The 57,671-nt window shown below is 70.0% G+C and carries 46 protein-coding genes (1 of these 46 only partly in view); 30 read left to right on the forward strand and 16 right to left on the reverse strand.

From position 1 onward, the window contains the following. Positions 1–662 carry the 5' portion of an endo-1,4-beta-xylanase gene (locus ACIBEF_RS10640; protein WP_396792969.1) on the reverse strand. It extends 532 nt beyond the left edge of the window, so the window shows 662 of its 1,194 coding nt (coding positions 1–662); the start codon lies at positions 660–662; its stop codon lies off the left edge, out of view. Between the two features lie 327 nt (positions 663–989). After that, on the reverse strand, positions 990–1,820 hold the full coding sequence (locus ACIBEF_RS10645; RefSeq protein ID WP_396792971.1) for a PIG-L family deacetylase: 831 nt from the start codon (positions 1,818–1,820) through the stop codon (positions 990–992). 191 nt (positions 1,821–2,011) lie between these two features. On the opposite strand from ACIBEF_RS10645, the gene ACIBEF_RS10650 reads away from it, so the two are divergent. Then, on the forward strand, positions 2,012–2,917 hold the full coding sequence (locus ACIBEF_RS10650; RefSeq protein WP_396792973.1) for an alpha/beta fold hydrolase: 906 nt from the start codon (positions 2,012–2,014) through the stop codon (positions 2,915–2,917). Positions 2,918–2,921: 4 nt separating this feature from the next. Here ACIBEF_RS10650 and prfH read toward each other — a convergent pair whose 3' ends face one another. Beyond that, positions 2,922–3,536 (reverse strand): peptide chain release factor H, encoded by a 615-nt coding sequence (gene prfH, locus ACIBEF_RS10655; protein WP_396792974.1) that lies wholly within the window; start codon positions 3,534–3,536, stop codon positions 2,922–2,924. Next, complete coding sequence (locus tag ACIBEF_RS10660; protein WP_396792976.1) at positions 3,533–4,720, reverse strand: RNA ligase RtcB family protein; 1,188 nt, start codon at positions 4,718–4,720, stop codon at positions 3,533–3,535. The genes prfH and ACIBEF_RS10660 overlap by 4 nt, the downstream gene beginning before the upstream one ends. Positions 4,721–4,892: 172 nt before the next feature. Here ACIBEF_RS10660 and ACIBEF_RS10665 point away from each other — a divergent pair, with 172 nt between their 5' ends. Next, on the forward strand, positions 4,893–5,423 hold the full coding sequence (locus ACIBEF_RS10665; RefSeq protein WP_396792979.1) for an AAA family ATPase: 531 nt from the start codon (positions 4,893–4,895) through the stop codon (positions 5,421–5,423). Positions 5,424–5,652: 229 nt separating this feature from the next. Here ACIBEF_RS10665 and ACIBEF_RS10670 read toward each other — a convergent pair whose 3' ends face one another. Together ACIBEF_RS10670 and ACIBEF_RS10675 are read right to left on the reverse strand one after the other, a co-directional pair. Next, entirely contained in the window at positions 5,653–6,822 is a 1,170-nt protein-coding gene (locus ACIBEF_RS10670; protein ID WP_396792981.1) for an ice-binding family protein, read from the reverse strand. A gap of 183 nt (positions 6,823–7,005) precedes the next feature. After that, entirely contained in the window at positions 7,006–7,659 is a 654-nt protein-coding gene (locus ACIBEF_RS10675) for a class I SAM-dependent methyltransferase (RefSeq protein ID WP_396792983.1), read from the reverse strand. A 95-nt stretch (positions 7,660–7,754) separates the two neighbouring features. Between ACIBEF_RS10675 and ACIBEF_RS10680 the strand changes: the two genes are divergently transcribed. Then, on the forward strand, positions 7,755–8,534 hold the full coding sequence (locus ACIBEF_RS10680) for an SDR family oxidoreductase (RefSeq protein WP_396792984.1): 780 nt from the start codon (positions 7,755–7,757) through the stop codon (positions 8,532–8,534). An 18-nt stretch (positions 8,535–8,552) separates the two neighbouring features. Here the strand turns inward: ACIBEF_RS10680 and ACIBEF_RS10685 are convergent, their stop codons facing one another. Beyond that, positions 8,553–10,784 carry a hypothetical protein gene (locus ACIBEF_RS10685; protein ID WP_396792986.1) on the reverse strand — a complete coding sequence of 744 codons (2,232 nt, stop codon included), beginning with the start codon at positions 10,782–10,784 and terminating at the stop codon, positions 8,553–8,555. A 142-nt stretch (positions 10,785–10,926) separates the two neighbouring features. Next, a complete protein-coding gene (locus ACIBEF_RS10690) occupies positions 10,927–11,898 on the reverse strand; it encodes an AraC family transcriptional regulator (protein WP_396792988.1) in 972 nt (323 codons plus the stop codon). 84 nt (positions 11,899–11,982) lie between these two features. Between ACIBEF_RS10690 and ACIBEF_RS10695 the strand changes: the two genes are divergently transcribed. From ACIBEF_RS10695 to mmsB, 20 genes are all read left to right on the forward strand, one after another. After that, entirely contained in the window at positions 11,983–12,951 is a 969-nt protein-coding gene (locus ACIBEF_RS10695) for an SDR family NAD(P)-dependent oxidoreductase (RefSeq protein WP_396792990.1), read from the forward strand. 58 nt (positions 12,952–13,009) lie between these two features. After that, positions 13,010–14,158, forward strand: coding sequence for an FUSC family protein (locus ACIBEF_RS10700; protein WP_396792992.1), 1,149 nt, complete (start codon positions 13,010–13,012; stop codon positions 14,156–14,158). A gap of 91 nt (positions 14,159–14,249) precedes the next feature. Beyond that, complete coding sequence (locus tag ACIBEF_RS10705) at positions 14,250–14,774, forward strand: hypothetical protein (RefSeq protein WP_355498813.1); 525 nt, start codon at positions 14,250–14,252, stop codon at positions 14,772–14,774. A 73-nt stretch (positions 14,775–14,847) separates the two neighbouring features. Beyond that, positions 14,848–15,690, forward strand: coding sequence for a DUF4097 family beta strand repeat-containing protein (locus tag ACIBEF_RS10710; protein ID WP_396792994.1), 843 nt, complete (start codon positions 14,848–14,850; stop codon positions 15,688–15,690). A 33-nt stretch (positions 15,691–15,723) separates the two neighbouring features. Then, entirely contained in the window at positions 15,724–16,701 is a 978-nt protein-coding gene (locus ACIBEF_RS10715; protein ID WP_396792996.1) for an ATP-binding cassette domain-containing protein, read from the forward strand. Further along, a complete protein-coding gene (locus ACIBEF_RS10720; RefSeq protein ID WP_396792998.1) occupies positions 16,698–17,486 on the forward strand; it encodes an ABC transporter permease in 789 nt (262 codons plus the stop codon). The genes ACIBEF_RS10715 and ACIBEF_RS10720 overlap by 4 nt, the downstream gene beginning before the upstream one ends. Before the next feature lie 499 nt (positions 17,487–17,985). Further along, the gene (locus ACIBEF_RS10725; RefSeq protein WP_396793000.1) at positions 17,986–18,273 is read left to right on the forward strand and encodes a hypothetical protein; all 288 of its coding nucleotides are present in this window, start codon (positions 17,986–17,988) and stop codon (positions 18,271–18,273) included. Positions 18,274–18,809: 536 nt separating this feature from the next. Then, on the forward strand, positions 18,810–20,492 hold the full coding sequence (araB, locus tag ACIBEF_RS10730) for a ribulokinase (RefSeq protein ID WP_396793001.1): 1,683 nt from the start codon (positions 18,810–18,812) through the stop codon (positions 20,490–20,492). Beyond that, positions 20,489–21,181, forward strand: coding sequence for an L-ribulose-5-phosphate 4-epimerase (locus tag ACIBEF_RS10735; RefSeq protein ID WP_238686382.1), 693 nt, complete (start codon positions 20,489–20,491; stop codon positions 21,179–21,181). Before araB ends, ACIBEF_RS10735 begins: the two co-directional genes overlap by 4 nt. A 128-nt stretch (positions 21,182–21,309) precedes the next feature. Then, entirely contained in the window at positions 21,310–22,317 is a 1,008-nt protein-coding gene (locus tag ACIBEF_RS10740; RefSeq protein WP_387352983.1) for an ABC transporter substrate-binding protein, read from the forward strand. A 187-nt stretch (positions 22,318–22,504) separates the two neighbouring features. Beyond that, positions 22,505–24,046: a sugar ABC transporter ATP-binding protein gene (locus ACIBEF_RS10745; RefSeq protein ID WP_396793004.1), complete on the forward strand. Its 1,542-nt coding sequence runs from the start codon at positions 22,505–22,507 to the stop codon at positions 24,044–24,046. Further along, positions 24,043–25,113, forward strand: coding sequence for an ABC transporter permease (locus tag ACIBEF_RS10750; protein WP_396793006.1), 1,071 nt, complete (start codon positions 24,043–24,045; stop codon positions 25,111–25,113). Before ACIBEF_RS10745 ends, ACIBEF_RS10750 begins: the two co-directional genes overlap by 4 nt. Continuing rightward, the gene (gene yjfF, locus ACIBEF_RS10755; protein ID WP_355006877.1) at positions 25,110–26,099 is read left to right on the forward strand and encodes a galactofuranose ABC transporter, permease protein YjfF; all 990 of its coding nucleotides are present in this window, start codon (positions 25,110–25,112) and stop codon (positions 26,097–26,099) included. The genes ACIBEF_RS10750 and yjfF overlap by 4 nt, the downstream gene beginning before the upstream one ends. A 26-nt stretch (positions 26,100–26,125) precedes the next feature. After that, positions 26,126–27,628: an L-arabinose isomerase gene (araA, locus tag ACIBEF_RS10760; protein ID WP_396793009.1), complete on the forward strand. Its 1,503-nt coding sequence runs from the start codon at positions 26,126–26,128 to the stop codon at positions 27,626–27,628. Positions 27,629–27,970: 342 nt separating this feature from the next. Further along, entirely contained in the window at positions 27,971–30,076 is a 2,106-nt protein-coding gene (locus ACIBEF_RS10765; RefSeq protein ID WP_396793011.1) for a family 43 glycosylhydrolase, read from the forward strand. 405 nt (positions 30,077–30,481) lie between these two features. Beyond that, positions 30,482–31,468: a LacI family DNA-binding transcriptional regulator gene (locus tag ACIBEF_RS10770; protein WP_396793012.1), complete on the forward strand. Its 987-nt coding sequence runs from the start codon at positions 30,482–30,484 to the stop codon at positions 31,466–31,468. Between the two features lie 301 nt (positions 31,469–31,769). Further along, on the forward strand, positions 31,770–33,425 hold the full coding sequence (locus ACIBEF_RS10775) for a glycoside hydrolase family 27 protein (protein WP_396793014.1): 1,656 nt from the start codon (positions 31,770–31,772) through the stop codon (positions 33,423–33,425). A 312-nt stretch (positions 33,426–33,737) separates the two neighbouring features. Next, on the forward strand, positions 33,738–34,880 hold the full coding sequence (gene chvE, locus ACIBEF_RS10780; protein ID WP_393221198.1) for a multiple monosaccharide ABC transporter substrate-binding protein: 1,143 nt from the start codon (positions 33,738–33,740) through the stop codon (positions 34,878–34,880). An 85-nt stretch (positions 34,881–34,965) separates the two neighbouring features. Next, positions 34,966–36,504, forward strand: a complete 1,539-nt coding sequence (gene mmsA, locus ACIBEF_RS10785; protein WP_396793017.1) for a multiple monosaccharide ABC transporter ATP-binding protein — start codon at positions 34,966–34,968, stop codon at positions 36,502–36,504. Continuing rightward, a complete protein-coding gene (gene mmsB / locus ACIBEF_RS10790) occupies positions 36,501–37,751 on the forward strand; it encodes a multiple monosaccharide ABC transporter permease (protein WP_091401175.1) in 1,251 nt (416 codons plus the stop codon). Before mmsA ends, mmsB begins: the two co-directional genes overlap by 4 nt. A 226-nt stretch (positions 37,752–37,977) precedes the next feature. Here mmsB and ACIBEF_RS10795 read toward each other — a convergent pair whose 3' ends face one another. Beyond that, entirely contained in the window at positions 37,978–39,357 is a 1,380-nt protein-coding gene (locus tag ACIBEF_RS10795; RefSeq protein WP_396793019.1) for a DNRLRE domain-containing protein, read from the reverse strand. A 213-nt stretch (positions 39,358–39,570) separates the two neighbouring features. Here ACIBEF_RS10795 and ACIBEF_RS10800 point away from each other — a divergent pair, with 213 nt between their 5' ends. The 4 genes from ACIBEF_RS10800 (at position 39,571) to ACIBEF_RS10815 (ending at position 44,825) form a co-directional block, all read left to right on the forward strand. After that, positions 39,571–40,866 carry an MFS transporter gene (locus tag ACIBEF_RS10800; protein WP_396793020.1) on the forward strand — a complete coding sequence of 432 codons (1,296 nt, stop codon included), beginning with the start codon at positions 39,571–39,573 and terminating at the stop codon, positions 40,864–40,866. Next, positions 40,863–41,846: a hypothetical protein gene (locus ACIBEF_RS10805; protein WP_396793022.1), complete on the forward strand. Its 984-nt coding sequence runs from the start codon at positions 40,863–40,865 to the stop codon at positions 41,844–41,846. The genes ACIBEF_RS10800 and ACIBEF_RS10805 overlap by 4 nt, the downstream gene beginning before the upstream one ends. A gap of 181 nt (positions 41,847–42,027) precedes the next feature. Beyond that, positions 42,028–43,494 carry an alkaline phosphatase D family protein gene (locus ACIBEF_RS10810; protein ID WP_396793024.1) on the forward strand — a complete coding sequence of 489 codons (1,467 nt, stop codon included), beginning with the start codon at positions 42,028–42,030 and terminating at the stop codon, positions 43,492–43,494. Between the two features lie 14 nt (positions 43,495–43,508). Then, positions 43,509–44,825: a hypothetical protein gene (locus ACIBEF_RS10815; protein WP_396793026.1), complete on the forward strand. Its 1,317-nt coding sequence runs from the start codon at positions 43,509–43,511 to the stop codon at positions 44,823–44,825. An 84-nt stretch (positions 44,826–44,909) separates the two neighbouring features. On the opposite strand, the gene ACIBEF_RS10820 is transcribed toward ACIBEF_RS10815, so the two are convergent. Genes ACIBEF_RS10820 through ACIBEF_RS10830 form a run of 3 tightly spaced genes read right to left on the reverse strand, consistent with a single transcriptional unit; the run spans position 44,910 to position 48,631 of the window. Further along, positions 44,910–45,476, reverse strand: a complete 567-nt coding sequence (locus ACIBEF_RS10820; RefSeq protein ID WP_396793028.1) for a TetR/AcrR family transcriptional regulator — start codon at positions 45,474–45,476, stop codon at positions 44,910–44,912. 51 nt (positions 45,477–45,527) lie between these two features. Beyond that, a complete protein-coding gene (locus ACIBEF_RS10825; RefSeq protein ID WP_396793030.1) occupies positions 45,528–46,193 on the reverse strand; it encodes a hypothetical protein in 666 nt (221 codons plus the stop codon). An 11-nt stretch (positions 46,194–46,204) separates the two neighbouring features. After that, a complete protein-coding gene (locus tag ACIBEF_RS10830; protein ID WP_396793032.1) occupies positions 46,205–48,631 on the reverse strand; it encodes a PEP/pyruvate-binding domain-containing protein in 2,427 nt (808 codons plus the stop codon). A 121-nt stretch (positions 48,632–48,752) separates the two neighbouring features. Between ACIBEF_RS10830 and ACIBEF_RS10835 the strand changes: the two genes are divergently transcribed. The 3 genes from ACIBEF_RS10835 to ACIBEF_RS10845 all read left to right on the forward strand — a co-directional run bounded on the left by ACIBEF_RS10835 (position 48,753) and on the right by ACIBEF_RS10845 (position 52,885). Beyond that, positions 48,753–49,412: a M23 family metallopeptidase gene (locus ACIBEF_RS10835; protein WP_396793035.1), complete on the forward strand. Its 660-nt coding sequence runs from the start codon at positions 48,753–48,755 to the stop codon at positions 49,410–49,412. Between the two features lie 72 nt (positions 49,413–49,484). Next, the gene (locus ACIBEF_RS10840) at positions 49,485–49,715 is read left to right on the forward strand and encodes a DUF2188 domain-containing protein (RefSeq protein WP_354942245.1); all 231 of its coding nucleotides are present in this window, start codon (positions 49,485–49,487) and stop codon (positions 49,713–49,715) included. A gap of 161 nt (positions 49,716–49,876) precedes the next feature. Continuing rightward, a complete protein-coding gene (locus ACIBEF_RS10845; protein ID WP_396793037.1) occupies positions 49,877–52,885 on the forward strand; it encodes a fibronectin type III domain-containing protein in 3,009 nt (1,002 codons plus the stop codon). A gap of 204 nt (positions 52,886–53,089) precedes the next feature. On the opposite strand, the gene ACIBEF_RS10850 is transcribed toward ACIBEF_RS10845, so the two are convergent. The 4 genes from ACIBEF_RS10850 to ACIBEF_RS10865 form a co-directional block, all read right to left on the reverse strand. Further along, on the reverse strand, positions 53,090–54,013 hold the full coding sequence (locus tag ACIBEF_RS10850) for a hypothetical protein (protein ID WP_396793039.1): 924 nt from the start codon (positions 54,011–54,013) through the stop codon (positions 53,090–53,092). A gap of 76 nt (positions 54,014–54,089) precedes the next feature. Further along, complete coding sequence (locus ACIBEF_RS10855) at positions 54,090–54,635, reverse strand: hypothetical protein (RefSeq protein ID WP_396793042.1); 546 nt, start codon at positions 54,633–54,635, stop codon at positions 54,090–54,092. 252 nt (positions 54,636–54,887) lie between these two features. Further along, positions 54,888–55,910, reverse strand: coding sequence for a DUF4331 family protein (locus tag ACIBEF_RS10860; protein WP_396793044.1), 1,023 nt, complete (start codon positions 55,908–55,910; stop codon positions 54,888–54,890). 170 nt (positions 55,911–56,080) lie between these two features. Further along, positions 56,081–57,340 carry a family 16 glycosylhydrolase gene (locus ACIBEF_RS10865; RefSeq protein WP_396793046.1) on the reverse strand — a complete coding sequence of 420 codons (1,260 nt, stop codon included), beginning with the start codon at positions 57,338–57,340 and terminating at the stop codon, positions 56,081–56,083. Positions 57,341–57,671 lie beyond the last annotated feature (331 nt).

A 57,671-nucleotide genomic window follows, 5' to 3' on the forward strand; every position in this document is an offset into this window, starting at 1 on the left:
TCAATGTTGTAGTCGTTGTAGAACAGCAGGGCCTTGGAGTCGGCGGCCCGCGCCCAGCGGAACGCGTCGGCGATGTAGCCGGGCCCGAGGTTCTGAGCCCAGAAGCCCTTGTAGTGCAGGGTCGACGGGGTGTCCCACGGGTCGCTGACCGCCTCGTTGACCACGTCCCACTGCCAGATCTTGCCCTTGTAGCGGTTCACGACCGTGGTGATGTGCTTGCGCAGCAGCTCGCGCAACTCCTGCTTGCTGATGGAGCCGTCCGCGACGCCGCTGGTCAACCAGGCGGGCAGCTGGTTGTGCCAGACCAGCACGTGACCGCGCACGCTCTGCCGGTTGCGCTTGGCGAAGTCGACGAACTGGTCGGCCGGCCCCCAGTTGTAGGTGCCGCGGGTCGGCTCCAGGCTCTCCCACTTCATCACGTTCTCGGCGGTGACCGAGGCGAACTCGGAGGAGGCCAGTCTGCGGTATTGCGGGTCGCCGGCGTCGTTGAGTGCATCCATGTTCACCGCGGTGCCGACGTGCAGACCGTGGCGCAGGCCGAGGGTGCCGAGGCTCTGCGTCGTGGGGTCGTACGGTCGACTCGCGGTCGCCGGCACCGTGTTCAGCGTGGCGATGGTCGCGACGGCGACCAGGCCGACGCTCGACCACTGTCTCAACTTCATGTGCCTGCCCTTCCAGACGATCAATAGACAGATGTCGATCTAGGAGGTGAGGGTCCGGTCCTGCTCGGGTGGAGACGTGAGATGGCTGGGTGGCGCCGGTAGTTCCGGCCGGAAACCGGAAACTTGCTCGAAACGTTAAGCCGATCTATGTCTGGGCGTCAACGCTGAAAACTTCCGGAAATTCATCACATGACCTGCCCAGCGGTGAGTGGCCGGCTGGCGAAACTTTCGGCGACCGGTTCGGGTGGCGAGGTCGTTCGCGGCGCACGCCACCAAACACCGTCGACCCGGTGGCCGACGATGTCCGGTGGCGCTACCGAAGAGTGGTCAGCGCAGACCGGCGAAGAGGTCGTCCTCGGGGGTCGGCGCGCCCGTCCGGTCCCGCACCCGCAGGAAGGTCTCCACGCCCATCAGCTCGGTGAACCGCTCCTGGCCCAGTTGCAGGAAGAAGATGTTCTCGGTCTGACTGGCGTGCGTGGCCAGCGCGGCGAACTTCTGCGCGCCGTACCTGCTGGTGTCGACCCAGGTGGTGATCTCGTCGTCGGGCAGACCGAGCTGCGGCCCCGGCTCCGACTCCGCGTCCGGCTCGGCCCACTCGACGCCGAGCTCCTTCATGATCCGACCGAACTCCGCGAACGCCGTACGCGGCACAGTCGTCCAGTAGACCTTCGCCGGCACGTCCGTCTGCTCGACGGCGGCCATGGTGATCCGATGCGCCTGGATGTGGTCCGGGTGGCCGTAGAAACCGTTCTCGTCGTACGTGACGATCACGTCCGGCCGATACTGCCGGATCAGCTCCGCGAGCCGGGCCGCCGCCTCCGCCACCGGCGTGATCCAGAACGCGCCGGGCTGGTCGTTCGTCGCCCAGCCCATCATCCCCGAGTCGGCGTAGCCGAGGGTTTCCAGGTGGGTGACGTCCAACGTCGCGCAGCTGGCCTCCAGCTCGGTCTGGCGCATCGCCACCACGGCAGCCGGGTCGTGCCCCTCCTCGCCCGGCTTGACCCCACCCGGGCCGTCTCCACATCGCCCGTCGGTGCAGGTCACGAGCACAGTCGTGACCCCTTCGGCGGCATAGCGGGCAAGGACGCCACCGGTGCTCGTCGCCTCGTCGTCGGGGTGGGCGTGCACCGCCATCAGGGTCAGAGGTCGCTCAGCCATGCCATCACCCTACGGTCATCCGGCTACGGGCCCATGACCTCCAGCGGGAACATTCGCGGGAGCGGGGGCATCGTACCCAGTCCGGCATCCGTCGAGCGGTCCTTGTGTGAACGGCGCTCAGGCTCCCGGCAGGTCGCTAGATTCGGGCGTGATCGGCACAGCCGAGCAGGTCCGGAAACGGGGGGAAGTCGATGGCAAAGGCTGCTGGCGGGTTCACTGACCTGCGACAGATCGACGCGGGAGTCCTGAACGTCGGATACGTGGACGCCGGTCCGCCCGACGGGGACGCGGTGATCCTCCTGCACGGGTGGCCCTACGACATCCACAGCTTCGCCGACGTCGTACCGCTGCTCACCGCGGCCGGCAAGCGGGTCGTCGTCCCCTACCTGCGGGGCTACGGCACGACCCGGTTCCTCTCCGACGACACGATGCGAAACGGCGAACCGGCGGCCCTGGGGCTCGACCTCATCGCCCTGATGGACGCCCTGAACATCGACAGCGCGAAGCTCGCCGGGTTCGACTGGGGCGCGCGAACCGCCGACGTCGTCGCCGCGCTGTGGCCCGAACGCTGCCGAGGGCTGGTCTCGGTCAGCGGTTACCTGATCGCCAGCCAGGAATCCGGTAAGGCGCCGCTGCCGCCGAAGGCGGAGTTGGCGTGGTGGTACCAGTACTACTTCGCCACCGAGCGAGGGCGGGAGGGTTACGACAAGAACCGGCGCGCCTTCAACAAGCTGATCTGGCACACCGCGTCCCCCCAGTGGACGTTCGAGGACGCGACGTACGACCGCAGCGCGGCGTCGTTCGACAACCCCGACCACGTCGACATCGTGATTCACAACTATCGGTGGCGGATGGCCCTCGCCGACGGCGAGGCACAGTACGACGACATCGAGAAGCGCCTGGCCACACAGCCGAAGATCACCGTGCCCAGTATTTCCATGGAAGGCGACGCCAACGGCGCGCCCCACGTCGAACCCACCGTCTACGCCAAGCAGTTCACCGGCCAGTACGAACACCGGACCGTCGGCGGCGGTGTCGGGCACAACCTGCCGCAGGAGGCCCCGCAGGCTTTCGCTGATGCCGTGCTGGAGGTCTGAGCCGCTAGCGCGTCGGACGTTCCACCCGGACCGGGTCGCCGCGAACCAGCCTGTCGTGGACGCGCCACCGCGCGGTGGTGACGGCACGCCGCGCCGCCTCGTCGCCCTGCTCGATGCGGTGGCGCAGCAGGTCCAGGGCGATCCGGCGGTTGAGGCTGAACTGCCGCTCCTCGTCCACGACGACCACCAGGCCCGAGGGGCGGTGCGTCGCGCGTACCGCCGTGCTGGCCTTGTTCCGGTGCTGACCCCCCGGCCCGCCGGTGCGGCAGGCGACGAAATCGACGTCCGCCTCGCGGAACGTCGTCGGCCGAGCGTCGCGTTCGGGCGGCTGGGCGGTGACGTACCAGTTCTTCCGGCCGACGCCCGACCGGTACGGGCTGGGGGCCTGCCAGCAGAGTGTCCCGGTCCACGAGGCCGCGAACGCCTCGGCGTCGACACCGGAGATCCGGATCAGCACCGACCGGTGGGTGCCGGCGCGGTCACCCGGCACCGCCTCGACCTGCTGGATCGTCAGACCTCGGCGGACGCCCTCGTCGCGCAGCCGGTGCAGCAGGTGACTCAGTGCCCAGGCGCACTCCTGCGGCCCACGTCCGGCCGACAACAGCAGGAACGCGGTCATGAGTGGCCTCGCCGGCCGCGGTGGCCCCGCCGCTGCGAGCGTGCGGCGGACCCGAGGTCGGGCGTCTTGTAGGTGACCACGGGCGTCGTGCTGACCACCGGGGTGGCCAGCCGGTGTTCGACCAGGTCGGCGATCACCTGCTCGATGCGCTTGTACGCCGTGGGTGCCTCCTCGAAGAGCAGTTGCCGGTCACCGCACACCACCAGCGAACCCACCGGGGTACGACGGAGCTCCTCGACCGTGTGCTTGGCCCTGCCCCGCCGCAGGGCGTCGGCGCGCGACATCTTGCGGCCGGCGCCGTGGGCCACCGAATGGTTGGCCTCCGGCCCGGCGTGCGCGGCCACCAGGTAGGACGCCGTTCCCCGGGTACCGGCGATCAGGACGTCGCGCCCGTCACCCGGCGCCGCGCCCTTGCGGTGCAGGTAGACCCCGTCCCGGACCTCGACCAGGTTGTGGCACTCATCGACGATCGGCGCGGTGGGCTCGGCCCCCAACGCGTGCGCCACCCGGGCGGCCAGCACCCGGCGGTTGAGCGAACCCCAGCGCACGGCGTCGTCGTGCCTGCCCAGGTATGCGGCGGGGTCGGGGGCCGACCCGGCGCCGTGGACCTCGGTGTGCGCCCGCAGGATCCGCTCGCCCAGACCACGGGACCCGCTGTGCACGATCAGCACGAGATCGCCGGCGTCGAGCCCGAGCCGGCCCGCGTGCCGCACGTCGAGGACGGTGTCGACGCGGGCCAACTCCACGAAGTGGTTGCCCCGGCCCACCGTCCCGAGGCCGTCGAAATGGCCGGCTGGAACGTCGCCGTCGACGGCGGCCCAGGCGGGGTCGTCGGCGTCGCGTACCGGGTCGAGCGCCTGGTCGAGGTCGGGGAACCGTGCGGCGAGCCGTTCCGGTACGGCCCGCTTGAGCTTGATCGGAAACACGGCGATGCCGCAGCCGATGTCGGAGCCCACCAGGAACGGGTACAGCACTGTCGACGCCATGGCCGCGCCGATGGGGGCACCCTTGCCGGGGTGCAGGTCCGGCATCGCGGCGACGTGCCGCATGCCGTCCAGGGCGGCGACCTGCTGGCACTGTGCGAGCGCATCGGACTCGATCCAGCTCGCGGGAGAGGCGAACACCGTGACGGTGGCCGGGGCGGACGGGGGAAGGGGCTCCCGAGGGAGGTGGTGCTGGGACAAGGAGGCTCATCTCTGGCTGCCAACGTGAAAAGCGGACGGCGTCACGGCCCCCGGGAGGCATCACCGGTGGCGCGGAGCAGGGGTGGAGTCCGTCAGTACGTCATGGACGTCACTCTGGTCGAGGCGCGCCAGGCACGACAACTGATTTTTCTTCACGACGTACGCTGCCGCGATGAGCGCACCGCGTCGCATCCTGGTCTACGGGGTGTACGGCTCCGGCAAGTCCACCCTCGCGGCGCGATTGGCCGAACACCTCGGACTGCACTGGTATCCGGTGGACGACCTGCTCTGGCAACCGGGCTGGGTCGAGGTGCCGGTCGCCCAGCAACGCAGCCGGATCGAGGAGATCTGCCGACGGGACCGCTGGATCATCGACGGGGCGTACCACGGTTGGCGGGACGTCCCGATGGCCCGCGCCGATCTGGTCGTCGGCCTTGACTATCCACGGTGGCTGTCGTTCGGGCGGTTGCTCCGCCGCACCGTCCGCCGGCTGGTCACCGGCGAGGTGATCTGCAACGGCAACCGCGAGTCGCTGAGCAGTGTGCTGTCCCCGGACTCGATCCTGGTGTGGCACGTCACCGCGTTCGGCCGCGCCCGACGGCGGATGCGGGCCTGGCAGGCCGACCCGTCCGCGCCGCCCGTGGTGTTACTGCGCTCCCCGGCGGAGATGGAGGTCTGGCTGGCCGCGCTGCCCCGCCTTTGACGCACCGACCTCCGTCCTACGCCTCGGCGACCCCGACCACAGATCCTGCTCTACCTGTCCCACGAGTGGGAAGGCGAGGTCATGCGCGAGCTGGGGATTGTCGACTGACCGTCCATGGCGGACGCGTCGGGGGGGCCCCCCCCCGGGGGGGGGGGGGCCCCCCCCGGGGGGGGGGGGGGCCCCACGACGTGACGTGGCCCGGCCGGGATCACACCGGCCGGGCCACCGATCAGGATTCCAGGCGTCGACGCCTGGCCAGGAAGAACGCGACAGCGCCCAGCACGACCATCACACTTCCGATACCGGTCATGGTCGGGACCGCATCGCCGCCGGTGACCGGCAGGATGGGGTGCTTGCCGCCGCCACCAGGTCGACCGGGAGGTCCGGGGGGTCCGGACGGACCAGGTGCGCCGGGGCTACCGGGCGCTCCGGGACTACCGGGCGCTCCGGGACTACCGGGTGCGCCAGGTGCTCCCGGGCTGCCAGGTGCTCCGGGGCTGCCAGGTGCTCCGGGGCTGCCGGGTGCTCCCGGGCTGCCGGGTGCTCCGGGACTGCCGGGTGCTCCGGGGCTGCCAGGTGCTCCCGGGCTGCCGGGCGGACCGGACGGGCCGGGCGGACCGGTGGGCCCGGGTGGGCCGGTCGGTCCGGGCGGGCCCGTCGGCCCGGCGCAGATCGGTGCGGTGATGACGTTGGTGTCGAGTGTGACGGCGGCGGTGCGCGCCAGCGCGCGGCCCTGCAGGGTCGCGCCAGTGGCCATCGTGATCGCGGCCTGAGCCATGATGGTGCCCACGAACGTGGTGCCCGTGCCGATCGTCGCCGAGCTGCCGATCTTCCAGAACACGTTGCAGGCCGACGCCCCGTTGATCAGGACGACGCTGCTGTTCGACGCCGTCGTCAGCGAGGAGTCGACCTGGAAGATGAACACGGCCGCCGGGTCGCCCTGGCCGTTGAGCGTCAACGGTCCGGTCAGTTGGGCCGCCCCGATCCGGTAGACCCCGGCGTTGAGCGTGTTGCCGCCGAGTTCCGCCGGAAGGTTGGTGAACGGGGTTCGGCCGGCGGCGTCGTTGAAGGCGATGGTCAGATCGCTCTGGGCCTGGAGCGCGACAGCGTCGCCGAGGTGCACCTCGCCGCCGATGGTTGCCGTTCCGAAGCCGGACGCGGTGTTTCCGGGGAACCGCCCGAGACTCTGGGCCAGGAAGCTGGGGCCGGTGTTTGTGGGCTCCGCTCCGGCCAGGACGGAGAAGTCAGCCGCCGTTCCGAGATTGACCGGTGCGTCCGCGGCGTTGGCGGCGGTCGAGCTGAAGAGCAGCAGGCTGGCTGCCACAGTGGCGGCTGCGCCAGCCGCGAGTGACGGCAGGACCACTCGCCGCCGTAGCCAATTCTTAGGTTTAGCTGTCACAGAACACCCTCCGTGGGTACTACTCGCAGGAGACGTCAGCGAGTGGCGTCCTGCGTGATACGGCCTGTATGGCGCCGATAAGCGCGCTGACCACCACATCACGTCCGGTGTTCAAATGAGGGCAAAACGGGACAATGGCCAAGTCGTAACTATCTGAATTGGATCGACCTTCGCGTTCGCGTTCTATCGCTGAACGGCCGGGATCGGCCTGATCGCGCGGCCGAGGGCGCAGGGGGAGGACGGGCTGTTGCTGGTGGCCGGAAAACGGAACCTGCGCAGCTGCTGCACCTCGAAGCCGGCCGCGCCGATGGCGGCGACGGTGTCACGGTTGGTGTGGCAGCCGGCGAACAGCTTCGGCCACAGTGTGGCGTCGAGGAGTCGCTGGGCGCGGTGCAGACCACCGGCCCCTTCGGCGGCGACGTGCTCGAAGAACCGCACCTCGCCTCCGGGGCGCAGCACCCGGCTGATCTCGGCCAACGCGCTCGCCTGATCGGGCACCGTACACAACACCAACGCGACCACCGCCGCGTCGAACTCGCCGTCCCCGGCGGGCAGCGCCTCGGCCAGACCGTCGACGACAGTCACCGGAACCGGCGCGGTCGACGCGGCGCGCTCGGCGGCGGCACGCAGACGCCGCTCCGGTTCGACCGCGTGGACCTGGGTCACCCCCGGCGGGTAGTGGGCGAACATCAGCCCGTTGCCCGCACCGATCTCGATCACCCGGCCGGACAGGCCGGCGACCAGCTCCCGCCGGAACGCCGCAGTGCCGGCGCGGTCCATGGCGACGCTGAGTCGCTCGTAGACCCGGGCGAACACCGGGTGGGACACCGTGGCCACGTCGACCTCCTGATCTCCGTCGAACTGTTCTCCGGCGATTGTCCTGCATCCGTGCACGCTTTCCGTCTTACTGGTTGGCAGCACGATCCAATCCAGTGCAGACAGGACGTGGTACGACCATGAAGATCGTCGTCATCGGTGGCAGCAGCCTCATCGGTTCCAAGCTCGTGGAGCGCCTCGGCGCACAGGGCCACGAGGCGGTGCCGGCATCGCCGAAGACGGGCGTCAACACCCTGACCGGCGAAGGGGTGGCCGAGGCGCTCACCGGCGCCGAGGTCGTCGTCGACGTGTCGAACTCGCCGTCGTTCGAGGACGCCGCCGTACTGGAATTCTTCGAGACCTCGACCCGGACGCTCCTCGCCGCCGCGTCCGGCGCCGGGGTGAACCACTACGTGGCGCTCTCCATAGTGGGATGCGACCGGATCCCGGACAGCGGTTACATGCGCGCGAAGGTTGCCCAGGAGAAGCTCATCGTCGCGTCCGGCCTTCCGTACTCGGTGGTGCACGCCACCCAGTTCTTCGAGTTCCTCAAGGGCATCATCGACACCGCCACGGACGGCGACACCGTGCACCTCGCGCCGGTGCTCATTCAGCCGATGGCCGCGGACGACGTCGCGGCCGCGGTCGCCGAGGTCGCGCTCGGCGCGCCGACGAACTCCGTGGTCGAGGTCGCCGGCCCGGAGCAGTTCCGCCTCGACGAGCTGGGCCGAACCCTCCTCGCCGACCAGCAGGACCGTCGTTCGGTGGTGGCCGACCCCGACGCCCGGTACTTCGGCGCCAAGCTGGGCGAAGGATCGCTCGTCCCGGCCGGCGGTGCCCGCCTCGCCGGCACCGCTCTGGACGACTGGCGTACGCGGGCGGGCCGGGGAGACTGAGCCGGCCCGCCCGGCCCGCTACCCCGGCGTCCCGGGCGGGCCGGCCCGCCCACCGAGGCGCCGCACCAACTCCCGTACCGCCTCGATGAACGGCTCGTCGGACTCGCCCGGCCAGTGTCCGTGGATGGGTGGGGCGACGCTGTCTCCGGGGGGCGCCACCACGTCGAGGGGATCACGCTGCCGGCGATCCACCCTGGTAGCCGGGTCGTCGGTGGTGGCCGCCGCGGGTGAGGTACGCGGGGAGAAGATCCAGCCGCCGATCGGGTCGGTGTCGCGCCACAGGTTCACCCAGCGCCAACCCACCCGGCGGCCGATCTCGTGCAGTGCTGTGTCGTCGACGTAGGCGGGAAAGAGCCGTGCGTAGAGGCGGCGCAGCGGTGATCCGTGGGTGAGCAGGGCGACCCGGTCGCCGATCTGCGGCGGCAGTTGGAGCACCGTGGCGGCGAGCAGGACCGAGCCGTGGCTGTGCCCGGTGAGCAGCACCGCGTCGCCGCGTTCGACGAGGTAGGTGATCCGGCGGGCCAGTTCCGGCACGGCCCGCTCCGAGTAGCAGGGCGGTGAGAACGGGTGGGCGGCCCGGGGCCAGAAGGTGCCAAGGTCCCAGAGCACACCGATGTACCTGCGGTACGGCTCGGTCCGGTACGCGAAGATGCCCCCGATGATCAGCCCGAGAATGATCGCCGCGATCACCCAGCTGCCGAACGCGATACCGAACGTGACCACGTCGGCCGGCAGCCCCAGGGTCTGTTCGATGACGTCGCCCGGGAACTGCCCCAGAAGACCGACGGTGGTGGTGGCGGTGGCGAGCCCGGCGAGACAGCCGTAGAGCACGGCCAGCGGCACCAGCTTCTCGGTGAAACGAGCCCGGGCTATCGCGTCTCGGACCTGCCGCAGTCGGCGCCCTGCCTCGGCCGGCGGGTCCGGGAAGTCGCGTGCGACTATCGCCGCCCCGGCCCGGCGTCGACCCCGGCGGGAGATCAGGACGACGAGGCCAGCGACGATCACCGTGACCAGCAGGGCGCGGAAGAAGCCGAAGATGGCCCAGGTGTAGGCCCGGGGCGGACCGGAGGCGATGCCCTCGCCGGTCGACACGTCGCGGTCCAGGTAGTCCGCCACCCGGTAGACCAGTTCGGCGGAGTACGCCACCGCCATGCTGATTCCGGTGGCCGCGACCACGAGAGCACCCAGACCGAACAGCGGGGTGGCGCCGTGCTCCCGGCGCCAGTGCCAGAGCAGCACCACGCCCAGGGCGACCAACAGCGTCGTCTGGGACACGAACAGACCGGCCAGGGTCGGGTCGTAGCCGGGGAGCGCCTGCTCCTCCGGCCAGGGTTGCGGACTGGTCAGCACATGCGCCACGACGGCGACGGTCAGGAGGATGGCAGCGGTCCGGAGGGTACGGGTGACCCGGTCGAGCCGCTTGTCGCCGGGGGCCCTGTCCATCAGCGGCGGTGTGCAGAGCAGCGCCACGCAGCCGGTCATGATCACCCCCGTGGCCGCCGTGAGCGCGATCGTGGCCGCCGAACCGCCACTCGCGGCGCGGGCCAGGAGCAGGGCGAGGTCCAGCGTCGCGAAGGCCGCCGTGACGTGGATGGCGCGCAACCGGCCCACCAGCGGCTCGGCGTCCCACTGACCGACAGTGCCGAGGCGGGACGCGGAGATGCTCTGATCGGGTTCGCGAAACGCTTCGAACGTCCGGCCCGGCCGGCAACTTACCCGCCAGATGAGGCCGATCGCGGCGGCCGGGACGAGCGCGAGCACCGCCAGCCGCAGTCCGACCGGCCGTCCACCCAACCAGGACAACCAACTGCGTCCGGCCAGACAGTCGGGGGAGGCCAGGCATTTCCAGCCGACGAGATCCAGGGCGACGCCGACGATGGCGAGCACGTACAGCACGGTGAGCGTGAGCGCCAGCACCCGGCAGAGGGACTTGACCACCGCTTCGGAACCGGGGTTCGCCGGGCGCATCCAGATCGCGACGTTGACCAGCATGAAGGGGAGCAGGAAGACCACCGCCAGGGTGCGGGCCACCGTCCCGGAGGGCAGGTCACCCCAGCGGTACGCCTCCCGCGTCACCCCGTGTGCCCCGGTGCTCTCCGAGTACCGGGGGCGGGGCCGGTAGAACCCGCCACTGCGGTCACCGGCGACCTGCGCGGTCTGTTGCAGGTCCAGCACCTGCGCGGCGCTCGCGCCGGAGACTCCGTGGACCCGCAGCTCCACGACGTCACCGGAGCTGTCCGGCCCACTCAACCGCGTTGATCCATCCGACGTCCCCCCGAGCGTCTCGCAGCCCTTGTCCGTGATCCGGCGCCGATGCCACGCGCCGGGTCGCCGGTAACGGCAGAGCCGCGTCTACCCGCTCCGGCCGCCGCCAATCTCCGCCGGCGGGGTGCTACCGCCCCGGCAGGGCCCGACCGGCGGTCACCGTCTGCTCCGGTACGTCGGTCCGGGCCGACTTTGCCAACTCGGTGCGGTAGGCGCGCGGCGAGAGGCCGGTGGTGCGCTTGAAGGCCACGCTCAGCGCGCTCTCCGAGCCGTACCCGACGGCCTGGGCGATGGTGGCGACGGTGTCGGAGCTGCGCCGGATGCGGTCGGCCGCGAGCTCTATCCGCCACCCGGTCAGGTACTCCAGCGGGCCCGCCCCGACGATCTTCTTGAAGCGGGCCGCCAGCGTCGACCGGGAGACGGTCGCCGCCCGGGCGACCTCGTCCACCGTCCACGGGTGCGCGGGCCGCTCGTGCATCGCGCGCAGCGCGGGAGCGACCACCGGGTCGGTGAGACCGGCCAGCCACCCGGAGCCGGGCCGCTCGTCACGGGCCAGGTGCAGCCGAAGGATCCGGATCAGCAGGACGAGCGCCAGATGCTCGGCGACGAGGTGGGAGCCGAGTCGCGTCGATCGCAGTTCCGCGTCGATCTCGCCGAGGGCCCACTGGACGGTCCCGGCCTCCGGGGTGTCGGCGGGCACGTGGATGACCGGTGGAAGGTTGTCCAGCAGAAGGCTGCGTGCCCGCCCACCAAGGGTGAAAGCGCCGCCGATGAGGAACACGTCGTCGCCGTCGCCGGCGTGCGCCACACCGTCGGTAGCGGCGGCGAAGATGGGGTACGCGGGCTGGACCGGCACCTCGGGATCGCTGAAGAGGGTGTAGGCCGCCGGTCGGGTCAGCAGGAAGCAGTCGCCCGCACCGATGTCGATGGGCTCGGCGTGGCCGTCGACCCGCAGCCAACATCGTCCCCGCCGGACGGCGTTGAACTTGACCCCGGCCGGCGGGTCGAAACCGACTGCCCAGCGTCCGCCTCCGACCAGACCGGCGGAGACGTGGCTCGTCGCGCCGAGCAGGGCCAGGACATCCTCCAGCGGATCCATCCCCACCTCTTCTGGACGCTCACGAAAGTATGAAGGACTCTAGACTATAGGCAGTCCGACCCGCGCGTTCGTAGCCTGGGTTTCATGACAGCGAATCCACGCCTCACCACCCCGTTCACCGCCCGCACCACGGCCGCCGAGGTCCTCCACGGTTTCGACCTCACCGGACGGCGGATGATCGTCACCGGGGGCGCGTCCGGCATCGGTGTGGAGACGGTGCGCGCGTTGGCCGGGGCCGGCGCCGAGGTCACCATCGCGACCCGGAATCCTCGGGCGGCCGACCGGCTCGCCGAGGAGTTCGCCACCGATGCCACGGTGGGCACGGTCCGGTCGTCCGCCCTCGACCTTTCCGACCTGGCGTCGGTCGACGCCTTCGTCGCGGCCTGGCAGGGCCCACTCGACGTGCTGGTGGCCAACGCCGGAATCATGGCGATCCCGACCCGCCAGCTGACCGCCGTGGGCTGGGAACTCCAGCTCGCGACGAACCACCTCGGCCACTTCGCGCTGGCCCTGGGGCTGCACGACAGTCTGCGGGCCGCCGAGGCGGCACGGGTCGTGATGGTCAGCTCCGGTGCGCACCTTGCCGCGCCGTTCGACTTCGACGACCCGCAGTTCGAGCAGCGCCCGTACGACCCGTGGTCGGCCTACGGTCAGTCGAAGACCGCCGAGGTCCTGCTCGCGGTGGGAATCACCCGCCAGTGGGCGAGGGACGGGATCACCGCGAACGCCCTCAACCCCGGTTACATCTTCACCAACCTCCAGCGCCACATCGACGACGACACGATGCGGGCGATGGGCGCGATGGACGAGGCGGGCAACCTCATCGAGGCGGAGTACTACAAGAAGCCCGACCAGGGCGCGTCGACCACGGTCCTGCTCGCCGGCTCACCCCTGCTCGACGGGGTCGGCGGTCGGTACTTCGACGACAACCAGGAGGCCGAGGTCATCCCCGGGGGTCCCGACGCCACCGGCGGAGTCGCCGCCCACGCGTTGGACCCGACCGCGGCCGACCGGCTCTGGGCGTACGCCGAGGAGACGCTCACCTCGCGCTGAGGACGGCCGGGCCGTGCCGGGCGAGGATTGAGCCGGTCGTGGCGGGGTAGGTGCCGCCATGGTCGCTGCCGGTCGGCGCGGAGCGGACGCGGGCCCCTCGACCGTCGTCCGGCTCCTGGACCGCGTGGTGGCCGCCTTACGCGAGCGGGTACGGCGGGTACGGACCATCGGCGGCCTCGCCCTGCAGGCCGGCCTGGCCGCCGGACTGTCCTGGTTCGTGGCGCATTCGCTGCTGCAGGTGTCGCAGCCGGTCTTCGCGCCGATCTCCGCGGTCTCGACGCTCGCCGCGTCTGTCGGCCAGCGTCTGCGTCGCACCGTCGAGCTGATCATCGGGGTCACCGTCGGCGTGCTGATCGGCGACCTGCTCCTTGTGGTGATCGGCACCGGATGGTGGCAGCTCGCCCTGATCGTCGTGCTGGCGATCGTCGTCGCGCTCTTCCTCGCGGGTAGCGCGGCGGTGGTGATCCAGGCGGGGGCGACGGCGGTGCTCATCGCCACGCTCAGCCCGGCCGTCCGGGATCTGGAGATCCCCCGTTTCGTGGACGCGCTCGTCGGGGGAGGGGTGGCGCTGCTGGTCACCGCCGTGTTGCTACCGCTGAACCCGTTGCGGGTGCTCAACCGGGCCGCGCGCCCGGCGTTGGACCTCCTGGCGACCCAGCTCGACGCCACCGCCGAGGCGCTGACCGAGCGGGATGCCGCTCGGGCCCGTACCGCCCGGGGTGAGCTGCGGCAGAGCGCGGGCCGGTTGAAGGCGTTCGTCGAGGCGACCCAGGGCGCCCGGGAGGCGAGCACCCTGTCGCCGGTGTACTGGCATCAGCGGCGCGGGCCGGTGGGCCGCTACGCGCAGGCGGCGGAGCCGATCGACCGGGCGATGCGCAACAGCGGCACCCTGATCCGACGGTCGGTGACGCTCATCGAGGACGGCGAACCGGTACCGGAGTCGTTGCCGACGGCGGTGGCGGATCTCGCCGAGGCGGTCCGCCTGTTGAAGCGGCAGTTCGCCGCCGGCGCCGAGCCGAACCGGGCCCGCGAGCAGGCGCTGCGGGCGGTCCGGACGGCCGGGCACGCCTATCGGGACGGTGTCGGCTTCTCCGGCGCGGTGGTGGTGGCGCAGGTCCGGACGACCGTCAGTGACCTCCTGGTCGCCTCCGGATTGAGCCAGGAGGACGCGAATCACCTGGTCCGGAGGCTTTTCGGCGACCTCTGAGACGTGACTGACCCCCGGCGGGGCCAGGTGGTGGCATCTTGCTGAGCCACGACTGTTGCACCCTGAGCCAAAGTGGTGCCATTATGGTGCCATGGAGCTGAGGTCATACGTCGAGAACCTACGTAACGAGTTCGCCGTGGCCGCCGAGGGCGTGGACCCGGAGGCCCGGGCGTTGGCCGAACGACTCTTCGCGCAGTTGGAAGCGGCCACCCGTCTCACGCTGCTCGAAGCGCTGTCCGACGCGGCCGACGAGATCACCCGCGATCTCGCACCGGGCTCGGTGCACGTTCGGCTGCGCGGGCGCGAGCCCGACTTCGTCGTGACGCCGGCCAGCCCGCCGGGCGAGGTGGCGAGCGAGCCCAGTGGCCCGCCGCCGCTGTCGGTGCCGGTGTCCGCGCCCGAGGGTGACGAGGGCGGCACCTCACGGATCAACCTGCGGCTGCCCGACCACCTGAAGGCCAGCGTCGAGGAGGCCGCCGGGCGCGCCGGGCTCTCCGTCAACGCCTGGTTGGTGCGCGCCGTCGCCGGTGCCGTCGGTGGGGGCGAGGCGGAGCGTCGTCCGCCCCGCCGTCCGGAGCCGCGCTCCGGCCAGCACTTCACCGGCTGGGCCCGCTAACCCCCCTCGTACCCCACCTCATCACGCCGCTGACCAGCGGCGACCTTCGCCGACCACCTTTCGGGAGACCACCATGCCTGTTTTCGACACGCCAGAAGCGATTTTCGCCCGGATCGAGATCCCGGTCGGGGACGTGTGGATCGCGGCCAGCGACCGCACCGACACGGTGGTGACCGTGCGGCCCCGCGACCCGTCGAGCAAGGCCGACCTGAGTGCCGCGGAGCAGACCACTGTCGAGTACGCCGCCGGACAGCTGGTGGTCAGGGTGCCGAAGAGCTGGCGCCGCTACGGGTTCGGTGCCGGGCCGTCGGTCGACGTCCTGATCGAGCTGCCGACCGGATCGGGCGTACTGGCCGAGTCGTCGTGGGCGGCGTTCCGCTGCGAGGGTCGGCTCGGTGAGTGCCGCATCAAGACCGGTGGCAACATCCGGCTCGACGAGACCGGGCCGCTGGACATCGACTCCAGCCACGGCGAGGTCGCGGCCGAGCGAGTCCTCGGCTCCGCCCGGGTGAAGGTGTCGTCCGGCAAGGTGCGTCTCGGAGTCGTCGACGGCAGCGCCGAGATCAAGAACTCCTCCGGTGACTGCTGGATCGGTAGCGGTGGCGGCGCTGTCCGGATCAACACGGCCTACGGCGACGTCACAGTGGACACCGCACTGGCCTCGGTGACGGCCCGTACCGCCTACGGCAACCTCCGGCTGGGCGAGGTCGTCCGGGGAGCTGTCGAGTTGCAGACCTCCTACGGCGCCATCGAGGTCGGCATCCGTCGCGGGACGGCCGCCTGGCTGGACGTCAGTTCCAAGCACGGCCGTGTGCACAACGCGCTGGAGTCGACCGACAGCCCGGCGCAGACCGACGAGACGGTCGAGGTCCGGGCGAACACCTCCTTCGGCGACATCATGATCCGCCGCGCCTGACCCACCGCCCCGCCGACCACAGAAGAGGAGACCATGACCAGTTCCATGAACCCCGCGATCGTCGCCACCGACCTGCGCAAGTCCTACGGTGACAAGGTCGTCCTGGACGGCATCGACCTGATGATCACCGAGGGCACCATCTTCGCGTTGCTCGGTCCGAACGGCGCCGGCAAGACCACCACCGTGCAGATCCTCTCCACCCTGATCGACGCCGACGGCGGTAACGCCCGTGTCTTCGGCCACGACCTGACCCGGAAACCCGACGCGGTACGCGCGCTGATCGGCGTCACCGGCCAGTTCTCCGCCGTCGACAACCTGCTCACCGGTCGGGAGAACCTGACCCTGATGGCCGACCTGTGCCACCTGGACCGGGCCGCCGGTCGGCGCCGGATCGCCGACCTCCTCGACCAGTTCGACCTGACCGAGGCGGCGGGCAAGCCGGCGTCCACGTACTCCGGCGGCATGCGCCGCCGGCTCGACCTCGCGATGACCCTGGTCGGCGAGCCCCGCGTCATCTTCCTCGACGAGCCGACCACCGGCCTCGACCCACGTAGCCGCCGGGCCATGTGGCACATCATCCGCGCACTCGCCGCCGAGGGCGTGACCATCCTGCTCACCACGCAGTACCTGGAGGAGGCCGACCAGCTCGCCGACCGGGTGGCGTTCCTCGACCACGGCCGGCTGATCGCCGAGGGCACGCCGCGCGAGCTCAAGCGGCTCATCCCGGGTGGCCACGTCGTGTTGCAGTTCGCCGACCAGGAGGGGCTCGACTCGGCGGCCCGGACGTTCGAGGCCGCCACCCGCGACGACGCGGCGCTCACCCTCCAGGTGCCGAGTGACGGAGGGGTCGGGTCGCTGCGATCCCTGCTCGATCAGCTCGACCACGCCTCGATCAGCGTGGCGGGGCTCTCCGTGCACACCCCCGACCTCGACGACGTCTTCCTCACCCTCACCGGGCAGCCCGACACCCGGTCCAGCCGACCCGACAACGAAAGGGCTCCTGCGCGATGAGCACCCTCTCCCTCGCCGTCCGCGACTCGAGCACCATGCTGCGGCGAAACCTGCTGCACATGCGGCGGTACCCGTCGATGACGTTCCTGCTCATCGGCATCCCGATCATCATCCTGCTGCTCTTCGTCTACGTCTTCGGCGGCACGCTCGGCGCCGGTCTCGGCCCGTCCGGCGGCCGCTCCCAGTACGCCAACTACGTCACCCCCGGCATCCTGCTCATCACAGTGGTCAGCGCCGCGCAGGGCACCGCCATCTCGGTCGCGATGGACATGACCGAGGGGATCATCGCCCGGTTCCGCACGATGTCGATCGTCCGACCGTCAGTCCTGACGGGTCACGTACTGGGCAGCCTGGTGCAGACCATGCTCAGCCTCGCGGCCGTCACCGTCGTGGCGCTGCTGGTCGGGTTCCGGCCCAACGCCAACGCGGTCGAGTGGCTCGCGGCGGTCGGCGTACTCGCCATGATCACCTTTGCGCTGACCTGGCTGTCCGTCGCCCTCGGCCTGGTCAGTGACAGTGTCGAGACGGCGAGCAACCTGCCCATGCCGCTGATCCTCCTGCCGTTCCTCGGCAGCGGGTTCGTCCCCACCGACTCCATGCCGACCGCCGTGCGGCTGTTCGCGGACTACCAGCCCTTCACGCCCGTCATGGAGACCCTTCGCGGCCTGCTCCTGGGCACCGGGATCGGCGCCAACGGGATCATCGCGGTCGTCTGGTGCGCCGTCATCACGGTGGGTAGCTTCCTGTGGGCCAAGTCCCTGTACAACCGCAACCGGACGGCCTGATCCGACCGGCACGTCCCGGTAGCACCGCAGCGGAGAGCCGGCGGCTCGGCCCACAGGGGTCGGACCGCCGGCTCGTGGCGTCGCGCGACCGGCGGCGCGAGTGCGGGGTCGGGCGGCGGGTCGGCGGCGCGAGTGCGTGCTCGACCCGGCAACCGGAAGCACCCCGCCTCGCCTCGCCCCTGCCACCCAGCCCCGCCCCGCCCCGCCTCGCCTCTGCCACCCAGCCTCGCCCCGCCTCGCCCCTGCCGCCCCGCCGCAGACTGCCTGCCGCCGTTGGCCGTCAGGCTCAACGGCTAGCCAGGGACGGGGCGCTGGAACCACATCCGCCAACGAGCGTGATGTCTGTGAGTCATCACGATGACTCACAGACATCACGCTCATCGAAGTGAGGCCCTCCAGGTCACGCGCTCGGCGTTTCGGGGAGCGCGGATCGCGCCGCAAGTGGCCGACCTGCCGCAGCGGGATCGCGGGCATCTCGCCCGTGGGCCACCATGCCGGGATGTCATCGACTCGCCTTGTCGCCCTGCTCGGTGCTGCCGCGCGGCACCAGCGACAGCTGCGCGACCTGAGCCAGCGTCAGTTGGCCACGTTGGCCGCGCGGTGGCCGCGTTGGCCGCGCGGTGGCCGCGGTGGCCGCGGTGGCCGCGGTGGCCGCGGTGGCCGCGCGGTGGCCGCGGTGGCCGCGTTGGTCGCGGTGGTCGCGTTGGCCGCGGTGGCCGAGGTCGACCAGGCCGCGGTGGCCCGGTTCGAACGCGGTCGATCACTCCGCCCGCGACCTCCGACGTGACAGAGCCCGAGCGGAGCTTCGCCTCCGGGTCGCCCGACGCGCCGTCGGGCGCGCGCGGGGCGACCGGGTGGCGCGGGCACACCAAGACGTTGAATGTTATCGATAACACCGGGCGCTCGCCCGGCTTCGCGTCGGGTGGTTCGCCCGCCGGGGCGCTCAGCCAAGAGCCCGCATGGTCATCGATGGCTGTGGAGCGGATCCGAGCACGCGACCGTGACGCCTCGGGAATGTTATCGCTGCCATCATCTCCGGGGGAGAAGTGGCCGCTATCGGACGGCGATGTCGCAATGTGCGGCGGACCAGACCTGTCACGTCGCCTGTTGGCGGCTCTCCGGGCGGCGCTCGTACCGGGCTCGGGCCCCAATCGTCAGATGGATGCCGCAGTTGAGGGCGAAATGGTGGTTCTGCGGCGGTTCGCTATCTACCTCCCGAGTCGGCCCGCCTTTCGCGTTCCGTTACGGAGCTGTTGCGGGTAGATGTCTTGACGAGGCTGGATGTGAGCGTTAACACTATCCCCGTTAACGGTGGAGGTGAACATGAACCGTGTGGACGGAGCTGACGACCGCTACGTCGTCGGTGTCGACTATGGCACCCTGTCCGGGCGAGCTCTGGTGGTCCGTGTCGGCGATGGTGCCGAGTTGGGGACCGCGGTGCACGAGTACGGCGATGGCGTGATCAGTACCGCCCTCCCGGGAGGCCGAACGCTGCCCCCGGACTGGGCCCTGCAGAACCCGCAGGACTACCGCGACGTGCTGAGGTACGCCGTCCCGGCGGCACTGTCCGCCGCGGGGGTGGATCCGGCGGCGGTGGTCGGCATCGGCATCGACTTCACCGCCTGCACCGTGCTGCCGACGCTCGCCGACGGCACCCCGCTCTGCGAGACGCCCGAGCTGCGCGACCGACCGCACGCCTGGGTGAAGCTGTGGAAGCACCACGCCGCGCAGCCGCACGCCGACCGGATCAACGCGCTCGCCCACGAACGGGCCGAGCCGTGGATCGGCCGGTACGGCGGCAAGATCTCCGCCGAGTGGCAGTACGCCAAGGGCCTGCAGCTCCTGGAGGAGGACCCGGAGGTCTACGACCGGGCCGAGCGCTTCATCGAGGCCGCCGACTGGATCGTCTGGCAGCTCTGTGGCACCGAGACCCGCAACGTCTGCACGGCCGGCTACAAGGGCATCCTGCAGGACGGTCACTACCCCTCCGAGGGCTTCCTGACCGCTCTCAACCCCAACTTCGGCGACTTCGTGGCCAAGCTGGACGGCCCGTTGCTGCCCCTCGGGGCCCGGGCCGGCGCGCTCACCGCCCAGGCCGCCGCCTGGACCGGCCTGCCGGAGGGAATCGCGGTGGCCGTCGGCAACGTCGACGCGCACGTCACCGCGGCGTCCGCGCAGGCGGTGCAGCCCGGTCGGCTGGTCGCCATCATGGGCACCTCGACCTGTCACGTCGTCAACGGCGCGGAGGTCGCCGAGGTGGCCGGCATGTGCGGTGTGGTTGATGGTGGCATCAGCCCCGGCGCGTGGGGTTACGAGGCCGGGCAGAGCGGTGTCGGCGACATCTTCGGCTGGTTCGTCGAGCACGCCGCCCCGGCCGGGGTCGACTCACACGTTCGCCTCACCGAGTTGGCCGCGAGTCAGCCCGTCGGCGCGCACGGCCTGATCGCGTTGGACTGGTGGAACGGCAACCGTTCCCTTCTGGTCAACCACGACCTCAGCGGGATGATCGTCGGCATGACCCTGGCCACCCGGCCGGCGGACATCTACCGGGCCCTGCTGGAGTCCACCGCGTACGGCACCCGGATGATCATCGAAGCGTTCGTCGACGCCGGGGTCCCGGTGAACGACCTGGTGATCGCCGGTGGTCTGACCAACAACGCGCTGCTGATGCAGATCTACGCCGACGTGACCAGGCGACCGCTGAACATCATCGCCTCGGCGCAGGGGCCGGCGCTGGGCTCGGCGATCCACGCCGCCGTCGCCGCCGGTGAGTTCCCCTCGATCCACGAGGCGTCGCAGGCCATGGGTCGGGTGCACGAGGCCGTCTACCGTCCGGACCCCGAGCGGGCCCGCGCCTACGACGCCCTCTACGCCGAGTACCGGACGCTGCACGACCACTTCGGTCGTGGCGGCAACGACGTCATGCTCCGCCTGCGGGCGATCCGCAACGCGGCGGTCGAGACCGCCGCGACCACCCACGATGCCCCGTTGGAGGTGGTGGCGTGAACGCCGAGGTGACCCGACAGATCGCCGAGCTGCGCGAGACCGTGGCCCGCCTGCACGCCGAGCTGACCCGGTACAACCTGGTCGCCTGGACGTCCGGCAACGTCTCCGCGCGGGTCCCCGGCCAGGACCTGATGGTGATCAAGCCGAGTGGGGTGAGCTACGACGACCTCACCGCGGCCACGATGGTGGTGTGCGACCTCGACGGCGTTCTCGTCGAGGGCGACTTCGCCCCGTCCAGCGACACGGCCGCCCACGCCTACGTCTACCGGGCCATGCCCGAGGTCGGTGGGGTCGTGCACACGCACAGCTCGTACGCGACCGCCTGGGCCGCGTGTGGGGAGTCGATCCCCTGCCACCTCACCGCGCAGGCCGACGAGTTCGGTGGGGAGATCCCGATCGGCCCGTTCGCGCTGATCGGCGGTGACGACATCGGCAAGGGCATCGTCGCCACGCTCGCCGGGCACCGCTCGCCGGCGGTGCTGATGCGCAACCACGGCGTGTTCACCATCGGCCGCGACGCCCGCGCGGCGGTCAAGGCAGCGGTCATGTGCGAGGACGTGGCGCGTACCGCGCACCTGGCCCACACCCTCGGGCAGCCGGTCCCGATGGCGCAGGCCGACATCGACTCGCTCTACGACCGCTACCAGAACGTCTACGGCCAACAACCAGTCGCACCGGCGGGTTCCTGACCCTGCACCGAAGACCCGGGACCCGTCGGTCTGCACCACGACGCACCAGCACGCACCACCCGCGTACGCCGCTTCTCGCACCTCGGCGGTTGGCGCGGTTACCCACCACATCCAGCCAAGGAGATTCGATGGGAAAGATGCGAACGCAGTCCGTTCGGTGGCGCGCTGCCGCGGTCCTCGCCAGCGTGCTGCTGGTCGGCGGCGTGGCGGCCTGTGGCAACAGTGACACCGGCGGTGGCGGCGGCACCAAGGACGACGGCAAGATCACGATGGGCTTCTCCCAGGTCGGTGCGGAGAGCGGGTGGCGTACCGCGAACACCATCTCGATCAAGGAGGCCGCCACGGCGGCCGGCATCGAGCTGAAGTTCGACGACGCGCAGCAGAAGCAGGAAAACCAGATCAAGGCGATCCGCAACTACATCCAGCAGAAGGTCGACGTGATCGCCTTCTCGCCGGTGGTGGAGTCCGGGTGGGACACCGTGCTCAAGGAGGCCAAGGACGCCGGCATCCCGGTCATCCTGACCGACCGCTCGGTGGACTCGGCCGACAAGTCGCTCTACAAGACCTTCCTCGGCTCGGACTTCGTCAAGGAGGGCCGGCTCGCGGGCGAGTGGCTGGTCGAGCAGAAGAAGACCGCCTCCGGTCCGGTGAACATCGTCGAGCTGCAGGGCAGCACGGGCGCGGCGCCGGCGAACGACCGCAAGAAGGGCTTCGGTGAGGCGATCGCCGCCAACCCGAACCTGAAGGTCATCGCCTCTCAGACGGGTGACTTCACCCGGGCCGGCGGCAAGCAGGTCATGGAGCAGTTCCTCAAGGCCAACAAGCAGATCGACGTGTTGTTCGCGCACAACGACGACATGGGTCTGGGCGCGCTCGAGGCGATCACCGCCGCTGGCAAGGTGCCGGGCAAGGACATCACCATCATCACGATCGACGCTGTCAAGGACGGCATGCAGGCTCTCGCCGACGGGAAGTTCAACTTCATCGCGGAGTGCAGCCCGCTGCTCGGCCCGCAGCTGATGGACCTGGCCAAGAAGGTCAAGGCCGGCGAGACGGTGCCTGCTCGGATCGAGACCGAGGAGACCACCTTCACGACCGAGCAGGCCAAGGAAGCTCTGCCCAACCGCAAGTACTGATCGACGACGGGGTCGCCGCGTTCGCGTGGCGGCCCCGCCGCGTCGCTTCCCTACCCGAAACGGACCGGGCTTGGCCCGCGACGACCCCCGTACCACGCCCGCCCGAGCGCCCCCACCGGCGGCCGGGCGGGCGTGGCGGGAGCGTAGCGGCCCTTCCGTGTCGAGAACCCAGAAGAGGTCTGATGGGATGACGGATAGCCGTCCGGTCCTGACGATGACCGGGATCAGCAAATCCTTCCCCGGGGTGCGCGCACTCCATGACGTCAACTTCCGGCTCTTCCCCGGCGAGGTGCACGCCCTGATGGGCGAGAACGGCGCCGGCAAGTCCACCCTCATCAAGGTGCTCACCGGCGTCTACGACACTGACGAGGGCGCGATCACCCTCGACGGCGAGGCCGTGTCGTTCACCGGGCCGATGCAGGCGACCGCGGCCGGTGTGAGCACCGTTTTCCAGGAAGTCAACCTCTGCACCAACCTCTCGGTGGCGGAGAACATCTTCATCGGCCGGGAGCCCCGGGTCTTCGGCGCCGTCCGCTGGGGTGAGGTTCGCCGTCGGGCCCGAGACCTGCTGTCCCGCCTCGACCTCGACCTCGACGTCAGCGCGCCCCTCGGCTCGTACTCGCTCGCGATCCAGCAGATGGTCGCCATCGCCCGCGCCATCGACATCAAGGCCCGGGTGCTGATCCTGGACGAACCGACGTCCAGCCTCGACGCCAGCGAGGTGGCGCAGCTGTTCCGCATCATGCGGCAACTGCGCGACGAGGGCATCGCCATCCTGTTCGTGACCCACTTCCTCGACCAGGTCTACGAGATCGCCGACCGGATCACCGTGCTGCGCAACGGCGGGCTCGTCGGCGAGTACCTCACCACCGAGCTGCCCCAGCTCTCTTTGGTCGAGAAGATGATCGGCAAGGAGCTCGACGTCCTGGAGGGCATCGAGGAACACTCCCGGCGGGACCTGGCCGCGCTGGAGGAGGGCACCCCCCTGGTGGCGGTGTCGAACTTCGGGCGGGCGGGAGCGGTCGAGCCGTTCAGCCTCACCATCCACGCCGGCGAGGTGGTGGGCCTGGCCGGCCTGCTGGGCTCGGGGCGTACCGAGGTCGCGCGGTTGTTGTTCGGCGCCGATCGGACCGACGGCGGCCAGGTGGCGATCGACGGCACGGCGAGCAGCCTGCGCACCCCCGCGCAGGCCATCGACCACGGCGTGGGCTTCTGCTCGGAGAACCGCCGGGCCGAGGGGATCGTCGCGGACCTGTCGGTCCGCGAGAACATGATCCTCGCCATGCAGGCGGCCCGCGGCTGGCTGCGGCCCATTCCGCGTCGCCGCCAGGACGAGCTGGTCGACAAGTACGTCAAGGCCCTCAACATCCGGCCCGCCGACCCGGAGGTTCCGGTCCGCAACCTCTCTGGCGGCAACCAGCAGAAGGTGCTGCTGGCCCGGTGGCTGATCACCGAGCCGCGACTGCTGATCCTCGACGAGCCGACCCGAGGCATCGACATCGGCGCGAAGACCGAGATCCAGAAGCTCGTGACGCAGCTGTCCGACGGGGGCATGGCGGTGCTGTTCATCTCCGCCGAGCTGGAGGAGGTGCTGCGCCTCAGCCACAAGGTGGCCGTCATGCGGGACCGGCAGATGGTCGCGCAGCTCGCCAACGACGAGAGCCTCGACGCCGACCGCGTCATGCAGACCATCGCCAGCGGATCCCACCGGGAGGAGGCAGACCGATGAACGACACCATGAGCCGCTATCGGACGATGACCGGTCACCGGCTGTTCTGGCCCGCCGCCGTGCTGTTCGTCATGCTCGCCGCGAACACGATCTACCGGCCCGGCTTCCTGTCCGTCGAGCTCAAGGACGGGCACCTGTACGGCACACCGGTCGACATCCTTCGGCTCAGCGCACCGCTGATCCTCGTCGCGCTGGGCATGACCCTGGTCATCTCCACCGGGGGCATCGACCTGTCGGTGGGCTCGCTCTGCGCGATCAGCGGCGCGATCGCCTGCATGTACATCAGCAAGCAGCCCGACCAGAACAGCCTTGGCGTGGTGGTGACCGCCCTCGCGATGGCGATGGGCGTCGCGCTCGTGCTCGGCGCCTGGAACGGTGTGCTGGTGGCCGTGATCGGGATCCAACCGATCATCGCCACCCTGATCCTGATGGTCGCCGGCCGAGGTCTCGCCCAGCTGATCACCGAGGGTCAGATCATCACCATCAACTCCGAGCCGTACCGGGCGATCGGCTTGGGGCACGCGTTGACGCTGCCGCTGGCCATCTTCATCGCCCTCGCCGCGGCCCTGCTCGTCGCCGCGTTCACCCGCCGCACCGCACTCGGCATGATCATCGAGTCGGTGGGCGGCAACGCCATGGCCAGCCGGCTCGCCGGCATCCGGTCCGGCCGGGTCATCTTCCTGGCGTACGTGATCAGCGCCGCGTGTGCCGCGGTCGCCGGTTTCATGATGACGGCGAACGTCTCCAGCGCCGACGGCAACGCCGCGGGCCTCTGGGTCGAGCTGGACGCGATCCTCGCGGTCGTCATCGGCGGTACGTCCCTCGCGGGCGGCCGGTTCTTCCTGAGTGGCACGATCATCGGCGCGCTGATCATCCAGACCCTGACCACCACGGTGTACGCCATGGACATCTCGCCGCAGACCTCGCTGCTGTTCAAGGCGGTCGTCGTCATCGCCGTCTGCCTCATCCAGGCGCCGGCCTTCCGGGCCCGGTTCAGCCGACGTCGGCGCAACGTCCCGCCGCCCGCCACCATCGCCGACAAGCCGAAGGAGCAGGTGCCGGCATGACCACTGGAACGCTTACCGCCGGTCGTACCCGGTTCCGGCTGCCGAGGAAGCAGATACCGGTCCTGGCGACGCTCGCCCTGCTGCTGGTGATGTACGGCATCGGCGTCTCGCAGTACACGGCGTTCTCCAACGTCCAGGTCATCTTCAACGTCTTCATCGACAACGGCTTCCTGCTCGTCGTCGCGGTGGGCATGACCTTCGTGATCCTCACCGGGGGCATCGACCTGTCGGTCGGTTCGGTGGTCGCGATGACGGCGATGGTGTCGGCCGCGCTGCTGCAGGACGGGATGCCGGCGGCGCTGGTCCTGGTCATCGCTCTGCTCATCGGCCCGACGCTCGGCCTGTTGATGGGCTGCGTCATCCACTTCTTCGAGATCCAGCCGTTCATCGTGACGCTCGCCGGGATGTTCTTCGCCCGGGGCATGTGCACCTTCATCTCCGGCGCGTCGATCCCGATCACCGACGGGTTCTGGACCTCGATGTCGCAGGAGCGGATCGGGGACCCGCGGGGCAACTTCGTGTCGATCAGCGTGCTGATCGCCTTCGTGGTGGTCGTCATCGCCGCGTACGTGCTGGCCTACACCCGGCTGGGACGCAACGTGTACGCCATCGGCGGCAACCCGCAGTCGGCGCTGCTGATGGGCCTGCCGGTGGGGCGGACCCGGATCGCCGTCTACACGATCAGTGGTCTGTGCTCGGCCATCGGCGGGATCCTGCTGTCCTTCTACACTCTCTCCGGCGCGCCGCTGATCGCCGTGGGGATGGAGCTGGACGTCATTGCCGCCGTCGTCATCGGTGGCACTGTGCTCACCGGCGGCGCGGGTTACGTCTTCGGCACGGTGCTCGGCGTGCTGGTCCTCGGCGTGATCCAGACTCTCATCACCTTCGACGGGAGCCTCAACTCCTGGTGGACCAAGATCGTGATTGGCGGTCTGCTCTTCGCGTTCATCCTGCTTCAGCGCCTCATCGGAATCCGTTACAAGTGACCGCCCCTCTCGCGGAAGGCAACTCCATGGCACCACACACACAACCCGAGATCTGGTTCCTCACCGGCAGCCAAGGCATGTACGGCGAGGAGACGCTCCGCCAGGTGGCCGAGCAGTCTCGCCAGATCGCGGCAGCGCTCGACGACTCACCGCAGATTCCCGCCCGCGTGGTCTGGACGCCCGTCCTGACCAACAGCGGTGAGATTCTGCAGGTCTGTCGGGACGCCGCCGCTCAGGGTGCCGTCGGGGTCATCGCCTGGATGCACACGTTCTCGCCGGCCAAGATGTGGATCTCCGGTCTGGACGCGTTGCAGACACCGCTGCTGCACCTGCACACCCAGGCCAACGTTCTGCTGCCGTGGAACGACATCGACATGGACTTCATGAACCTGAACCAGGCCGCCCACGGCGACCGCGAGTTCGGGTACATCCAGACGCGTCTCGGGGTGGCCCGCAAGACGGTGGCCGGGCACGTCAGCGACCCGCGGGTGACCAGTCGGGTCGGGGCGTGGGCCCGCGCCGCGCTGGGCTGGTCGGCGATGCGGTCGCTGCGCCTGGCCCGTTTCGGTGACAACATGCGCGACGTCGCGGTGACCGAGGGCGACAAGGTCGAGGCCGAGCTGCGGTTCGGGGTCTCGGTCAACACCTACGGGGTCAACGACCTGGTCGAGGTGGTCGGCGAGGTCACCGACGCGCAGGTGGACGACCTGGTCAAGGAGTACGAGGACACCTACCGCATCGTCGGCGCGCTGCTGCCCGGCGGGGAGCAGCACGACTCGCTGCGGTACGCCGCGCGCCTGGAGTTGGGCATGCGCGCCTTCCTGGACGCCGGTGGTTTCCGGGCCTTCACGACGAACTTCGAGGACCTTGGTGGGCTGCGTCAGCTTCCGGGCATCGCCGTGCAGCGGCTGATGGCGGACGGCTACGGCTTCGGCGGTGAGGGCGACTGGAAGACCTCGGTCCTGGTCCGCACCCTCAAGGCGATGTCGGTGGGCGTGAGCGGCGGCACCTCGTTCATGGAGGACTACACCTACGACCTCACCCCGGGCAACGAGTTGGTGCTGGGCGCCCACATGCTGGAGGTCTGCCCGACCATCGCCTCCGACGTCCCCAATGTGGAGATCCATCCGCTGAGCATCGGTGGCCGGGAGGACCCGGTCCGGCTGGTGTTCGACGCCGCTGCCGGTCCGGCCGTGGTGCTCGGGCTGGCCGACATGGGGGAGCGCTTCCGGCTCGTGGCCAACGAGATCGACGTGGTGGCCCCGCCGCAACCACTGCGTCGGCTGCCGGTTGCCCGTGCCGTCTGGCGTCCGCGCCCCGACCTGCCGGTCTCGGCCGAGTCGTGGATCACCGCGGGCGCCCCGCACCACACCGTCCTTTCACAGGCGGTGGGCGTGGAGGAGCTGCACGACCTGGCGGAGATGAGCCGCACCGAGCTGGTCGTCATCGACGCCGCCACGGAGCCTCGCCGCTTCGCCGACGAGCTGCGCTGGAACCAGGCCTACCACCGGCTGGCTCGCGGCTTCTGATTCGCGCGGCCTGACGGCCTCCCCTGAAACGGGTGGTCCATCCCTGCCTGCGGGCTGGGTGGACCACCCGTTCGCGTGTGGTCCTGGCAGCGACGCGAGGCGGCTGTGTTACGGCTTGACTAACAGCATGTTATCGCTCACAGTCTATAGCCAAGATGGTCGATGTCTCTGGCTGTCCGACCGCGCGCGCTCCCCACCTCTCCCGGTTTCGGCATCTCGTCGCCGTCACGGTCGGGCTGGCGGTGTTAGCGATCACATGGTCGGGCCCGGTCAGATCGGCGCCCCGCCCGGTGCCGCGGACGCCGACCCAGATCGCTCGGTTCGCGTCAGCAGAGGAGGATCATGCTTTCCATCGGTCGGGTTCCCCGGGGTGCGCCACGTCGGCGCGGGTGGCTGTCGAGACTTGCTGTCGCCGTGACGGCACTGGTGGTCGGTGGCGCGGCCGCAGCCGTCGCCTCGTCGCCCGCGTCAGCGGCGACGGTCGACACCAATGCGTGGTACGTGTTGGTCAACCGCAACAGCGGCAAGGCGCTGGACGTCTACAACCTGGCGACGAACGACGGCGCGCGGATCACCCAGTGGACCCGCAACAACGGCAATCAGCAGCAGTGGCAGTTCGTCGACTCCGGTGGTGGCTACTACCGGGTGAAGTCGCGGCTGTCCGGCAAGGTGCTGGACGTCTCGGGCTTCTCGACCGCCAACGGCGGCAGCATCGTGCAGTGGAGCGACACCAACGGCACGAACCAGCAGTTCCGGCTGGCCGACTCCGACGGTGGCTACGTCCGGTTGATCAACCGTAACAGCAACAAGGTGATGGAGGTGCAGGGCGCCTCGACCGCCGACGGCGGCAACATCGTGCAGTACGACGACTGGAACGGCACCAACCAGCAGTGGCAGTTCGTCCGCGTCGACGGCGGGAGCAACCCCACCACGCCGCCCCCGTCGAACGGCACGTTCTCGAACCCGGCCATCTGGCAGGACTTCGCCGACGTCGACATCATCCGGGTGGACAACGCCTACTACCTGACGTCGTCCACGATGCACTACTCGCCCGGCGCGCCGGTCCTGCGCTCGTACGACCTGGTGAACTGGGAGTTCGCAGGTCACGCCGTGCCCCGGCTCGACTTCGGGTCAAAGTACGACATGAGCGGCGGTAACGCCTACGTCGACGGGATCTGGGCGTCGACGTTGAACTACCGGCCGAGCAACCGGACCTACTACTGGGCCGGGTGCATCGACTTCGCGCAGACCCACATCTACACCGCGTCCGCCGTCGACAGCACCTGGAGCAAGCACGCCACCATCCCCAACTGCTACTACGACGCCGGCCTGCTGTTCGACGACAACGACACCCCGTACATCGCGTACGGCAACAGCACCATCAGCGTGGCCCAGCTCTCCGCGGACGGGAAGTCCCAGGTTCGTGCCCAGCAGGTGTACCAGACGCCGTCGAGCATCGGGACGCTGGAAGGCGCCCGCTTCTACAAGCGCAACGGCGCGTACTACATCTGGCTCACCCGCCCGGCCAACGGCCAGTACGTGTTGAAGTCGACGAACGGCCCGTTCGGCCCGTACGAGCAGCGTCAGGTGCTGCTCAACCTGCCCGGCCCGATCTCCGGTGGCGGTGTGCCGCACCAGGGTGGGCTGGTGCAGACCCAGAACGGGGACTGGTACTACATGTCCTTCGTCGACGCGTACCCCGGTGGTCGGATGCCGGCCCTTGCCCCGATCACCTGGACCGGCGACGGGTGGCCCGTGCTGCAGACGGTCAACGGCGCGTGGGGCAGTTCCTACCCGAAGCCGAACCTGCCCACCCCGCCCCGGGCGGTCAAGCCGCTCACCGGCACCGACACGTTCGCCGGCACCACGCTCGGCCCTCAGTGGGAGTGGAACCACAACCCGGACAACAGCAAGTGGTCGGTCAACAACGGCCTGAACCTGCAGACCGCCACCGTCACCGGTGACCTGTACAAGGCGCGCAACACGTTGACCCACCGCATCCAGGGTCCCACCTCGACCGCGACCATCGAGTTGGACTACTCCACCATGCGCGACGGTGACCGCACCGGCCTGGCGGTGCTGCGCAACTCGTCGGCCTGGATCGGAATCCGACGCGACAACGGCTCCACCCGGCTGGTGATGCAGAACGGTCTGACGATGGACGGCAGCTGGAACACCACGAGTACCGGCAGCGAGGTGGCGAGCACCGCCGTCTCCGGTGGCCGGATCTGGTTGCGCGCCAACGCCGACATCAGACCAGGTTCCGGCCGACAGGCACGCTTCTCGTACAGCACGGACGGGGTGAACTTCACCTCGTTCGGCAACGCCCTGACACTGGCGAACAACTGGCAGTTCTTCATGGGCTACCGGTTCGCCGTGTTCAACCACGCGACGCAGGCGCTCGGTGGCGCGGTCACCGTGCGGCGGTTCGACCTGACCACCCCGTGACACCGATCACACGACGATCGCTCTGACCGGTGGCGCTGCGACGCAGGCCTGGCGGCATGTGTTGCCCGCGCCACCGCGTCAGGTCCTCGCCGGCCTGTTCCGCGCTCTGCCCAGGAGCGAGGAACAGGCCGGCGCACCACACAAGGACCATGTCCCGTACCGGTTGGTGCGGGATTCCGGACGGCACCGCGTTGTACGGCTTCGGCGCGTCGGGCGGTCCCCGCACAGCCATGCCGTGTCCGGGGTCGTTGCTGGCGTAGACTGTCGGCGATCCAGCGCTGGTCACCTGGGATTCAGCACCGGCGTGGTGACTGAGCGAGGGGGATCGGGCCGGGCCGCTCCAGTCGACGGGCCGCGGGCCGGAGATGTAGCGGGGGGAGCGAAATGGCCGTCCACGGTCCCGCGATGACGGACGTTGCTCGTCTCGCCGGTGTCTCCCATCAGACGGTGTCGCGGGTGCTCAACGGGCACCCCAACGTCCGTGAGCAGACCCGGCTTCGGGTACGCGCGGCGATTGCCGAACTCGGCTACCGCCCCAACGGCGCGGCACGCGCCCTGGTGACCGGTCGATCGCAGGTCATCGGCGTGGTCGCGCAGAACACGACGCTCTACGGTCCGGCATCGCTGCTGGCCGCGCTGGAGCAGACCGCCGCCGAAGAGGGCTTCGCGGTCAGCGTCGGCAGCGTGCGCAACCTGGACCACCGCTCCATCTCAGCCGCCGTGGAGCGGCACCTGTCGCACCGGGTCGCCGGCATCGTGGTCATCGCCCCGGTCGAGTCGGCCGGTGAGGCGCTGGAGCGCCTGCCCAAGGATGTCCCGCTGGTCACGGTCGACGGTGACCCGAATCGGCCGGTGCCGTTGGTGACCGTCGACCAGGTGGCGGGCGCCCGGGCGGCGACGCAACATCTGCTCGACGCCGGGCACCGCACCGTCTGGCACGTCTCCGGGCCGACCGACTGGTTCGACAGCGTGGGTCGGATCGACGGTTGGAGGCAGGCGTTGCTGGCCGCCGGACTGGACCCGCCGCCGCCGATGCCGGGGGACTGGTCCGCGGCGTCGGGTTACCGGTGCGGGCAGATGTTGGCGCGGATGCCGGAGGTCACCGCCGTCTTCACCGCCAACGACCATCTCGCGCTGGGCGTGCTGCGGGCGCTGCACGAGTTCGGCCGACAGGTGCCGCACGAGATCAGCGTGGTCGGCTTCGACGACGTGCCGGAGGCGGCGTACTTCATTCCGCCGCTGACCACCGTCCGACCGGACTTCGACGCGGTGGCGCGAGCGAGCCTGCAGATGCTGCTGTCGCAGATCGAGTCGGGCACCGGCGGAGCGCTGCGGCAGACCGTCGCCCCCGCTCTGGTCGCCCGCGAGAGCGTCGCTCCACCTCGGCGCTGACCGTCGCAGCAGGCGCAGGTCGCCCCGCGTGGTGCGGGGAGCAGTCCCACCGCAGCGCGTATGGGTCCGCGCCAGCGTGCGCGAATTCCGGCTCCTTCGTCTGATAAGACGTGACTCGATGGGTTGCGCAGGGTGACCAATCGATGTCGAGCGATGCAAAGCGGTGAAGGTATTGAACCTCGTGAAATGTCGCCGTAACATGATGGGCGTCTCTGTTAACGCTAACAAAAATTGGCACCCAACTATCGGCGTACCGACCAGAGATCGTAATCACGGGCGGGCGTCACCGACAGGAGGCTCGATGAACCGCAATACCCGAGGTCGTCGCTGGGGGAGCGTACTGGCGGCCGGAATACTGCTCGCCGGCACCCTCGTCGGCCTCCGCGCCCCGGCGGCGCAGGCACTCGACAACGGCGTGGCGCGTACGCCCCCCATGGGCTGGAATTCATGGAACTCGTTCGGCTGCAACATCAACGAGGCGCTGATCCGGCAGACGGCTGACGCGATCGTCAGCAGCGGCATGCGCGACCTTGGCTACAACTACGTCGTGGTCGACGACTGCTGGTTCAACCCCAACCGGGACAGCTCCGGCAACATCCAGGGCGACCCCACCCGGTTCCCCAGCGGAATGAAGGCGCTCGGCGACTACCTGCACGCCCGGAACCTGAAGTTCGGCCTCTACCAGGTACCGGTCGACAAGACCTGTGCCCAGTACTTCGGCGCCTACCCCGGCGCGACCGGCAGCCGCGGCCACGAGGTGCAGGACGCGCGCCAGTTCGCCGCCTGGGGCGTCGACTTCCTCAAGTACGACTGGTGCTCGCCGGAGGGCAGCATCAACGACCAGGTGACCACCTTCGCCAAGATGCGTGACGCGCTGGCCGCCACCGGCCGACCGATCGTCTACAGCATCAACTCCAACAGCATCCACGCCAAGACCGGCCCGCAGCGCAACTGGGGCGACGTGGCGAACATGTGGCGAACCACCGAGGACATCACCAACGCGTGGGACACCGGCCAGAGCAACGGGTACCCGATGGGCATCCAGAACATCATCAACGTGACCGTTCCGTTGGCGTCCTACGCGCGCCCGGGTGGGTTCAACGACCCCGACATGATGGAGGTCGGTCGCGGCGGCATGAACGACACGGAGATGCGCAGCCACTTCGCCATGTGGGCGATCATGGCGTCTCCGCTGATCGCCGGCAACGACGTGCGGAACATGAACGCCGCAACGCAGACCATCCTCAAGAACGCCAACCTGATCGCGATCAACCAGGACTCGCTCGGATTGCAGGGGGCGCAGGTGTCGTTCGACGGCACGCGTCGGGTGCTGGCCAAACGGCTCGCCAACGGTGACGTCGCCGTCGCCCTCTTCAACCAGGGCGGCTCGACGACGACGATCTCGACCACGGCAGCGGCCATCGGCAAGTCCGGCTCGTCGTTCACCCTGGTCGACGCGTGGACCGGCGGCACCAGCACCAGCAGCGGGACCATCAGCGCCAGCGTCCCCGCGCACGGCACCGTGGTGTACCGGGTCAGCGGTGGCGGAACGACTCCTCCGACGACGCCGCCGCCGACCACGTCGAGCGCGTACGCCAGCGCCTCCTCCGGCCGCTGCCTCGACGTGCCGAACAGCAACACGACGAACGGCACGCAGCCGGTCATCTGGGACTGCAACGGTGCCGCCAACCAGCGCTGGACCAGGAGCGGCCAGACCCTGCAGGCCCTGGGCAAGTGCCTGGACGCGCCGTCGAACGCCGCGGCCGGCGCCAAGGTGCAGATCTGGGACTGCAACGGCGGGACCAACCAGCAATGGGCGGTCAACGCCAACGGCACGATCAGCAACGCGCAGACCGGGCTCTGCCTGGACGTCAACAACAACGCAACGGCCAACGGCACCACGGTGATCCTCTGGACCTGCACCGCGGCGGCGAACCAGCGGTGGTCGCAGCGGTAGCCGACCGGGGTCGCCGACCGCCGAGATCGAGGCGGCCCGCCTGATCCGACGGTGGTGCTGGTGCCCGCGGACGACACATGTCGGCCGCGGGCATCGGTCTGTAGAGTGCTGCGGACGACCACGCTGAGTTGCCGCGTCCTGCCCTTCCGGTGGATCGGCCACATGGCTACGCTCGCCTGGATGCTCCGTTACGAGACCGTGACACCGGTATTTCGGATCTGGTGTTGACGCAATCTATGTGAGCGCTAACACTACCCGAAAGATGACAGTGGGCCCCGGCAGTCGGCGGGGGAGTCCAGAGAGGAGAAGCCCGTGGGCAGGAAATTCCTGGTTGCTCTCGGCGGCGCGGCACTCGCGCTGAGTTTGGCGGCGTGCAGCGGCGGGGGTGCGGGCAGCGGTGAGAAGTCCGGCGACGAGAAGCCAAGCGACCTGACCATCGGTGTTTCGATGCCGACCCAGACGTCGGAGCGGTGGATCGCCGACGGCAACGCGGTGAAGTCGAAGCTGGAAGCCAAGGGCTACAAGGTCGACCTCCAGTACGCCGGCGACGACATCCCCACGCAGTCGCAGCAGGTCGACCAGATGATCACCCAGGGTGCCGATGTTCTGGTGCTCGCGGCGATCGACGGCACCGCCCTCAGCAGCCAGCTACAGGCCGCCGCGGCCGCGAAGATCCCGGTCATCTCCTACGACCGGCTGATTCGTGGCAGCAAGGACGTCGACTTCTACGTCAGCTTCGACAACTACAAGGTTGGCGTCGCCCAGGGCACCGCGCTGCTCGTCGGTCTCGGCCTGCTGAACAAGGACGGCTCGAAGGGCACCGCCAAGGGGCCGCTGAACGTCGAGCTCTTCGCCGGGTCGCTGGATGACAACAACACCCAGTACTTCTTCGGCGGCGCGATGGACACGCTGAAGCCGTTCATCGAGGACGGGACGCTGGTCGTCAAGTCCAAGCAGACCACCCCCGAGCAGGTAGCCATCCTGCGGTGGCAGCAGGAGACCGCGCAGAAGCGGATGGAGAACCTGCTGACCTCCAGCTACAACGACGGCTCGAAGGTCGACGGGGTGCTCTCCCCGTACGACGGCATCTCCCGCGGCATCATCACCGCCCTGCAGAACGCCGGCTACGGCAAGGGCGCGAAGAAGCTCCCCGTGGTGACCGGCCAGGACGCGGAGATCGCCTCGATCAAGCTGATCAACGACGGCGTGCAGAGCTCCACGGTCTTCAAGGACACCCGGCTGCTGGCCGAGCAGGCCGTGAACGCGGCCGAGGCCTTCCTGCAGAAGAAGGAGCCGCAGGCCAACGACACCAAGACGTACAACAACGGTGTGAAGGTCGTCCCGGCGTACCTGCTGCCGATCGCGACCGTCTACAAGGACGACATCAAGGCGACGCTGATCGACTCCGGCTACTGGACGGCGGAAGAGGTCGCCGCCGGTCAGGCCAAGAAGTAAGCCACTCGTCGGGCCCGGCGGTCACACCCGCCGGGCCCGACGCCTGGGCGCGTACCGCGTCCAGACCTGACGGAGGACAGTGACCATGGACGACACCATCCTCGAGATGCGTCGCATCACCAAGACCTTCCCCGGCGTGACCGCGCTGGAGGACGTCACCCTCGCAGTGCGCCGCGGGGAGATCCACGCCATCTGTGGTGAGAACGGCGCCGGCAAGTCCACCCTGATGAAGGTGCTGTCCGGCGTCTACCCGTCCGGCTCGTACGACGGCGAGATCCTCTTCGACGGCAAGCCGATGCAGTTCCGCGGCATTCGCGACAGCGAGGCCAACGGCATCGTCATCATCCACCAGGAGCTCGCCCTGGTGCCGTACCTGTCGATCGCGGAGAACATCTTCCTCGGCAACGAGCGGCGCGGCCGCAGCGGGCTCATCGACTGGAACTTCGCCAACGCCGAAGCGGCGAAGCTGCTGGCGTCCGTCGGGCTGCACGAGAACCCCGTCACCCCGGTCATTCAGCTCGGTGTCGGCAAGCAGCAGCTGGTGGAGATCGCCAAGGCGCTGTCGAAGAAGGTGCGCCTGCTCATCCTGGACGAGCCGACGGCCGCGCTCAACGACATCGACTCGGCGCACCTGCTCGACCTGCTGCGGGCGCTCAAGGAGCAGGGCATCACCTGCATCATGATCTCGCACAAGCTCAACGAGATCACCGCCATCGCCGACTCGACCACCGTCATCCGTGACGGGCGCGCCGTGGAGACCCTCGACATGAAGTCGGACGAGGTGACCCAGCAGCGGATCATCCGCGGCATGGTCGGGCGCGACCTGGACAGCTTCTACCCCGACCGCGAGTCGTCGCCCGGTAACGAGGTCCTGCGCATCGAGGACTGGACGGTGCGGCACCCGGTCCAGGACCGGATGGTCGTCGAGGGCGTCGGGCTGTCCGTACGCGCCGGCGAGGTCGTCGGCATCGCGGGCCTCATGGGCGCCGGTCGGACCGAGCTGGCCATGAGCGTGTTCGGTCGGTCCTACGGGCGCGACATCCGGGGCCGACTCTTCGTCCACGGGCGGGAGGTGCAGGCCCGCACCGTCGCCGAGGCGATCGACAACGGCATCGCCTACGTCACCGAGGACCGCAAGCGCTACGGGCTCAACCTCATCGACGACGTGCGGCGCAACGTGTCCGCCGCCGCGCTGGGCCGGCTGTCCCGCCTGGGCTGGGTGAACGGCAACGAGGAGATCAAGGTTGCCGAGACGAGCCGCAAGGAGATGAACATCCGCACGCCGAGCGTCATGGCGGTGGTCGGCAAGCTCTCCGGCGGCAACCAGCAGAAGGTCGTGCTGTCGAAGTGGCTGTTCACCGACCCGGACGTGCTGATCCTCGACGAGCCCACCCGCGGAATCGACGTCGGCGCCAAGTACGAGATCTACACGATCATCAACCGGCTGGTGGCCGCCGGTAAGGCAGTGATCGTCATCTCCTCCGAGCTGCCGGAGCTGCTCGGAATGTGCGACCGCATCTACACCCTCGCCGCCGGCCGGATCACCGGCGAGATGCCGGTGGCCGAGGCGACTCAGGAGAGCCTCATGGAGCTGATGACCAAGGACAAGGAGCTCGTCGGATGACCAGCATCAAGACCCCTTCGACGGAGCGCCCCACGCCCCCGGACAGCACGCCCGGCGCCGCCCTGCACAGCGGGACGAGCGACCTGCGGGCGCTGGTGTTGAACAACCTGCGGCAGAGCGGGATCTACGTCGCCCTGGTCGTCATCGTCGCGCTCTTCGCGGTCCTGACCGACGGGGTGCTGCTGAGCCCCGGCAACATCACCAACATCGTCCTCCAGTACTCCTACATCCTGGTCCTCGCGATCGGGATGGTCATCCTGATCATCGGTGGCCACATCGACCTGTCGGTCGGGTCGGTCGTCGCGCTCACCGGAGCGGTCTCCGCCGTCCTGGTGATCCAGCAGGGTCACCCCTGGTGGATCGGCGTCGTGGCCGCGCTGGTCGTCGGCGTCGCGGTCGGCGCGTGGCACGGGTTCTGGGTGGCGTACGCCGGCATTCCGGCCTTCATCGTGACCCTGGCCGGCATGCTGCTGTTCCGGGGTCTGACCCTGCGGGTGCTCGACAACATCTCGCTGTCGCCGTTCCCGTCCGAGTACCAGCAGGTCGCGGCGGGCTTCCTCAACGGCCTGCTCGGTGGGCAGGGCTTCGACGCCTTCACGTTGCTGATCGGCGCCATCGCCGTGGCCGGCTACGCGGTCAGCGGCTTCCGCACCCGCGTGGCGCGTATCCGCTACCAGCAACCCGTCGAGTCGTTCCCGCTCTTCGTCGCCCGGGTCGTGCTGGTCGGCGCGGTCCTCATGTACTTCGCCTGGCAGTTGGCGCACGCCCGAGGGCTGCCGATCGTGCTGATCATCCTGGCGGTCCTGGTGTTGGTCTACGGCCTGCTCACCCGGCGTACCGTCTTCGGTCGGCAGGTCTACGCCATCGGCGGCAACCTGTCGGCGGCGGCGCTCTCCGGGGTGAAGGTCCGCACCGTCAACTTCTGGATGTTCGTCAACATGGGCTTCCTGGCGGCGGTGGCTGGCGTCATCTACTCGTCGCGGTCCAACGGCGCCCAACCCGCCGCCGGCAACATGTTCGAGCTGGACGCGATCGCCGCCGCCTTCATCGGCGGTGCGGCGGTCACCGGTGGCGTGGGCACCGTGGTGGGCGCGATGGTCGGTGGTCTGATCATGGCGGTGATGAGCAACGGCATGCAGCTGATGGGCATCGACCAGTCGACCCAGTCGGTGGTGAAGGGTCTCGTTCTGCTCGTCGCGGTCGCCTTCGACGTCTACAACAAGCGTCGCGCCGGCACGGCCCGCTGACCCCCGCACGACGCCCGGATGGCCCCTGACCGCGACGCGGTCAGGGGCCACCTGCGTTCCCCCCACCCCCACCCCCGACTCCGCGATCTTGCACTTGGTGTCGACGATCTGCGGCTTGTGCGGCAGTAGTCGGGACAGAAAGTGCAAGATCGACGGGGCGGGGTGGGGTGGGGTGGGGTGGGGTGGGGTAGGGCGGGGCGGGGTGGGGTGGGGTTGGTGGGGTGGGTTAGTGGCAGGTGGTGGTGCCGGTGTCGGTGTAGGTCTGGCCGGCTACCGGTACGAACTGCCAGTCGTAGCTGTTGGAGTGGAGGGTGAACTTCAGTAGCCCCCACGCCGAGCTGTTACGCGCCTCGCTGTTGGGCTGGATGGTGCCGAAGCCGTAGTGGCCGGCGCCGCCCATCCCGGCGACGAAGCTGCGCAGACCCCGGCTGGAGTCGGCGCCACCGGCCGGGTTCATCGGGGCGAACCGCTCGTACACGTGGTTGTGCCCCCAGACCACGACGTCGGCGTTGTAGTCGTAGAGAGCCTGGTACAGCGGGCGCGTCGACGTCGACGGCGCGTGGTTGGAGCTGGACGTGAACAGCGGGTGGTGCCAGTACGCGATGGTGCACGGCTTGCTGCTGGCGGCCAGGTCCGCGCGCAGCCACTGCTCCTGCGTCGAGCCGGCCGACATGCTGATGTTCGAGTTCAGCGACACGACGTGCCAGTTGCCCAGGTCGAATGAGTAGTACCCGCGACCGCTCGGGCCGGCCGACGTACCGAAGTAGTTGTAGTAGCCGCTCGCGCCCGACGTGTTGTAGTCGTGGTTGCCCGGCGACGGGCGGGTGCGGGACTTGTGCCGACCCCAGGTGGGCTCGTAGTAGCTGTTGAACTGCGACGCCGTCCCGCTGTCGTAGACGTTGTCGCCGGTGGTGAAGACCGTTCCCGGGATGCTGTCGAGCAGCGTCGCGGTGGCGCTGTCGCCGGAGCCCGAGTCGGCGATGTCGCCGGCGCCGACGAAGACCGGGTCGCCCGACGGGGGCGGTGTGGTGCTGCCGGTGGTGACCACCAGTTGCGGAGCGTCAGCGCCACTCTCGCGGGTGTCGTAGTAGGCGCCGTCACCGCTGGTCGAGGTGGCACCGAAGCTGTACGTGCCGTTGCCGGTGACAGCGGCAGTGACGTCGACCTCGTACCAGGTGTTGCCGCTGACCGCGCCGATCGTGCCGAGGGTGGCCCCGTCGATGGCCGGCTGGTTGTTCCAGGTGGTGCCGGTCTCCGACCAGGTCGTGTTGGACATCCGGCGGAACGTGCCACCGGCGTCGCTGCCGCTGTTGCCGCTGATCGTGCGCAGTCGCAGCCTGGCGCCGGTCACCGTGCCGCTGACACCGCTCACCGTGAAGCGCAGGAACGAGCGCCGCACGGGCGAGTTGTCGACCACGACCTGCGTGGACGTGCCGTAGTTGGTGGCCGCCGTGTCGCTCTGGACGTAGGTGTCGGCGACGGGCGTGAAGGTCACGCTCGCCGCCGACGCCGCGCCGGCGCCGGTCACGACGACGGCGGCGGTCGCGGCGACGATCACCGTGACCACCCCCAACGTCACCGACGGACGGGGGAATCGAATGTCCATCCAGGACTCCTTGCCTCGTGGGAAGAGCGCAAGGAATGTAGGAAGGTCGATGAGCCGGCGGGCGACGGGCGGATGAACAGTGCGTCCCGACAGGCGAACACCTCGCTGTTGGGAGCCTGTTCAACAGTCCCTCGCCCGGATGCCACCCGCAGTGCGTTGTGCCCCCTCCACTGAGTACGGACGATGGCTGCCCGTCGATCAGAGGAGATGCTCGTGTACCTGTCGACCGTCTCCCGACCGGTCGCCGATGAGCCGGGATCGGGGCCTCGCCGCCGTCGGTTCACGATGGTCAGCGGCAACGTGCTCGCGCTCGGCACGGTCAGTCTGATCACCGACGTGTCGGCCGAGATGGTGGCCGCGGTCCTGCCGCTCTATCTGGTGCTGGGCCTGCACCTCAGCCCGGTGGCCTTCGGCGTGCTGGACGGCGTCCACACCGGCGCCACCGCGCTGCTGCGGGTCGTCGGTGGCTTCGCCGCCGACCGGTTCCGGCGGCGCAAGCTGATCGCCGGCATCGGGTACGCGCTCTCGGCGGTCGCGAAGCTCGGCCTGCTGCTCGCCGGTCGGTCGATCCCGGCGATCGGCGCCGTCATCGCCGTCGACCGGATCGGCAAGGGGGTGCGAAGCGCTCCGCGTGACGCGTTGATCACGCTATCCACGCCACCGGAGGCGCTGGGTCGGGCGTTCGGGGTGCACCGGGCGATGGACAGCGTCGGCGCGTTCCTCGGGCCACTCGCCGCGTTCGCGGTCCTGCTGGTCGTCGGGCAGTCGTACGACGCGGTGTTCGTCACCAGCTTCTGCATCGCAGCCCTGGCCGTGGTGGTGCTCGTGCTCTTCGTCAGGGAGCAGCCGCCCGGCGAGGGGGTGGACGGCGGGGCGGCGGACGAGACCAACGGGGCGAAGGTCTCCGTCCGCGAGGCGTTCGGGCTGCTGCGCGCAGGACCGGCCCGGCGGCTGGTGCTGGCCGCCGGGATGCTCGGGCTGGCCACCATCGGCGACGGCTTCGTGTACCTGCTGCTGCAACGCCGAATGGACCTCGGCCTGCGCTGGTTTCCGCTGCTCGCGGTGGGAACCAGCCTGGCGTACCTGCTGCTCGCCGCTCCGCTCGGCGTACTCGCCGACCGGATCGGTCGCCTGCCCGTGGTGATCGGCGGCTACACCGCCCTCGGTGCGACGTACCTGCTGCTGGCCGGCCCGGTCGACGGTTGGCCGCTGATCGCCGTGGCGCTGACCCTGTACGGCGCCTTCTACGCGGCCACCGACGGGGTCCTCATCGCGCTCGCCGGTCCGGTGCTGCCGGCGCGTCTGCGGACCACCGGAATCGCGTTGGTGCAGACCGGGCAGGCCCTCGCGTACCTCGTCTCCTCCGTGCTGTTCGGTCTGGCCTGGCAGGCATGGGGGCCGGAGAACGCGGTCCGCGCGGCGGCCGTGGCCGTCGCCGGCGTCCTGGTCGGCACGCTGCTCCTGCTGGCCTCCCCGTCCCGACCCACCACCCGGAAGGTGCCCCGATGACCGCGATGTCGACCCGAGCGAAGCTCGGTGTGGTGGTCGCCTCGGCCGTGCTGTTGGGCGCGGTGGCGGCCGGCTACGCCGCCAGGGCCGGGCAGGCTCCCCGGACGCCGCCACCCGCCGGCGCCGAGCAGGCGGTCACCTTGACGTCCGGGCCACGCCTGCTGGCGATCACCGACCGGCACGTCTCCACAGTCGCCGCGACCGACCCCGCCGGGCCGCGCACGGTCGCCGGCCTGGAATGCCTCCGGGTGTACGCGGCCGCCGGCACCGGGGTCTGCCTGAAGCCGGAGACCGCGTGGTCGTACCAGGTCGTCGTCCTCGACGCGACGCTGCGCCAGACGAGGGCGGTCAGTGTGCCGGGGCTGCCGAACCGGGCCCGGGTCTCGGCGTCCGGCCGGATGGTCTCCTGGACGACGTTCGTCGGTGGCGACTCGTACACCTCCAGTGGCTTCTCCACCCGCACCGGGATCCTCGACACCCGCACCGGCACCACTGTGGCCTCGCTCGAAGAGTTCGCGATCACCCGCGACGGCCGGGGCTACCGCAACGCGGACGTCAACTACTGGGGCGTCACCTTCACCGCCGACGACAACCGCTTCTACGCGACGATGGCGACCGGGGGCAGGAGATACCTTGTCCGGGGTGACCTGGCGGCTCGTACCGTCGAGACGCTGAAGGAGAACGTCGAATGCCCGTCGCTGTCACCGGACGGCACCCGGCTCGCGTTCAAGGAGGCGGTCGACGCCGACCCGGCGAAGGGCTGGCGGCTGTCGGTCCTGGACCTGCCGAGCATGCGGGTCACCGCGACCGCCGAGGTCCGCAGCGTCGATGATCAGGCCGCGTGGCTGGACAACGGCACGCTGGCCTACACGCTGCGCCGGGACGACGGCCAGCCCGACGTCTGGAGCGTTGCGGCGGACGGGTCCGGCACGCCGACGCTTGTCATCCCCGGGGCGGAGTCGCCGTCCCCGCTCACCTGACGATCCCGTCCGCGCCCCGGCGGTCCGGACACCTGAACGCCTTGGCGCGGACAGCATCCCGTCATGTCGGATTCCGCCGGGCAGCCATCGCCGTTCATCGACGTTCCCGAGGCTGTTGACCATGACAAGGCTGAGCCGTCGCATATTCGTCCTTGGTGGACTGGTGACCGCCGGAGTCGCTGTGACACCTCTCCAGGGTGCCCGCGCAGCGGTGCCGTACCCCTTCAAACTCGGTGTGGCGTCCGGTGACCCGGCACCGGACAGCGTGGTCCTCTGGACCCGGTTGGCACCCTCCCCGCTCAACGCCGACGGGCAGGGAGGCATGGCCAACGCCGACGTGACGGTGGAGTGGCAGGTGTCCACCACCGACCGGTTCACCTCGCTGGTCGCCTCCGGCTCGGTGGTCGCCCGGTACGCCGACGCGCACTCCGTGCACGCCATCGCGGGCGGGCTCGCCGCCGACTCCGACTACTACTACCGGTTTCGGGCCCAGGGGCAGATCTCGCCGGTCGGGCGGACCCGGACCGCCCCGGCGCCCAGCTCCTTCGGCCGTGACCTGGTGATGGCCTTCGCCTCGTGCGCCCACTACGAGGCCGGTTACTACACCGCGTACCGGCGGATGGCCGAGGACAACCCCGGTCTGATCCTGCACCTCGGCGACTACATCTACGAGGGCGGCGTCGGCAGCTCCACGGTGCGGCAGCACGTCGGCACCGAGATCGTGTCGCTGGCCGACTACCGCCGTCGGTACGCGCTGTACAAGTCCGACCCGGACCTGCAGGCGGCCCACGCGGCGGCGCCCTGGCTGGTGGTGCCGGACGACCACGAGGTGGAGAACAACTACGCCAACATGGTGCGTAACGACAGCAGCCCCACGCTGACCGCAGCCCAGTGGACCGCCCGGCGCGCCGCCGCGTACCGGGCCTACTACGAGAACATGCCGCTGCGGCCGGCGTCCGCCGCCAACGGCAACAGCATCCCGCTGTACCGGCGGGTCCGGTGGGGGCAGCTCGCCACCTTCCACATGCTCGACACCCGGCAGTTCCGCGACGACCAGGCCTGCGGTGACGGCTGGAAGGTCTGCGCCGAGGCCGACCTGCCCTCCCGGTCGCTGACCGGCGCCACCCAGGAGGCGTGGCTGCTCGACGGGCTGGCCCAGCGCTACGGCACCTGGGACATCCTCGGCCAGCAGGTCTTCTTCGCCCAGCAACTCGACGCGAACGGGGCGGCGAGCATGGACGCGTGGGACGGCTACCGGGCCTCCCGCAGCCGCATCCAGGGCGGGTGGCAGCAGCGTGGGGTGCGCAACCCGCTGGTGCTCACCGGCGACGTGCACCGCTCGTGGGCCAACGATCTCAAGGCCGACTACGCCAACCCCTCCTCGGCGACGGTCGGCACCGAGCTGGTCTGCACCTCGATCAGCTCGACCGGCAACGGCAGCGGCAGCACCACGGTCCCGAACGCGGCGGCCAACCCGCACCTGAAGTTCTACTCGGACCGGCGCGGCTACGTCCGTACCACCATCACCCGCAGCCAGGTCCGTGCGGACTTCCGCGCGGTGAACACGGTGACCGAGCACGGCGCGGCGGCGTCCACGGTGCGCTCGTTCGTCATCCTCGACGGCCAGCCCGGCCTGCAGGCCGGGTAAGGGAGAGAGCCACCATGACCGCGATCACCGTACTGCTCACCGCGTCCCTGCTGATCCCGAACGTGGTTCAGGGCCCGACCGCCATGACCGCCGAGGCGGTCACCTGGACCACCGCGAACAGCGTCGCCACCGGCGACCAGGACCTGCCGTCCATCGCCATGAACCGCAACGGCCACGTCGCCGTGGTCTGGGAGGACGACCGGGACAGCACCGCACCGGAGGACGACACCCACAGCGAGATCTACCTGCGGCTGTTCCGCGACGGCACACCGGCGTACGAGCTGAAGCTCTCGACCGGGGGGACCAGCGGGGCCGCCTGGCGGCACCTCAGCCCCGACGTCGGGCTCGACGACCGGGGCAACGCCGTGGTGGTCTGGGCGGCCGACGGCGACGGCAACGGCGTCTACAACATCCAGTACCGGGTGGTGTCGCCGGCCGGCGCGGTGCTCGGCTCGGGGCAGGCCAACGCCAGTGACGCCGGGCAGCAGATCTGGCCGAAGGTAGCGGTCGACCCGGACGGCGCGCCCACCAACGCCGCCGCCGTCGGCTTCACAGTGGTCTGGGAGGACGTGCAGGGCACCGCTCCCGCCACCGTCAAGGCAGCCGGCTTCACCGCCGCCACCACCAAGGCGTACGAGGTAACCGCCTCGCAGACGACGGGCACGCACCACCGTCCCGACGTTGCGGTGTCCGCCTCCGGCGAGGCGCTGGTGGTCTGGGACGAGGACGCCGACGCCAACGGCTCGTACAACATCGGGCTGACCCGGCTGGCCCGGTCCAACGGTGCCGTGGCGCTGTCGCGGCGGACGGCCAACGCGCAGAGCGGCGGGCAGCAGCAGCGGGCCTCGGTGGCGGCGAACTTCGCCGGTGACTTCACTGTCGGGTGGGAATCCGACCACACCGGCACCCGGGGTGTCTGGGCCCGATCGTTCACCGCCGCGGGCACGGCCCGGCACGACGAGGTTCCGGTCTCCACCGGAGCCGGTGCCATCGCTCCGGGGGTCGGCATCGACGACCAGGACAACGTGGTGGTGGGCTGGACGGTGTCCGGCGTCAACCCGGACGTCTGGGCACGTGGCCTCAACCCGGACGGCACGTCCACCGGCCGGCTGGCGGCCCAGGCGTTGAGCCAGACCACGACGGGTCGCCAGGAGCACTTCGCCGTCGCCGCGTCGCCCTGGGGCGAGGTGAGCGTCTGCTACACCGACGACAACGACGGCAACACCTTCGACCAGGTGCTCCTCGGCCTGGGTACGACGAACTCCACCTGGCTGATGTCCGCCGACGAGCTGCGCCGACTGAAGGCGCGGGCGAGCGTCACGACCCACTGAGCCGGGCGGGATCCACTCGGATGTGGGTGACGTCGCGGTGTCCCCGCTACCGGGGGCACCGCGACGTCGGCACCACTGAAATGTTCAGCCGAAGAGCAGGTCCAGCTGGGCGTCCAGCGCGCCCAGCGCCTGTTCGGCGGTGTACTGCCCGCCCAGCAGGTAGACACCGAGCCCTTCCATCAGCGCCAGCAGGCCGGCCGCGGCGGCGACGCCGTGCCGGTCGGGCAGGACGCTGGCGATGAATCCGGTGAACTGCGCGGTGTCCTCGTGCAGGCTGGGCGCGGCCGAGGGTCGCACCGCCGTGTAGGCGAGGAACGCGAGCGCCACCCGTCCGTTGTCGCGGGTGCCGTCGTCGAGCGGCAGCAGCGCGGCGAGCATCGTCCGCAGCAGCAGTCGAGGTGACGGGGTCTCGCCCAGCCGTGCCACGGCCTCGGTGACCCGGCTCTGGCTGCGCTCCCGCACCACACTCAACGCGAAGGCCATCATCTCGTCCTTGGTCCGGAAGTAGTGCTGGACCATCCCCGCCGAGACCCCGGCCTCGGCGGCCACGTGTCGAAGGCTGACGGCCTCCAGGCCCTGATCCGCGGCGACCCGCATCAGCGCGTCCGCGATGAGGGTGCGTCGCTCCTGGTGATCGACCTTCTTGGGCATGGCCTCGATCGTTTCACAGTGGGTGGCCCGGAGACTCCGCCAGCGCGGTGGTCACCGGCTGACGGTGTGGCTCACCGGAGTGCCCCGCGCGCTGCGCAGCAGGCCGTCCGGGTCGTCGGCGTACAGTCGCAGCTCGTTCACCGGCGTGGACCCGGCCTTCGGCAGGTCGAAGGTCAGCGGCCGGCGCAGCAGGACGTCGATGCTGGTCTGGCTGCCGACCGAGATGGACACCACCCGCCGGTCGCCTTCCTGCTCGACCTGCACCGATCTGCTCGACGGCAGCGAACGGTAGCGCTTGCGCAGCGCCTCCACGTCCGTCCACGGGATCCAGATGTCGATGCCCGAGCTGAGCCGCACCCGCAGACCCCGGTCGCCCACGACGTGGGGGTGGATCGTCATGCTGGCGAACAGGCCGATCATCCAGAGCAGACCCCAGATGCCGAGGCCCAGCACGATCCAGCGGGCGGGCCGCCACGGCACCACGTGGGTGACCACCACGTCGAAGATCGGGATCTCCACGACCGACAGGCCAATGAAGATGCCCAGGATCGGCTTGACCACGCCGAGGTAGCCGAACGGCTCGTCGCCGGGCCCCAGCGGCAGTGGACGACGCCGCGCCCACACGTACAGGCTGCGCCACGTCGCGGCCTCGGCCGCGGCCGCCCGACGCAGCAGCGGGCCCACCCGCGCCCCGGTCGGTGTCCTCGTGTCGGTCATGGTCGTCCTACTCACTCGGGGGTCGACGGTCCGTGCGGCGTGACGGTTCCGGCACCGCCGTCCACTGTGACGAGCTGCCCGGTGGTGATGGTCCGGGTGGCGTCCGGCACGCAGATGACGGCGGGAATGCCGTACTCACGGGCCACGGTCGGGCCGTGCGCCATGATCGCGCCGGTTTCGGTGACCAGCGCTGCCGCGGTGAGGAACAGCGGGGTCCAGCCGGGGTCCGTGGTCGCGGCCACCAGGACCTCGCCGGGCTCGACGTGGGCGGTGCCCGGGTCGTGCACGACCCGGGCGGGGCCGGTCACCCGGCCCGCCGACGCGCCCACTCCGGCGAGCGTCCCGTCGCCGGTCGATGCCGCAGGCAGGACGGTCTCGACATCCGTACCGTCGGAGAGCAGTGCCACCGGCACGGTCCGACGCCGCAGCTCCCGGCGGTGCACCGCCCGCCGGGCGGTGACGGTGCCGCGCAGATCAACACCCTGGTGTACGGCGGTGTGTACCTCGTCGAGGGTCAGGAACATGATGTCGTCGGGCTGGTCCAGCAACCCGTGGGCGTGCAGGTCGGCGCCGATGAGCAGCAGTTGACGACGGGTCTCGCGCAGCGGGTACAGCCCGGCGAACTTGCCGGCCTCGCGCAGGCCGGCCAACGACCGCGCGCGGCGCAACAGGAAACCGGCGAGCCGGCCCCGCACCGGCCGCCGACGGCGCGCTCGGGTGACCAACTCCTCCAGCGCGGTCTCCGCCGCTGAGGCGGCCCGCTGGAAGCGCTGGTCGGGACCCTGTTGCGGATCGGTCACCCGCAGGTAGTTCGCGACCGCGGCGAAGACCGGCGTGGGGTCCTCCGCCCACCGCGGCACCCCGAGGTCGACTTCGGCGACGCCCCGGTGCCCGTAGACGTCCAGGAAGGCCGCCATGCCGATGTCGGGCAGCGTCCCGTGCAGGTGGCGTGCGGCCAACTCGGCCGGCGAGGTGTCGAGGAGAAGCCGGCGGTGGTCGCCCACGCCCTGGGCGAGCCGCCACAGGGCCAGGTCCATCTCGATGGTGACGTTGTGCGGCATGCCGCCCAGCACGGTGTGGATCTCGTCCGGGCCGGCGACGCCCTTGAGCAGCGCGGTCGGCAGGGCGGCGGCGAGCATCCCGGCGACGATCGGCCACATGATCGCGTCGGCGGTGTCGTCGGCGTCGGCGTCCTGCGCCTGCACGAAGCGCAGCCGGTCGCCGGTGGTACGCAGGTCGGCGGGGGCGGCTGAGCTCACCCTCAGCTGCTCGATCGCCTCGAACATCCGGGTCCGTGCGGCCTCGGGACGGGCCAGCGCCCGCAGGATCCCCGCCACCGCGCGACGGGCCGTCCGCAGCGACGCGGCTCCCGATGCCCCACCGCGCCGGTCGCCGCCGCTGGTCGGGGCGAACCGGGGATCGGCCAGCACGTGCTGCATCACCGCCTGGGCGCGCGGCCCGAAGTCGACAGCCAGGAGCTTCACCAGCCGCTTGCGGGACGACCGGTCGCGGGCGAGGTCGGTCAGGTCGCCGTAGAGGCGGCCGCCGATGTCGACGATCTCGACACGTACCCCGAGCGCGGCGAGCATCGCGGCGATCTGCCTGCGCAGGGTCGACATGCCCATCGGGGTGACCGGTTGCAGCATGCCCTGGACGTGCCCGAACTCCAGGTAGACGCGGGGGAGGGGCTTCTCGCTGGACGGCGGGGCGGGGAACAGGCTGGTGATCGGCCGGGACTGGAGGAGCCACAGCACGTCCTCGGCGTCGATCGCCCACTCGACATCCTGTGGGCAGCCGAAGTGGGCCTGCAACCGCTCGCCGGTGGCGCGGAGGCGGGCCAGTTGCGGGGATGTCAGGCATCCGGCCTCGGCGCGCGTGACGTCGTCGAGAACGTAGTGGTCGACGACGGCGGCGCCGTCCACCACTGTGGTGCCGAGGCCGGCGGCGGCGTCGACGGCCATTTCGTCGCGGCGCCCGGTCAGCGGGTTCGCGGTGAACAGCACTCCCGCCACCGTGGGTGTGACCATGCGCTGCACGACGACGGCCATCCGCACTGTCTCAGAATCGATGCCGCGGGCGTCGCGGTAGGCGGTCGCCCGGTCGCTGTGCAGCGAAGCCCAGCATTTCTCGATGGCGGCGATCAGCTCGTCGGTGCCGGTGACGTCGAGGACGGTGTCCTGCTGCCCGGCGAAGCTCGTGTCCGGGAGGTCCTCGGCGGTCGCGCTGGAACGCACCGCCACCGGGCCCGCGCCGAGCCGCTGGTACGCGGCGACGACCTCGGCGGTGGGGACGACGCCGAGCCGGTGTGCCTCGGTGGTGACGCAGAAGCCGTCGGGGACCTGTTCGCCGTGCCGGATCAGCTCGCCCAGCCCGGCCGCCTTGCCCCCGACCAGGGCGGTCATGGCAGCGGTCACCTCGGACAACGCGATCACCTGCATGGGAGCCCACTCTCGTTGCAATACAACTGCATTGAATCTGACGGTATCTCGTTTGCGATTCGAGTGCAATGTCAAGGCTGTGGGGTGCTACCTCCGAGCCGGGAGGTTGCCCGGATCTGCCATGCTCGGCCCGGTGACGACCGGTCGCCCCACCAGATCCCGCTCCCACCGCCGCCCTCGAAGCCGTGCCATCCGCATCCTGCTCGCGCTCGTGGCGGTGGCGGCCCTCGTGGGTGTCGCGGTGGTCGCGGTGCCGATGCTGCGACCGGCCGGTCCGCGCCCGCTCTTCCAGATGCCGGTGACCTGCGGCGAGACGTGGCAGCTCAGCACCTACCCCGGTCACGACGACTACGACGTCGACTTCTTCCCGGTCGAGGGCGAGACGTGGGGGCGTCCGGTGCTCGCGTCGTACGCCGGCACTGTCACCGTGGCGGGCATCAACGGCTCGCTGGGCGGCCGCAACCCGGAGAGCCCGGAAGGCCCGCGGGGGCGCGGCGGCGGCTACTGGGTGAAGATCGACCACGGCGGCAAGTGGGAGACGCAGTACCTGCACATGCTCGAACCACCACTGGTCACCGTCGGCCAGAAGGTGGCCCAGGGTGACCAGATCGGGCGGCTCGGCAGCACCGGCAACTCCGGCGCGCCGCACCTGCACTACGAGCAGCGCCGCGGCTGGGAGAAGGTCGAGACCCACTTCGACGGCGCGCCGTCGGGCATCACCACCGACGAACGCGAACAGATCCTCCGGCGGGTGAGCAACAACTGCCCGGCCGTCTCCTGAGGAATCCGGTTTGCCCCGCACGGCTCGGGGCACTGATTCGGGAGACAGTTCCGACGCAGGGAGGAGCCGGCCATGGCCAAGGGTGATGTCGACACGTACCACGAGGACGGGCAGTGGAAGAACAAGCCGGAGGGCCACGAGCGGGCCACCAGCACGCATGACGTGAAGGCCGACGCGCAGGCCCAGGGCCGCGAGATGGCGGCCGACCGCGGCGTCGAACACGTGATCAAGAAGCAGGACGGCACGATCGGGGAGAAGAACACCTACCCCCGCAGCCGTGACCCCCGCGACATCGAGGGCTGACAGCTCCCAGCCCCGGCGCACCGACCTCCTCGGCCCTGCCGAGGAGGTCGGTGCGCTTCAGGGGGCCGAGTCCCAGGCCACCTTTATCCCTGTATGAAAAATATGGGTGTTTTAGGGGGATATAGTCCAGTTCGGGACTGGAGTGAAAGCTGGGAGTGGGCATGTCGTTTCGGGGCCGGCGTCGTCCGAGCAGCATCGCAACGCTGGCGGTAGCCGTGACCGTCGGAGTTCTCGCGGTCGCGCCCCTCCCGGCGTCGGCGGCCGGTTCCGTCCTGTTCGACCAGCCCTTCCACAACAACACAGCGAACGGCATCGGTGCTGTGGCGGTACCCGCCGTGCCCGGCCTCCTCGCCACGAACGCCGCCTGCCTGAGCGCGGCCGGCAACTCCACCATCGGCCCGCTGCTCAGTTGCACCACCTCCACCGACCCGCAGGGCGCCGGCAAACTGCGCCTCACCCCCGCCACCATCAACCGGCAGGGCGGGGTGTTCGGTGCGGTGAGCGTGCCCACCTCGCAGGGCCTGCACCTCACCTTCAACACCTACCAGTACGGCGGCACGAGCCCGGGCGCCGACGGCCTGGCCTTCGCGCTGGCCGCTGTGGACCCCGCCAACCCGAGGTCCCCGTCGACCCTCGGCCCGACGGGCGGCTCGCTGGGCTACTCGGCGGCGTTCAACGGCGTGTCCGCGGGACTCTCCAACGGCTACATGGGCGTCGGTCTCGACGTCTTCGGCAACTTCAGCAACAGCACCTACCAGGGCACCGGCTGCACCAACCCGCCGTACATCTCGACCACCGGCGGGCGGGTCCCCGGCCAGGTCGTGATCCGCGGGCCGGGCCGCAACGGCGTCGGCTACTGCGCCATCGACAGCACCGCAGGCAGCACCTCGGCACCCGCCCTGCCGCTGCGGGCCAGCACCCGGGCCGCGTCCGTGGTGCCGGTCGAAGTCGTCATCAACACCACCTCGTCGCCGTACACCACCGACTCCGGTATCGCCACTCCGGCCGGTCAGTACCGGGTCAGGTTCACCCCGATCGGCGGCGCGGCCCGGACCCTGTCAGGCATGCTCCCGGTCGTGTCGCCCAGTCTGTACCCGTCACCGACCTGGCTGAACGCCAGCGGCTACCCACGGCAACTCGCCTTCGGCTGGGTGGGCTCGACCGGTTCGGTCACCGACTTCCACGAGGTCGACAACGCTCAAGCGGTCAGCTTCAACCCGGTGCCCGACCTGAACGTGTCACAGACCAGCTCCGTCGGCGCCTCCCCGCAGCCCGGTGACCCGGTCACCTACTCGATCACCGCCGGGGTCGACGCCGGTGCCACCGAGACCTCGCCCATCTCGGTCACCCAGACCGTTCCCGCCGGTGTCGTCCCCCGCGCCGCGTACGGCTCCGGCTGGGTCTGCGCCGCACCGTCCGGACAGACCGTCACCTGCACCAACAGCAACGGCCCGTTCGCCGGCGGCACCTCCCTGCCGCCCATCACCGTCGTCGCGACAGTCACCGGCACCGGTGTCACACCGGCGCAGATCCAGACCACGACAGTCGCTACCTCGTCGTCGACCGACGCCAACCCCGGTCTCGCCACCGGCACCACACCTGTCGCGCCGGCCACCGCGCCCAGCGGCATCACCGTCACCCCGGCCCAGAGCTCCGTCTCCGGGGGCGTCCCGGTCACCGTGGGCGGCAGCAACCTCACCGGCGCCACCGCGATCACCATCGGTACGGCCGCCGAACAGCAGGCCGGCACGTCGGTGCTGCTGGTGCCGTGCACCGCCGGCCCGGCCGCCGGCTGTTTCACAGTGAACCCCAACGGCACCCTCGCCATCTCCTCCATGCCCGCCCGGTCCGGCCCGGCGACGGTCACGGTCAGCGTCGTCACCCGAGGCTCGGCCGGATCGGCGAACTTCGTCTACGCCTCCACACCGGGCACGCCCACCACCCCCACAGCGGTCGCGGGCATCACCAGCGCCACAGTGAGCTGGACCGCGCCGGACAACAACGGCAGCCCGATCACCAGCTACCTGATCACCCCGATCCGGGACGGCGTCACCCAACCGACCCTGACCTTCGACGCCTCCACCACCAGCCGCACCCTGACCGGGCTCACCGCAGGCTCGTCGTACGCCTTCCGGGTGGCGGCGGTGAACGCGTTCGGCACCGGCGCGGCCAGCCCACCCTCGGCGGCGGTGGTCCCGTACACAGTGCCGGGAGCACCGACGAACACCTCGGCCACCGCCGGCACCAACGCCGCCAGGGTGAGCTGGACCGCCCCGGCCAACGGGGGGTCGCCGATCACCGGTTACACGGTGACGCCGTACCTCAACGGGGTGGCGCAGACACCCCGGGTCTTCAGCGGAACCGCCACGACCCAGATCGTCACGGGGCTGACCGCCGGTGCCACGTACACCTTCCGGGTGGCCGCGACGAACGCCGGCGGAACCGGCCCGCAGTCGGCCCCCTCCGGGCCGGTGACGGTCAACGCGTCACCGACGCTGACCTTCCCACCGCCCCCACCCGGCAAGGCGTACGAGCCGTACCAGTACCAGCTCACGGTGACCGGCGGCACCGGCCCGTTCACCTGGTCGGTCAGCGCCGGGAGCCTGCCCGCCGGGCTGACCCTCGACCCGGTCACGGGCCTGCTCTCCGGCACGCCCACAGTGTCCGGGACGTTCCCGTTCACCGTCCGGGTGACCGACTCGTTCGACCAGTCCGCAACCCGACCGGTCGACCTGGTCATCACCCCGCTCGGTGGACTCTCCATCAGCGTCCCGGCGATCTCGGCGCTCGGCACGGTCACCTCGGGCACTACCGGCGTCGCGGGCCACCTCGGCCCGGTGACCGTCACCGACGACCGTGGCCCGTTCTCCGGCAACTGGGTCAGCGTCGTCTCCAGCACGAGCTTCACCACCGGCTCCGGCTCGGGGGGCGAGACCATCCCCAACAGCAACATCACGTACGCCTCGGGGCCCGCCCTCGCCAGCACCGGTGTCGGATCGTTCGTCCCGCAGCCCGGTGCGGTGCTGAACGCCCCGCGGGTGGCCGCGGGATGGTCCGGCCAGGCGGGAGGCCCGAACTCCGCCACCTGGAACCCCACGCTGTTCGTGACGCTCCCGTCCGGGGTGGTGGTCGGCAACTACGTGTCGGTCGTGACGCACTCGGTCATCTAGCCCTCGCCCTGCCCCAACCCGCCTCCTGCCCCGCCCGCCCTCGCCCCACCCCAGCCCCGTCGATCATGGAGTTGTGGTGGGTGGTGAATCGGTCTTGTCGCTCGCAAGTCGGGCACCACAAGTGCATGATCGACTCGCGGAACGATGCTGCCCGGCCGTTCCGGGGAACGGCCGGGCAGATGGAGTGGGGCGGTGGGTGGGTGGTCAGGCCCACTGGGCCTGGCGTCGGCGGACGAGGTACCAGCCACCAAGGGTGACCAGCACCAGCAGGGCGATGCCGCCGACCGTGTAGACCAGCCAACTCGGCCCGCTGGACGTCGCGACAGTCATCGGCGCCGCGACGGGTAGGGCGATCTTCCCGGTCGCGGTGCGTTCCACGGTGCCGCTGGCGAGCTTCGCGTGCACGTCCCAGGTCCCGGCGGGCAGGGCCTGGTTGACCTCGATCCGGACCTGACCGCTCTGGCCGGGCAGGATCGTCACGCCGTTGGTCACCTTGAACGGACCGGCCTGGACCGCCGCCTTGGTCAGCGACAGGGTGCCGGTCATGTCCAGCGCACGTTCGCCGGTATTGGTGACCTTCGCGGTGACCACGGGGAACTCACCGGCGCCCGGCTCGGCGGCCAACCCTTCGATCCGGAAGTCCGTTGGCGGCTCACCACCGGGACCGATGTCGAGGTAGACCCGGATGCCCACCCGGTGGATCTGGGTGACGTTGCCGGTGCGCTCCTTGGTGCTGGTGACCTGCGCCCAGATCGCGGCGTACCGCTCGCCCTTCGACGCCTTCTTCGGCACGGTGAGCTCGACCTCGACGGGTCGTCGCTCGCCCGGATCGAGCCGCATCGTGGCGGTCTTCAGCCGGATCCACCCGCTCAGTTCGTTGCCCACGCGCCCCTCGGGCACGGTGAAGGCGTTGTTCTCGACCGAAGCGGCTCCGGAATAGAACTCGATCTTCTGCACCTCGGCGGAGGTGTTCTGCACCTCGACCCGGCGGTTGATCGTCGTGCCGGGTTTCAGGTGATCCACGATGTAGACCTGGGCCCTCGGGTCCTGCACCCGACTGGCCGGGATGTCCAGCATGCGGATGCTGATCGCGGCTTCCTCGGCCGGGTCCTGTCGCTGCTCCCGCACGGCAACGGCTGGTGCCGCCGAAACCCCGAGCGCCACGAGGGCGACCGAGGCCAGCAGCACCAGCCGGCCGAGCGGCTCAGAACACCGAATGTGTCACCGTCCCCGTGTAGACACCCTGGACGGTGCCGACGGGCACGTTCACCACCAGGGTCGGGTTCCAGGTGGCGAAGTTGTTGCCGGTACCGCCGGTGTGGCTCATCGCCGTCCGGGGGACGTTGATGATCACCTGCTGGGCGGCGGTGGGCTGGCCCGGCGTGAAGGTGCCACCACCGGCGGTCGCCGTGGCGGGACCGGACCAGTACAGGACGTTGATGTTCGGGATCGTTTCTCCGGAGGTGCCACCGCCGGTCTTGAAGTCGGTGGAGATGACGCTGGCGGTCCAGTTGGGGGTGAGCGACCCGCGCTGGTCCAGCACGGTGACCGGGCCGAGCTGACCGGTGATGGTCGAGCCCTCCACGCCGTGGCCGATGTTCGCCGAGGCCGGCACCGTGATCGACAGACCGCCGGCGGCGTCGACGGTGAGGGTCACGATCGTGTCGCCCGTCGTGTCCGCGGCGGCCGGTCCGGCGAGCGCGACGACGGCGGCGACGCCGGCCAAGCCCGCGAGAATCTTTCTACGCATCGAGTCTCCTTTGTCCTAAAGAGCGCTGGGAAGCACTTAAGAGACTATCTACGCAAAACGCCCATAAGTGCTCGAATGGCTCGAGCATCACCCGGTGGGCGTTCGATGATCGGGCTCGACCCAGGATGTCGTGGCGTCGTGTGTGCGTCGGGCACAAGCATGGATGCCCCCCCTGCGCGTGCTGGGCCCTCACGGCAGGCGCGCACGGCAAGGGCTCGGCGCCGTACCGGCCGCCGAGCCCTGCGAGCGGATTCAGGCCGCGACCACGTACGGGAACGTGGCGGAACGCGCGGCCTTGGTGACCTCCGAGGTGAGGCCGGCCGTGGTGCCGGTGTTGAGGACCAGGGAGAACATCACCTCGGGCGCGTTGTCGGCCAGGGTTCGTCCGTTGCGGACCGCGAAGCCGAAGTTCGCTGCCGTGCCGACCTTGTACGACAGCAGGTCGGGGTAGAGCTGCCGGGCGACGCTCCAGCCATACGCCTGCGGATCCGGTGCGGTGCCGTTCGCCTTGACCACCCCGGCGACCGCGTTCGCGATCTCCTCCCCGCCCTCGGCGAGGTCGTTCCCGGGGTGCCGGAAGTTGGCGGGGTCGGAGAAGTCGGTGTCGTGGGGCCAGAAGATCGGCCACATCATGGGGTGGCCGGCGCGGTTGATCTGTCGCCACCCGCCCGCGTCGGTGGCCAGCATGGTGCGGCACCACACGCCGATCTCGGTGCCGTCGCGCAGCAGCGGCTCGTCGTGGGAGACCTCGAGGACGATCGACTCGACAGTGGTGCCGGCGAAGCTGTTCTTGGCCTGGTCGACCCGCCACGCCGAGCGGTCCACCCGCGAACCGTTCTTGACCGCGCCGTTGATGGTGGCGAGTTCGTCGAGGTCGACGAAGAAGGGGTCGGTGATCCGGCCGGCCCAGATCCGGACGTTGCCGCCGGTCGTCACCTCGCCGGTTCGCCCCTCCGCGATGGGGGTGCCCATCGCGGCGTCGTCGCGGGCGTCCGCGCCGGTGAGCTCGTACAACTGGAGGGTCTGCCGGGCGTCGCCGTCCGGCTCGCCGAAGGCGAACCGGTAGGTCAGGTCCTCCATCTCGGTGCCGTTGATGTGAATCTTGATCTCGTAACGCGCCTCGGCGTGGAAGCCGCGCTTGATGTCGGCCTTGGTCACCGAGCTGTTGACGTCCATGACGAACACCGTGGCGCGGTCACCGTTGAAGACGTACAGGTCGTCGATGTACAACTGGCCGCCCTGAGCGGCCAGGGGTGTATCGAGGTGGTGCGACATGAGCTCACTCCCGGGACTGCCGGATTCAGGACTAATCCGAACATAGTGGTCATGAGCCCGGCCTTCGCGCCCATCGAGTCAATCCGGTTCGAGGAGGTGGGCGAAGGTCGCTACGGCGATGGGCCGCCCGAGTGACTCCTCGGACGGCCCACGCCTTGGTGCTCGGGTGATCAGATGCGGGACCACTTCTGGTTGGCGGCGCCGAGGCAGTCCCACAGGTGCAGCTTGCCACCGTTGTTGGGGTTGGCCTCCCGTACGTCAACGCACTTGTTGGCGTTGAGGTTGACCAGGTCGCCGGAGCCGTTGAGGGTGAAGCGTTGCGCGGTGTTGCCGTTGCAACTGACCAGGTTGACCTCGGTGCCGTTGGCGGTGCCGGCCCAGGCCGGGTCCATGCACTTGCCCATCGCGCGGACGGTCCCGTCGGACGCGAAGGTCCAGCTCTGGGCCGCCGTGGTGTTGCAGTCCCAGATCTGGAGCTTCGCGCCCTCGACCGGGTTGGCTCCGGGGATGTCGATGCAGCGACCGCTCTGCGCGCCCCTGATCCGGTTGGTGCCGGGAGTGGGGTCGCCACCGCCGCCCGAGGTGTAGCTGGACACCCGGACGTAGTCGACGAGCATCTGCTGCGGGAACTGGGTCGAGCCGTCGGGGTAGCCGGGCCAGTTACCGCCGACCGCGACGTTGAGGATCATGAAGAAGGGGTGGTCGAACACCCAGCGGCTGCCGCCGAGCCGAGCGGGATCGACCCGGTGGTACTGCACCCCGTCGACGTACCAGGTGATGACGTTCGGCTCCCAGTCCACCCGGTAGGTGTGGAAGGTGTCGGCGAGCGGCGCGCCGAGGGTGCGGCTACCCGTGATGCCGCCGGCTCCGGAGTAGCCGGGCCCGTGCACGGTGCCGTAGACGGTGTTGGGCTCCCGGCCGATGTTCTCCATGACGTCGATCTCGCCGGCGTCGGGCCACCCGCCGCCGGTGCCGAGCATCCAGAAGGCCGGCCAGATGCCCTGACCACGCGGGATCTTGATCCGGGCCTCGAACCGCCCGTACGTCTGGGTGAAGGTGGCCGCCGTCAGCAACCGCGCCGACGTGTACTCGCAGCGCCCGTAGTGGCACTGGTAGTTGGCGGGATTGTCCCGGCGGGCGGTGATGACCAGGTTGCCCTGACCGTCGTGGACCGCGTTGCTGGTGCTGTTCGTGTAGTACTGCCGCTCGTTGTTGCCCCAGCCGCCACCGCCGGTGTCGAACCGCCACTTGTTCTGGTCGACGGGCGTGCCGGCGGGGGAGTTGAACTCGTCCTGCCAGCTGATGGAACCGATGGCGGCTTCGGCCCGGTCGGGGTGCGCCGGGACGACGAGCGCCGTCGCGGTCGCGACGAGGGTGGCCGCCAGGAGTACGAGCGGGCGGAAGCGGAGGCTGGGCCGGGCTGTGAACACGGGAGGCTCCTCAGCTTGGGGGTGATGGAGGCGGTTTACCAGGGTAGAGAGCGCTCTCTAAGCGAAGCATGTCGATATGGTGTCTTTCTGTCAAGAGTGTTTCCAATATCACGACCGTCCGTTACCGCCCGATGCTGACGAGTGAGCGGCGAAGCGCCGAGGCCGGCCGTCGCAGTGTCATCCCTCGATGCCTCCGAGATGGACGACGCCGACCCATCGAAGGAGTTCGGCGCGGCCGAGGGTTACTCGATAGCGGTCGAATCGACCCTTCCTATTGCCGTGGGGCGTCCACGCGGGACAGGATGACGAGGCGTGCCGGAAACTTTCCCGT

The organism is Micromonospora sp. NPDC050795 (assembly GCF_044456785.1).
Classification (GTDB): Bacteria; Actinomycetota; Actinomycetes; order Mycobacteriales; family Micromonosporaceae; genus Micromonospora.

Excerpts from the sequence above, each read along its gene's own strand:
- ACIBEF_RS10700 (WP_396792992.1), top strand. The coding sequence starts at position 13,010 with ATGGTCGCTGCCGGTCGGCGCGGAGCGGACGCGGGCCCCTCGACCGTC.
- ACIBEF_RS10830 (WP_396793032.1), bottom strand. The coding sequence starts at position 48,631 with ATGCAGGTGATCGCGTTGTCCGAGGTGACCGCTGCCATGACCGCCCTG.
- ACIBEF_RS10665 (WP_396792979.1), top strand. The coding sequence starts at position 4,893 with ATGAGCGCACCGCGTCGCATCCTGGTCTACGGGGTGTACGGCTCCGGC.
- ACIBEF_RS10750 (WP_396793006.1), top strand. The coding sequence starts at position 24,043 with ATGAACGACACCATGAGCCGCTATCGGACGATGACCGGTCACCGGCTG.
- ACIBEF_RS10835 (WP_396793035.1), top strand. The coding sequence starts at position 48,753 with ATGCTCGGCCCGGTGACGACCGGTCGCCCCACCAGATCCCGCTCCCAC.
- prfH (WP_396792974.1), bottom strand. The coding sequence starts at position 3,536 with ATGACCGCGTTCCTGCTGTTGTCGGCCGGACGTGGGCCGCAGGAGTGC.
- ACIBEF_RS10710 (WP_396792994.1), top strand. The coding sequence starts at position 14,848 with ATGCCTGTTTTCGACACGCCAGAAGCGATTTTCGCCCGGATCGAGATC.
- mmsA (WP_396793017.1), top strand. The coding sequence starts at position 34,966 with ATGGACGACACCATCCTCGAGATGCGTCGCATCACCAAGACCTTCCCC.
- ACIBEF_RS10705 (WP_355498813.1), top strand. The coding sequence starts at position 14,250 with ATGGAGCTGAGGTCATACGTCGAGAACCTACGTAACGAGTTCGCCGTG.
- ACIBEF_RS10765 (WP_396793011.1), top strand. The coding sequence starts at position 27,971 with ATGCTTTCCATCGGTCGGGTTCCCCGGGGTGCGCCACGTCGGCGCGGG.
- araA (WP_396793009.1), top strand. The coding sequence starts at position 26,126 with ATGGCACCACACACACAACCCGAGATCTGGTTCCTCACCGGCAGCCAA.
- ACIBEF_RS10820 (WP_396793028.1), bottom strand. The coding sequence starts at position 45,476 with ATGCCCAAGAAGGTCGATCACCAGGAGCGACGCACCCTCATCGCGGAC.
- ACIBEF_RS10720 (WP_396792998.1), top strand. The coding sequence starts at position 16,698 with ATGAGCACCCTCTCCCTCGCCGTCCGCGACTCGAGCACCATGCTGCGG.
- ACIBEF_RS10845 (WP_396793037.1), top strand. The coding sequence starts at position 49,877 with ATGTCGTTTCGGGGCCGGCGTCGTCCGAGCAGCATCGCAACGCTGGCG.
- ACIBEF_RS10855 (WP_396793042.1), bottom strand. The coding sequence starts at position 54,635 with ATGCGTAGAAAGATTCTCGCGGGCTTGGCCGGCGTCGCCGCCGTCGTC.
- yjfF (WP_355006877.1), top strand. The coding sequence starts at position 25,110 with ATGACCACTGGAACGCTTACCGCCGGTCGTACCCGGTTCCGGCTGCCG.
- ACIBEF_RS10795 (WP_396793019.1), bottom strand. The coding sequence starts at position 39,357 with ATGGACATTCGATTCCCCCGTCCGTCGGTGACGTTGGGGGTGGTCACG.
- ACIBEF_RS10725 (WP_396793000.1), top strand. The coding sequence starts at position 17,986 with ATGTCATCGACTCGCCTTGTCGCCCTGCTCGGTGCTGCCGCGCGGCAC.
- mmsB (WP_091401175.1), top strand. The coding sequence starts at position 36,501 with ATGACCAGCATCAAGACCCCTTCGACGGAGCGCCCCACGCCCCCGGAC.
- ACIBEF_RS10775 (WP_396793014.1), top strand. The coding sequence starts at position 31,770 with ATGAACCGCAATACCCGAGGTCGTCGCTGGGGGAGCGTACTGGCGGCC.
- ACIBEF_RS10650 (WP_396792973.1), top strand. The coding sequence starts at position 2,012 with ATGGCAAAGGCTGCTGGCGGGTTCACTGACCTGCGACAGATCGACGCG.
- ACIBEF_RS10715 (WP_396792996.1), top strand. The coding sequence starts at position 15,724 with ATGACCAGTTCCATGAACCCCGCGATCGTCGCCACCGACCTGCGCAAG.
- ACIBEF_RS10740 (WP_387352983.1), top strand. The coding sequence starts at position 21,310 with ATGGGAAAGATGCGAACGCAGTCCGTTCGGTGGCGCGCTGCCGCGGTC.
- ACIBEF_RS10690 (WP_396792988.1), bottom strand. The coding sequence starts at position 11,898 with ATGGATCCGCTGGAGGATGTCCTGGCCCTGCTCGGCGCGACGAGCCAC.
- ACIBEF_RS10825 (WP_396793030.1), bottom strand. The coding sequence starts at position 46,193 with ATGACCGACACGAGGACACCGACCGGGGCGCGGGTGGGCCCGCTGCTG.
- ACIBEF_RS10770 (WP_396793012.1), top strand. The coding sequence starts at position 30,482 with ATGACGGACGTTGCTCGTCTCGCCGGTGTCTCCCATCAGACGGTGTCG.
- ACIBEF_RS10840 (WP_354942245.1), top strand. The coding sequence starts at position 49,485 with ATGGCCAAGGGTGATGTCGACACGTACCACGAGGACGGGCAGTGGAAG.
- ACIBEF_RS10815 (WP_396793026.1), top strand. The coding sequence starts at position 43,509 with ATGACCGCGATCACCGTACTGCTCACCGCGTCCCTGCTGATCCCGAAC.
- ACIBEF_RS10695 (WP_396792990.1), top strand. The coding sequence starts at position 11,983 with ATGACAGCGAATCCACGCCTCACCACCCCGTTCACCGCCCGCACCACG.
- ACIBEF_RS10745 (WP_396793004.1), top strand. The coding sequence starts at position 22,505 with ATGACGGATAGCCGTCCGGTCCTGACGATGACCGGGATCAGCAAATCC.
- ACIBEF_RS10645 (WP_396792971.1), bottom strand. The coding sequence starts at position 1,820 with ATGGCTGAGCGACCTCTGACCCTGATGGCGGTGCACGCCCACCCCGAC.
- ACIBEF_RS10805 (WP_396793022.1), top strand. The coding sequence starts at position 40,863 with ATGACCGCGATGTCGACCCGAGCGAAGCTCGGTGTGGTGGTCGCCTCG.
- araB (WP_396793001.1), top strand. The coding sequence starts at position 18,810 with ATGAACCGTGTGGACGGAGCTGACGACCGCTACGTCGTCGGTGTCGAC.
- ACIBEF_RS10860 (WP_396793044.1), bottom strand. The coding sequence starts at position 55,910 with ATGTCGCACCACCTCGATACACCCCTGGCCGCTCAGGGCGGCCAGTTG.